We start from the raw sequence: 56,071 nt of genomic DNA, 5'->3' as shown, positions 1-56,071 counted from the left end.
GAGAAATCAGTACCTGTGTTTGCGTTCCGTGTTTTAAGCATTACGTGACAGGAAATTTTCAGATTATATGAACCAACGTCCCACAGACGGCCAAGACCGCGACGACGATCCACGGCTGGACTTTCCAGACAGTGAGTAGGAGAAACCCGGCCAACGCTAATGCGAAATCCCGCGGTGAAAAAACCGCGCTTGTCCAAACCGGGGCGTAGAGGGCTGCGCCCAGGATGCCGACGACGGCGGCGTTCGCGCCACGCATGGCTGCCTGAGCGGTCGGTCGCAGTCGCAACGCATCCCAATAGGGGAGCATTCCGTAGACCAGTAGAAGACCCGGCAGGAAGATCGCAACGACCGCGATGGAAGCGCCCGCTAGACCATTGGGCATCGGCCCCATGACCGCGCCGAGATAGGCGGAAAAGGTGAATAGCGGTCCTGGTACGGCCTGCGCCAGGCCATAACCGACCAGAAAGGATTCGTTCGTGACCCAACCAGGTGCCACCACCTGAGCTTGCAGCAAGGGGAGCACGACATGTCCTCCTCCGAACACCAAAGCGCCGGAACGGTAAAAAGCGTCAAAAAGTGCCACCGCCTGATGGCCGGTCGTCATGACCAGCAACGGCGGGATCACGAAAAGTGCAGCAAATAGAAAGAGAGCTACCGCCCCGTTGCGACGCGAAACCGGAAAGCGGAGATAACCCGTTGTCTTGGAAAGTTCGTTGCGGCAGAGCCAGAGGCCGGCGATGGCGCCTAGCGCAATCGCACCGATCTGGCCGATTGAGCCGCCAATGAAAACCACTACTGCGATCCCGGCCAAAGCAATTCCGGCGCGTTCCCGATCGGGAGTGAGGCTCTTCGCCATGCCCCAGATCGCCTGCGCGACCACGGCGACGGCGACCAGCTTCAAGCCGTGCAACACACCTTCCGCAGTAGTTCCAGTAAATGCTGCCGCGCTGAGAGCGAGGGCAAACAGGATTGCGACCGACGGCATCGTGAAAGCGAGCCAGGCGGCGAAACCGCCGAGCAACCCATTGCCGCGCAGGACCCCGAGCGAGAATCCAACCTGGCTCGAAGCTGGCCCGGGTAAGAACTGACAGAGTGCGACTAGATCTGCATAACCTTCCTCGTCGATCCACTTGCGGCGCACCACCAGTTCATCGCGGAAATATCCAAGATGAGCGATTGGCCCACCGAAGGATGTCAGCCCGAGTTTGAGAAACACTCGAAAGACTTCAGGAGCCGATCCGGCAGCCGGTTGCGCGGCACCGGCTGAATTATCGCGTGCGGTCATCACTATCTCCGGACGATAAAAACGTTGTCAATGGAGCGAACGCAGGTAAATGGACTCAGCGATGTTCTAGCATCTCCCCGATCAACTCGCGGACCTTGCCGCGTGCCATCTCCAGCGCCTCCCGGCCGAGCGGCGTCGCTCGATAGATGTGCCGGACGGAACGGCCTGCGCGCTGCTTCTCGGAAATGAGATAGCCCTTCTTCTCCATCGAACGCAGCATCGGATAGAGTGTCCCGGCACTCAGCTTGTATCCATGATTGGCCAATTCTTCGATCATCCATTGTCCATAGACCTCGCCTTCGGCCGCATGATGCAGAACGTGAAGGCGAATGAGTCCATTCAGCAGGTCTTGATGTTCCATATGCCCACATGGTCCCAATGCATCCATTCGTACGAGTAACGTTATCGAATTTCGATAATATAGAGTGACTATGTCACGGCGATGAACGAATTGCACGCCCGGAAAACTGGCAGAAGCAGGCGGTGCGGACACAGCAGAAAGTCCCTCGATGGTTTGAAATGGGCGGTCTGCGGCTTGGCTTGGGCCTCGATTTTTATTGTATCGATCAGCTTGATTCTTCCGGGTTGGGCGAAATGCGCTTTACTGCCGTGGTTTCGTTCCAACCACGTTTGCCTGTAAGCTGACATCAACGAAGCAACTTCAATCCTGTGAGAATCGCAACGCCTAAAGCGGCAGTAAGAGCCAGAATAGTGAGGCTGCAGCTCGCACCAAAGTTCGTTATACTGGAAGCCATCGCTAACGGTGCAGTGGCGGACACGATTAATCTGGCTGACATAATCTTGCCTTGCATGGCACCGTAGCCATCACTGCCGAATAGAGACAGCGGCAACGTTCCGGAGACAATGCTGAACAGACCGTTTCCGAAGCCAAAAACACAGGCAAACATCATCGTCGCAATAATGGATGGAGCACCGAATAGCAGAACAATGAGGGCTAACCCCATCAATGAGGCAGAGATTACTGCCAGACTGATCGGAGCCAGGTTTTTGCCACCGAGCATGTTGATCAGGCGGCTGGCTACCTGAGAAGGTCCGAATATCGCGCCAATAAAAGCTGCAGAACCTGCAAGACCGAGCGCGCCCAACATCGGCACCATATGGACCAGAATGGCCGCTGCAACGAGAGCCTGCGTCGAGAATGCCACGAGAACCAGTACGAAACCTCTGCGCCGTTGATGGGCAGGCAGATCACCTGAACAGGCGGTTGTGACTGTTCCATTCGTTGATCGCTTCCGACCACTCTTTGCAATAGAACGCGCGAGCATAAGGTGTACCGGCACGCAGAGAAACAAATGGAGGCAAGCGAACAGCAAATAGGTCTGTTGCCAGGTAAGCCAATGCTGAAGCGTTGTTGTGATGGGCCAGAAAATTGTCGAGGCAAAGCCTGCAATCAATGTCAGATAGGTGATGCTACGCTGGGCAACATTTGGCGCTAATTGCACCAATAATGCAAAGGCTGCTCCATATTGGACGAGGTTTGCGGCGATTTCGATGATCGTTAGCGCACCCGCAAACACCAAAGCATTTGGAGAAAGCGAACACAGTATGAGAGAGACGGCGGCCAGTATCGAGCCTATCGTCATCATGCGACCTGCGCCGTAAAGATCAATCCATTTACCTAACCAGGGAGCCAGAAAGCCCCCTGCTAACAGGGCAACTGACAGCGCTCCGAAAATCCATTCGTTGGAAACGGAGAAGTCCCGCGCCATGGACGGCGCGAGAATGCTGAAGGAATAATATAAAGTGCCGTAACCGATATTCTGGGTCAGTCCGAGACCGGCAATGGCCGCAATGGGGAGCCGTTCAGCGCTCATATTGATTTCAACGAAACACGCTTTTCGAGTTTGGCCGCTTCTTCCTTACGCTCGCTATAACGGTCTGTGAGATGATCCGAGATGCCACGCGTCAAAAGTGTAAACTTCATCAGTTCTTCCATTACGTCCACCACGCGATCATAGAAGGATGAGGATTTCATCCGTCCAGCGTCGTCGAATTCCTGCCAAGCCTTTGCGACGGATGACTGGTTTGGAATGGTGATCATTCGCATCCAGCGCCCCAGAATGCGCATCTGATTGACGGCGTTGAAGCTCTGCGATCCGCCTGAAACCTGCATCAATGCCAGAGTTCTGCCCTGCGTCGGACGAATTGCTCCACCCGGCAATGGAATCCAGTCGATCTGCGATTTCATGACGGCGCTCATGGCTCCATGACGTTCTGGACTGGTCCAGACTTGCCCTTCAGACCAAAGCATTGCCTCACGCAATTCCTGAACCTTCGGATGCTCTGCTGAACCGTCGTCCGGCAAGGGAAGACCATTGGCATGAAAGACACGCGTTTCAGCACCCATCGCATCGAGAAGGCGCTGCGCTTCCAGCGTCAGAAACCGACTATAGGAACGATCACGAAGTGAGCCATAGAGCAAAAGGATGCGAGGCTTATGCTTTGAAAAGTCGGCGCGTAATGCATCCAGGTCGGGCAATGCGAAGGAATTCTGATCGAGGTTCGGCAGGTCCATGTCAGCGCGACTTTCTTTCATAGTTTATGACTTCTCCGTCCTCTTTGGTGAATGACGACACCGGGTTTTCCAGAATATCGAGAACCAGTTCTGACGGACGGCACAGTCTGGTGCCAAGTGACGTTTCCACGATTGGACGATTGGTCAGGATAGGATGCGCCATCATGAAGTCGACCAGTTCATCAACGGTCCATTTGGGATCGGACAATCCCAGTTCGGCATATGGCGTGCCTTTCTCGCGAAGGATTTGGCGAGGCGTCATCTGCATTGCTCGAAGCAATTCGACAAGTCGTTCTCGCGATGGCGTATTTTGTACATACTCAATGACGACAGGCTCTTCGCCGCTGGCACGGATCATGGCCAATGTGTTGCGAGAGGTGCCACAGTTCGAATTGTGATAGATCGTAACTGACATCAGAGTTTTCCTGTTTCGGTGACTGGCTTTTGATTGGCACCGCGTTCGTACCAGCCCTTGGAGCGGTTCACGATCCAGACGACCGAGAGCATGACCGGCACTTCCACAAGAACGCCAACCACTGTTGCGAGCGCCGCACCAGATGAGAAGCCGAAAAGGCTGATTGCGGCTGCTACTGCCAGCTCGAAGAAGTTGGATGCGCCAATCAAAGCTGAGGGACCGGCGACGCAATGTTGCTCTCCTGAAATTCGGTTCAACAGATAGGCGAGGCCAGAGTTGAAATAGACCTGGATGAGGATCGGGACGGCTAGCATCGCGATGATCATGGGCTGTGCGATGATCTGCTCTCCTTGAAACCCGAATAGCAGAACAAGTGTCGCCAAAAGCGCAATCAGGGACAGCGGCTGTAGTGTCTTCAGTATTGCATCGAAAGCTCGTTCTCCACCGCTGGCGAGAATGCTTCTGTGCAGGATTTGCGCGATAATCACCGGAATGACGATATAGAGGACAACCGACAGAACGAGCGTGTCCCACGGGACAGTAATTGCCGACAGTCCGAGCAGTAGCCCGACGATAGGGGCAAATGCCACAACCATGATCGCATCGTTCAGTGCGACCTGCGACAGAGTGAAATGCGGTTCGCCCTTGGTCAGGTTGGACCAGACGAACACCATTGCTGTGCAAGGTGCGGCCGCCAGAATAATCAGCCCGGCGATGTAGGAATCGATCTGGTCTTCAGGCAGATAAGGGCGAAACAACCAGCCGATAAATAGCCAGCCGAGAAGCGCCATAGAGAATGGTTTGACGGCCCAGTTGATAAAGAGCGTGACGCCGATGCCACGCCAGTGCTCAGTGACCTGTCTCAATGCGCTGAAATCGATCTTCAGCAACATGGGGATGATCATGAGCCAGATGAGAATGGCGACTGGAATATTGACCCTGGCGACTTCAGCAGATCCGATTGCATGAAATACTGTCGGAAAGAAATGGCCCAGAGCTACGCCTGCGACAATGCACAGAGCCACCCAGACAGTCAGATAACGTTCGAATGTGGACATCAGTTATTCTCCACGTTTGTCTGTGTGCTACCTTCCATGGTGCCGATTTCTTTCAGATGATTTTGAAGCGCCATTCGGTCTATCGTGGCGTGGGGAAGGTTCAGGAACACTGATACCCGGTTCTTCAGAAAACGGGCGGCTTGTGCAAAGGCGCGCTGTCTTTCTGCTTCATTTCCTTCAACAGCGGCGGGGTCCTCAATGCCCCAGTGGGCTGTCATAGGATGGCCAATCCAGACAGGGCAGGCCTCTCCGGCAGCGTTGTCACAGACCGTGAAAATGAAATCCATCTGAGGGGCTTCGGTACCTGAAAACACATCCCAGCTTTTTGAACTCAGGTTCTCCGTGGAATAGCCAAGAGCATCCAGTTCCTTGATTGCGAGAGGATGAACGTCGCCTTTTGGCTGACTACCAGCCGAATAGGCGTGAAAACGTCCTTCGCCATCCTTGTTGAGAATTGCCTCGCCCAAAATTGAGCGTGCGGAATTGCCCGTGCACAAGAAGAGCACGTTGTAGATCCGATCCGTCATTTTATCAGTCCGTTTATGGAAGGCCGAATTCAGCGGCCTTGTGTTACTGGGCGACCGTCTTCGGTTCGCAACAGGGTGTCAGGCTTTTTATAAGAGGTGCGCAGAGCTCGGCACTGCCGCCACAGCAGTCCTTGATCATGAAAAGGGTCAGTTCTCTAAATCGGTCGAGATCAGCGCGATAGATGATCGAGCGGCTCTGACGTTCGCCGTTCACAAGCCCAGCACGAGACAATGTTGCCAGATGTGCAGACATCGTGTTCTGCGGTACATCCAGAATACGCGCCAGTTCACCGGCGGGGATTCCCGCTGGTTCGTGCTTCACCAACAGCCGGAAGGTATCGAGCCTTGTCGATTGGGCGAGGGCGGCCAGCGCCGTAATTGCGTCTTCATTTTCCATGTATCCAGAATAATGGATATATTGGTGCTGTCAATTCGAAATTTGGATGCTTAGCGGCATTTGGGCGCTTTCTGAAATAGGGCTGTTGATTATGGAATGGCGCGCCCCTTAGCGACGTTGACCAATGCCGTCGAGGGATTTGCCACACAGGTGATTTGTCAGGCAAGGGATATCGCGACAAAAACAGGAGCCACCGCTGTTGAAGTGCGGACGGTCTGGGGCGATCCGGCGGAGGTGATCCTCGAAATGGCCTTTCGCGATAATGTTGATGCCATCGTTGTGGGGCGGAGGGGACGTGGCAGACTAGCGGGCCTTTTGCTTGTCGGCGTTTCGCAGAAGCTGGTGAGCATGGCTCCCTGCACAGTGGTTGTTGTGCCGTAAACACGACCCGATGCCGATTAATGTCAGTTGATCGGCGCGGCCAGGATGCCGGATAGGATATCGGCGGGGCTTCGGTCGGCATCGAAGCGGCGCCAGGTAATCTCACCTGCGTTCCTTTTCAGCTGTCGAGAGAGGATGTCGACCGTTGCGTCAGACGGGCCACCGCGCCGTTGGTCGACGCGGCGCCACAGCACGTCGGGAGAGACATCCAGCCAAATGCCGATGAATGGCACATGCTGTTCCATCGCAACTTTTTCGATACGAGTGCGATCCGCCGGTCTATCGAAGACGGCATCCGCGAGGACGGTTCCACCCCCGGCGAGGATGAGCTCTGCACGCCATACCATCTCACCATATACTCGGTCGGAGACTTCCGGCCGATACGCCTCCTCCGGCAGGCGCGTTTCCGGCGGTACTCCGTGCAGTGCCTTGCGGATGCGGTCACTCTCCACGATGCGGGCTCCCGGCGGCGCTCCGATATGGGCGGCGAGCGCCTCGGCGATCGTGGTCTTGCCCGAACCGCTCAGCCCGCCAATGGCGATGAGGCGGGGAGGGCGCTTCTCGAGCAATTCCATGGCAAGGTCGAAATAGGCACGGGCTTCGGCGCGCAGGCAACCCGACAGATCGCCGCTTTTCAAGATTTGCGTGCCGGTGACATGGGCGCGCACTGCGGCCCTTATGGCCATAAGGAAAGGCAGGAGGGCGAAACCGTCCTCGTTGTCCGTCTCATCTAGATACCGGTTCATCACCAGATTTGCGAGTTCCGGGAAACCACGGTGACGCAGGTCCATAAGCAGAAAGGCCAGATCGTAGAGCACGTCCACCGTCGCGATCTGGTCGTTGAATTCTATGCAATCGAACAGGCAGGGCTGGCCGTCGAGCAAGCAGATGTTGCGCAGGTGCAGGTCGCCGTGGCAGCGTCGCACCTTGCCGCCCACCTCACGTTGGTTCATAACATCGGCGTGCTGCGAAAGCGTCTCTCGGAACACGCCGTCTAGAATAGTAACTTCCTCTTCGCGGAAGCAATGGCTGGTGGCAAAGCCAGCCTTGTTGATGTCGAGTACGCTCGCGAGATTTTCGGAGCCGCTGCCGCTATGCACAGCCGGGGCTTGGGAGTGAAAACGGGCGATCATGCGCGCAGTCTGAGTCATCAGTTCGGGCGTCAACTTTCCGACCGCGGCCATGCGATCAAGCAGAAGAGACTGGTCGAAGCGTTTCATCTCGATCACTGCTTCGACCAGTTCTCCGTCTCCATCCAGCGTAAGCCGACCTTGCATATTGCGCACAATGCGCCTGACACCGACATAAAGCCCCGGCGCCGTGATGGAGTTGAATTCGACTTCCTTCAGGCACGCCGCGAGCCGCAATTTTGGCGTCGAGAAGTCGACATAGGGTAACTTGACAGCGCGCTTGATCTTGAAGGCGCAGTCGCCAGCAAGAATGATCCGGGAAATATGCGTGTCGATGATCTCGACGGACTCGGAAACTCCAGGCTTGCCGATATCGGTCAAAAAGGCGATTGCATCAGTTTGGTTTGAAATACCCAAGAACCTCTCTCCAACGTTAGGGGCTGCCAGCACCGCATGCATCTGACATCCTGCAAACTGATCGCACTGATATTTTTTATATCGTCCGCGCTTTTTTAAAGTTTAGCATTGTCGCAGGGGAGGGCATTGACCCCGGTCAAACAGCAGGAAAGCATTTATCCACCATATGGCGGACAGTTTTAAAGCTACCTCCTACGTTGCAGGCCTCCCGATCCAGGGCAGGGACAAACAGAGCCCCTTCCTCAAAAATCCGTTGATCACGGAAAGGTTCTTCATTTCGGGTGCTTACGGCTTTCGGCTTGATTGAGCGAACCACGTTTCTCTGAGTGCCACCTGACCGATCGTCGGTGGTATGGATCTTCAGCTTTCGTCAACTCTTGTCCCTTGCATTTAAAAGAAGTGTTTTCAAAGCCTCACTTGCCATAAATCAGAGGCTTGCAATCCGCTGTCAGCACAATGCCGCCCTTAAGTGGCCTGGGCGGGATAATTATGATGCAAGCGACTTGGCGAGCTAGCGTGTGCCGGTTCCGAGGACGAGCATCTTGGAGCCAAAGTGCAGATGCGGCTCGTCTTTTTTGCCAGTTTTTGATCCGCGTCAAGGAAAGAGGGCGCCAAACGGGGTTTGCTGAGGCCTTTGTTGGATTGAACTGGATCGGGTGAAGCCAGGCGAACGAAGCGTTTTCAGGCGCGACCGGCCAAGTGATGGACCCGGATCGGCGAAGATATCCGACAGGCGGTTCCACTGTCCTCTTGCTCTAGTGCCTCCGGAGAGACCCCAAGGTTGAAGGGGCGTAGGCAGCGGTTCCTGCGAACATTTGTTCAACTCCAAGGAGATCAGCTATGGCCGAAGCTGCCACCAAACTACCTATTACCAAATCCGCTGCCCCCGCAACGACCGGAGAGCGGATGCCCTTCGAAAACCTGCGCCGCGAGATCGATCGGCTTTTTGACGATTTTCGGCCGTTCGACTGGCGCCTGCCGTCAAAGGTTCTGGGTTTCGAGGTGCCGCGCATCTCCCGCGCCGAATGGCAGATAGCTCCTGCGATAGACCTCGTTGAAAAGGATGATGCTTATGAGATCACGGCGGAACTTCCTGGCCTCGACGAAAAGAACGTCGAGATCAAGTTGTCCAACCACACGCTGACGATCAAGGGCGAAAAGAGCGAGAGAAAGGAGGACAAGCAGAAAGACTACCATCTGTCCGAGCGCCGATACGGTTCATTCCAGCGCAGTTTCCTGCTTCCCGACGGTGTCGATAATGACAAGATCGACGCATATTTCGCCAAGGGCCTTCTCACGGTGAAGTTGCCCAAGACCGTCGAGGCAAAGAGGGCGGAAAAGAAGATCGCGGTTAAGGGAGAGTGATTTCGTTTCCATGGCAGCGATGCGATCCGCCGACGCGCCGCTGCCATGGTCCATGTTCGCAAAAAGAGGAGATGCCAAATGGGCGCTACATCAATCGTTAATTTCACGCAGGCTGCACAGCAGGCACAGCAATGGGTTAAGGAGCTTGCCGATCAACTGAATTGGGATGAACGCCGAGCCTATCGTTTGTTGCGATGCGTTCCGCAGACGTTGCGCGACTGGCTTCCACAGGAAGAGATGGTTGATCTTTCGTCCCAGCTCCCCGTCCTTGTCCGCGGTGTCTATTTCGAGGGCTGGAAGCCGCTCGAAACGCCCGTGTGGGAGCGCAAGAAAGCTGATTTCATGGAGCGTGTGCAGGAAGCCTTTTCCGACGATCTCCTGAACGATCCAGACCGTGCGGTTGCGGCCGTTTTTCGGCTGCTGGACCGGCATATTTCGCATGGGGAGATCGTCCAAGTCCGGAACTCCATGAAAAAGTCTCTGCGCGAATTGTGGCCAGCAGATTGAAATCATGTTCCGGGACCGCAACGAAGCAGGGCGAAAACTGGCCGGTGAGCTTGCCAAGCTTAAGCTTGTCGATCCAGTTGTACTGGCGCTGCCGCGCGGAGGCGTTCCTGTTGCGGTCGAGATCGCCAATGCGCTGAAAGCGCCGCTCGACCTTATCATTGTCCGAAAGGTGGGCTGTCAATCGGAACGGAATATTCACCCCCTTTACTTGTCCAATATTGACCCCCCGATTACGGATTAGCACTTGGCCTGCCCGACGCTGGCCGGGGTTGCAAAGGGTAGGCCAAGTGCGGGTGATTAGCTGTTTCGGCTTTAGCTTTGAGAGCGGTTTTTAAAGCGCCATGAATCGTTGCCTGTCTCTACGATTTCGCAATGGTGCGTCAGGCGATCTAAAAGTGCAGTTGTCATTTTTGCATCGCCAAAGACGGTCGGCCACTCGCCGAACGCCAGATTGGTCGTAACGATAATCGAGGTTCGCTCGTAGAGCTTGCTTATAAGATGGAACAGCAACTGCCCGCCTGCCTGAGCGAATGGCAAGTACCCCAGCTCGTCGAGAATAACAAAGTCGAGACGGTTGAGATATTCTGCGGTCCTGCCTTGCTTCCCGTTGCGTGTTTCAGTTTCAAGTCGATTGACCAGATCAACCACATTGAAGAAACGGCCACGTGTGCCATTGCGAATGAGTGCGCGCGCAATGGCAATAGCCAGATGGCTTTTTCCTGTTCCCGTGCCACCAACCAGAACGACATTTCTTTGATCGCTAACAAAAATGCCTGTGGCCAACTCGCGAACCAAACCTTCGTTGATTGGGGTGCCGGTAAAGTCGAAGTCCTCAATGTCCTTAGCAAGAGGTAATTTGGCTATGCTGAGCTGGTATCGAATGGAACGTGCTTGCTTTTCTGCAATTTCCGACTGCAACAACTCACCCACAATACGTGGCGGTTCGTGCTGCCGTTTTATTCCATTCCCCATCACCTCATCATAAGCGCTGCGCATACCATAGAGCTTCAGCGTTCCCATGAGTTCAAGTACCTGCGTGCGTTCCATCAGCTTGCCCTCCTAAGACTGTCATAGCGTGAACAGTCGGCGATTGGTTCATGCATCAATCGAAGTGCGTCGGGGAGTTGGAGTGTGGGAGTTGGAGCCGGGTCTCGACTGCGTGCGAGAATGTTGATGATAACTGCCGCAGAATACACGTTATGATCAAGCGCTTCCTGACATGCAGCATCGACATTAGCCAATCCGTCGGAAGGTACGCATGCGAGGATGGTGACCATCTGCCGATCACCATCGTGAGCGCTCTGCAAACGTTTGCGGATTTTCTCCATTGCGGCTGGCAAAACCCAATCGCGGAAAGGTGCGCCATTGCGTAGAGCGCCAGGTTTTCGAGCAAGAACAGGCACATAATGCCATGGGTCGTAGATCGTTTCACCTCGATGAAAGCTACGCGTATGCTCTGCGACCTTCACACCATCCTGCCGTATGACGATCCGATCTGCATAGGCATGAACTTCTACAGGACGACCAACTGCAGTTGAAAGAACCGAGTATTTATTGTTGTCAAAACGGACGGTGCAGGTTTTTGATATCGACGCTGGAACACAGTGAAAGCCGTCGAAGGGGCCAATATATGGTACAAGACTTTTGCGTTCTTCCTCAAATACCTGCCAGATCATGCGCTGGGTTTGTTCAGGATGGCGGTGTGCTTTTGCATAAGCGATACATTTATCGAGGAGCCAGACATTGAGTTCCTCCAAACTTTTGACCCGTAAACGCGGTGTAAAAAAGCGCTCTCGAACCAAGCCAACCTGGTTCTCAACCTGTCCCTTCTCCCAACCTGATGCCGGAGTACAGGCAACAGGCTGAATAAGGTAATGACTGCACATTTGCTGGAACCGACGATTATACTGCCGCTCTTTCCCAACAAAAATGGCATCAACAGCCGTTTTCATATTGTCGTATATACCGCGCGTACAAGCGCCACGGAAAAACACAAAAGCCTTATCATGTGCATCGAACACCATTTCCTGGCTTTCGCGCATGTAAGCCCGCGCAAACATCATCCGGCTATGACACAATCGAACGTGCGCAACCTTGATTGTCGTCGTCACACCATTGAGCCGAATAATCTCATGGCTCCAATCGAACTGATAAGCTTCGCCTGGCGCGTAATAGAGCGGAACGTAGGCGTCACTCGCCACTAATCCGCGCTTCTTAGACCAGGATTTGGCATAGCGGCGGACGGTGTCATAGCTGCCTTCATAGCCCAGCGACCGAACTTCTTCATAAATGCGGATAAGCGTCAACCGCTCACGAGATGCCTTACCTTCGTTGGAAACAAGAAAACGTTCAACGTCTCCTTTCCAAGGCTCCATCCTCGGAAAGGGCTGATGTTCACGTTTGTAACAAAACTCCGTCGCATCAGATCGCAGTATTTTGCGAACCGTATTACGAGAAACATGAAGCTCTCTGGTGATCTTCTTTACCGACCAGCCTTGAACATGGAAGGCGCGCCGGACACGAGCAATCGTATCCACTCTTTTCAACTCCCTACTCCATCCGCTGACTAAAAGTCAGATCCTCGGATGAAATCTAGCGGGGGTCAAAATTGAATAAGTATTCGCCCGCTAGTGGGGTCAATATTCCACGCCGAAACACACAATGGTGCTGAAAGCATCATCGAGCAGCACCATGTCGGCCGCTTCGCGCGCCACGTCGGTACCTCTGCGGCCCATGGCGACGCCGATATTGGCTTTGGCTAGCGCTGGCGCATCGTTAACACCATCGCCGATCATGGCGACCACCTGGCCTTGGCGCTGAAACCGGTCGATCAGATTGAGTTTCTGCTCTGGAGTCACGCGCGCAAAGACGTTGCAGTTGACTTTTTTATCACCTCCGACTTCCGATGTTTCCTCAAGCTGAGGCAGTTCTGTCCCGATTGTCACAACTGCATCGGGTCCTGAAATGCCGACAGCACGGGCGATGCTGAGCGCTGTGCCGGGATGATCGCCGGTCGCCATCACGACGCGGATACCGGCACTGCGCAAGGCAGCCACAGCTTCCGAGATATCGTGCCGTGGAGGATCGCGAAAGGCCACAAGACCGAGAAAGGAGAGACCCCGGGCAGCTGGTTTGTTCAGCTCTGCAACCGGATCAATGGCGACCGCGAGCACACGCAGGCCATCGGCCGCCAGACGCTCGGCATGAGCGAACCATACTGCCCGTGTAGTGTCATCCAGTGCCTCCACCTCGATACCGATCCGATCAGCTGACGCCAGCACTTCTTCCGGCGCACCTTTGACGGCTGCCAAGTGGCCATCGTCGTGGCGGTGTATAGTCGCCATTCTCTTTGTCGCCGTGTCGAAGGGTTCTTCAGCGACTTCCGGATAGTCGTCGAGCTGCTCGCTGCGATGGAGGCCTGCAAAACCCCCGGCACGCAGGAGTGCCACTTCCATCGGGTCTCCTGTGCCAGAAGCGCCATGGCGCTCATATTCTGCGTTCGAGCAGAGCACCCCAATCAGTAGTGCGCGCAGCAACCCCTGATCGTTGGCGGGATCGATCGGTTTCTCGTCTTTCAGAAAAATGGCGCGCGAGTGATCAATCGTGAACTCGCCCGAAGGGGTTATGACTCTCTCAACCTCCATCCGGTTCTCGGTCAGAGTACCCGTCTTATCGGTAAGAATGAGCGTCGTGGAACCAAGCGTCTCCACTGCCGCCAGGTTCTCTACGATTGCGTTGTTTGCAGCCATTCGCAGCATGCCACGCGCAAGTGTCAGTGTGGCAACGATAGGCAGACCTTCTGGGATCGCCGCTACGGCGAGCGCTATCGCCGTTTCCACCATCACAAAGATGGGCTTCCCGGAATAGACACCGGCCGCAGCCACTGCGGTGGCAAGCACGAGTGTGAGCAAGATCAGATGACGGGAGAGGAGCGCCAGTTGTCCCTCCAGTGGGGATTCGCCACTCTCGGCCCCCTCGATAAGATCGGCGATACGTCCGATTTCGGTGGCCTGTCCTGTACCGGTAACAATGGCCACTCCGCTACCGCGCACGACATGCGTGCCTCTGAACAGCACGGCGCTCCGATCGGCGAGCACAGCCAATTCGGGATTGACATCGACACCTTTGTCTACCGGGAGGGATTCACCGGTGAGTGCAGACTCGTCAACGCTTAATGCTGAACTGCTTGCGCATCGCATATCGGCCGGTACGACATCGCCGGCTTCGAGAATCACTACGTCACCGGGTACAAGCACGTCGGCGGGAACCTGACGGGATTGGCCATCCCTTCGCACGCGCGCGTTGCGTGTCACGAGTTGCCTCAGCGCTTCCATTGAACGCAAGGCCTGTCGCTCCATACAATAGCCTATGGCCGCATTAACCACGAGTACGGCGGCAATTGCCGCGGCCTGTTTCCATTCCGCATATACGAGCGAGAGCACCATCGCGGTCACGAGCAAGACCACAACGGAACTGGCAAACTGCCGCAATATCAGAGCCAAGTCGGTGACGGGCTTGCGCGCAGCAACTTTGTTCGACCCAAATAGGTCAAGCCGCCGGTCTGCCTCCTCCTGAGTCAGGCCAACTGTCACGTCCACATCAAAATGGTCGGCAACAGCCGCTACCGGGAGGGCGTGCGAGCGGAACGGCAGGGTGCCCGCCTTGACGGATACGGGTTCCATAAACAGCTCCACTTTTTGAGCATGGACGCTCGCGACATACTGAAATCCATGAGCCAGACTAACCTGCCTTGAAAGCGGGTTACCTTGACCTGGGTCAAGTGCCTCCGGGTACGTACAAACCAGAGCTGAGTCGATGCCGGTCTGTTGAGGCACAGCACTGTAATCGGCGTGACACGGCAGCAATGCTGGCCTTCCCAGTTCTAATGCCACAGTTCACAGACCCGGTGAATGAATTTGATCGATCTTAATCCATTCTGTCGGTAAGCCTATTCTTGTCGGAGAGCGGTCGGCCTGTATTGGCGTTCAGAGTTGCACTGGGCTATCTGTTCTTTCCTGCATTTGGGCCAAATCAAGGCCCGATAGCCTTACATATGGAAAAATGCGGAACTGGGCCGTCTCGCGCAAGGAGGAAATGCCCTTGTCCCTACATCGTTGTGCTCGGTGCCGGCCTTGGTGGCGTCATGGCCTATGAAATTAAGGAGAAGATGTCGTCGTCCGACAAACTGACGGTCGTCAATCTTGGTTCGGTTTATTCTTTTGTCCCGTCCAACCCACGGGTGGCTGTGGGTTGGCTTAACCCAGAGGTAGGGCGAAATATAGTTTCAATATCAGTCACTTCTACGTGGACAATCGAGCTTCAAATGCTGCCTCACGCTTGAGCGAAAGATATATTTCTGCTGATGTCGGGAAGCACGGCCTAGGAGTTCATTTGGAAAATATGAATTTTGCTTCAAAGCCGTCTTCCTTGCCAAATGCAGGGGAGAATAGCTCTAACCGACCGCCTGCTCCACCTGCAATTGTTTTGGCAATGGCAAGACCAAGCCCCGCACCACGCACCAGAGCCTGGCCGCGCTCGAACGGCTCGCTCAACCGAGCCAGTGTTTCGGGAGGCACGGTGGGGCCGGCATTGATAACACGTAAAACACCTTCGGCGGTTAGAAATACGCTGATCGGCATATTCTGTGCGCCGTGTTTGAGTGCGTTTTCGATCAGGTTTCGCGCCAGTATGGCAAAGGCATCCGCATCTATGCTCTTAAGCACCGGGTAATCAGGGAGAGCCAACTCAATGCGACCGACAGCATCGGTAGATCCGTTGAACTCGCCTACAACTAATCGAAGGATTGCAGCAACATTTACTGGCTTGTCGGCAAGGAGCCGTCCGCCCTCGGCTCTTGCCAACTGCATCAGCTTTTCTGTCAAGCGGGAGAGGCGGCGCAGCGCTGTTTCCATGTCCTGCGCACGTTCGCGCGTGGTGGCATCGGGCGCTTCGATGATCAGTCTTTGCGACTGAGCGAGCGCCGCTGCCAGTGGGGTACGCAACTCGTGGGCCGACTTGGCCGCAAGACTGCGTTCGGCTTCCAGAGTCAGTTTCAAACGCTCCAACAGCCGATTTACTGCTTTGGCGACAGTGTCAATTTCGGAGGGAAGGCCATAGACGGCGACCGGATCAAGATCTCCGCTGCCACGTGCCTCGATCTGATCGCGAAAACTGCGCACCGGAGCCATGGAAAGACGTACGATGAGCCAGACACCGATCAAGCCAAGGAGGACGGCTAGGGCGAGAGGTACGGCAAGCGTGTATAATATGTGCTTCGCCGTTTCGCGTCGGTGGGAGAGGGGTTCAGCGACAGTAATTGTGAGGCTACCCTGCATTGCGGCGTCGGAGTAGAGCCTGTGAGTTGGCGTGCTGCTGAAACCCATTATTGAATAGGGCGGAAAAATGGTCACATCCGCATTATGTGAACGCATCTGTACGGTTCCGGCTGCGTCACGGACCACATAAGTGAAATATTCGTCGTGCTGGCGCAGGGTGGCAACCCGCTGTTCGGTGTCGTCGGCATCGCGTCCCAATATCTCAAGCGCTGCGACTGGCAGAATGCGCTGCGCCGTTTCTTCCAGGGCGCTGTCAAAGGCCATATTCAGTTCGTGGCGCAGAAGCTGTGCTGTCACAATGGTGGTAATGACCCACAGCAGGGTCGCACCGAGTCCGAGCCAGAGCGAAAGCCTCCATTGCAGGCTCTTTGGTTGTATCATTTCGCGTTTCCAAGCCGATAGCCGATGCCGCGAACCGTGTCGATGATCCCGTGCCCAAGCTTTTTACGGAGGCGGCTGACATGGACCTCAATCGTATTGCTCTCAACTTCCGACCCGAAGGCATAGAGCCGGTCTTCGAGTTGCGACTTGGTCAATGCAATGCCGGGTCGCTGCAAGAAGGTTTCCAGCAGCGCCCATTCGCGGCTGGTCAGTTCAATGGTGCGTCCCCCTTGCCTCACTGTCTTGGCGGCCAGATCGATCTGGAGGTCGCGCATTTCGACCAAAGGGTTGGGATTGCCGCTATAGCGTCGTGCAACAGCGTTCAGTCGCGACGAAAGCTCTGCCAGATCGAACGGTTTGATCAGGTAATCGTCGGCCCCGGCGTCAAGACCTTCGATCCGGTCGGAAATCTGATCCAGCGCCGTGAGAATAATGACTGGCGTGACGCTACCTTTGGCGCGAAGATTGCGCAAAAAATTGATACCCAGCCCGTCGGGAAGCATCAGGTCCAACAGGATTAGGTCGTAGACTGCCGAGCCGACATGCTCGGTTGCGTCGTCGAGGCGGGTCACCCAATCCACAGAATGGTTGACAGCGATATGATCGCGAACGGCCTTGCCAAGGATTATATCGTCTTCGATCAACAGGACGCGCATCCAATAGCACCTTTTATTCGATAGAAAACCGGAACCCGTGTCGTCTGGTCAGATGCGAACATATTCTAACTGAAGCCGTAAGCTGTCATTCCTCTGACGTCATATCCTTGCCAGCTTCAGCTGTTCGTCAGAAATGGCTGGCATTGTTCTCTTCAAAGCGCATTGATCAGGAACAATGATATGATGGTAAATTACCTTGCGGCAATCTCCTTTTTAATGATCGCAGCAGGAAGCGGCGTGGCGCGAGCCGATGATGACTGCCATGTATCGATGGACAAGTGGCAATCCAGGGACGCGGTTCACGCAATGGCTACTTCTCGCGGCTGGACCGTGGCGCGGATCAAAATCGATGACGGCTGTTATGAGGTCCGTGGCTCCGACAAAACCGGAATTGCTTTCAGGGCTAAAGTTGATCCCGCTACGCTTGCTATAGTCAAAATGAAACACAAGGATCGCGAATACGATCACGACGATGACCGCCACCGCAAATCAAGACATGACGAAGAACAGCGGTCAGGCGCTGTGCCGGACACGCCCTCCAGCCCCTTGCTCGAGAAAAACTCACTGCCAAATGTCGTCGTGAAATAAGCCATCGCGCTTACCATTGAGAGCGCCTTCATCCAAGGAAAGACTTGTTATGCCTCGCAGTCCTGATCGTTATTCAAAAAGCATGGTTGTGATTCACTGGCTCACCGCCGCGTTGATCCTCGGAGCATGGTTCACGTCGGTGGGTGGACGCAGTCTGGCGGAGAATCCGCCTTTCTTGCATTTTTCTCTAGGGCTTGCCGTACTCGTGCTTGTGTTACCTCGTCTCTTTTTGCGGCTTTCCGGTGCAGCGCCGTCAGAATCTCCGGCGCAAGGCACACTTGCCCTTGCGGCAAAGGCGGGCCATGCAATCCTCTATTTGCTGCTGATCGCCTTGCCGCTCAGCGGCTGGTATGCCGCCTCGCGGATGGGAGTAGCGATATCCTTCTTCGGTCTTTCCGTGCCGGCCATTACGGCCCCAATGCAAGGCTCCCCCGGATTGATCGCCGAATTTCATGAGAATGCCGGCACCATTATTCTTTATCTGGCCGGCCTTCATGCGCTGATAGCGATATGGCACCAGTTCATTCTTCGCGACGGTACACTTAAGCGTATGTCGTTGCGCCGATAGCTGGCGGATTTACTGTAAATGCTTGACGCGGCGGACCTGCTGGCAGGTCCGCCGTTTTCGTTTATCGCGGTTTGGAGCGGTTCATTTCTTACAAAGCGCTGAAGCAGAAACCGCATCGGTGTCAGGTGGTGTTCAGCTCTTCTTGCGAGAGTAGCGGGCATAAGCGCGGATCGATCGAGGTCCGCGTGCCGTTTCTTTGAAAGAGGCAGACTGGCATGAAAGCACTTCTTGCAGCATTGGCAATGACCACGGCGCTTACGCTTCCGGATATCGCAATGGCCCGGCCCGTAACACTGACAACGACGCTGAACAGTTATGGCGGTGACGGCGCGTATCTCGCTTATTACATCATGGATGCTGAGGGTAAATATGCCGGTAGCCTTTGGATGGCTGGCGGCAAATCCAAATATTACGAACACCTGTCCGGATGGTATCGTGCAACGGGTGGTAATACGAGCGAGATCAACGGTATCACCGGCGCGAGTGTCGGTGCGGGTCGTACGCTTGAAATCACAGTTGATTTGGCCGACGCGTTTTTTGATGCGGGCTACACATTGCACGTCGACGCTGCTGTGGAAGACATGCGCGACAGTCCCAATGAGGTGGTTATACCACTCACATCCGGCGGTGCGAAAGCTCCAGTCAAAGGACGACGTTACATCGCAACAGCCGATTATTCTCTATAATCGGTGACCGCCATGTTCCGAGTTATCCATCGTTGGGCGGGACTTCTTCCCGCGTTGCTCCTGATTGTGCTCAGTATCAGCGGTGCAGCCCTGTCGATCTTTCCCGCTGTCGAAAGTGTCTCGTCTCCACAGGGGGAGTTGACACTTTCGACCGCCGATCTGGCGGCGCGTGTTCAAGCGGTCTATCCGCAAGTAGAGCAAATCCGGCGGACGCCGTCCGGCCGGATGACGGCCTATTGGTTTGATAACGGTGCGCCCCGGGCGACGGTCATTGACCCCTCTACTGGTCAGGGTGTCGCGTCCGCCGATCCCAATCCGGTCGAACGTTGGCTGACAAGTCTGCATCGTTCGCTCTTTCTCGATGATAGCGGCCGCATTGTCATGGCTGCTGGTGCTGCCGCCATGCTGGTGCTGAACCTGACCGGGGTGGCGCTTGTCGTACGACGGGTCGGAGGCTGGCAGCGCTGGTTTTCGCGCCTGCGTGGCCCGCTTTCCGGGCGTCTGCATGTTGAAATCGCTCGGCTGGCCGTAGCGGGACTTTTCCTTTCGTCTGCAACGGCCCTGTGGATGACGGCTTCCACCTTCGATCTCTTGCCGGACGGCGCGGTGTCGCCGGTCATGCAGACCGAGGCAAGCGGCCGGACCGGAGCGCTACCGGCTACGATGGAACCGTTGCGGCAGATTCAGGTTGCGCAATTGCGCAGCCTGTCATTCGCCGATCCGTCTGACCCCACGGACATTCTCACCCTCAAGACCGACCGGGGAACCGGTTATATCGATCAAGGCACGGGCGCGCTTCTCGGCTGGAGCGATCTGACTGGGTGGCGACGCCTGTCGGAAACAATCTATATGCTGCATACAGGACGGGGGGCTTCCGTTTTGGGGCTGCTCCTTGGCCTGATGGCTCTTGGCGTTCCGGTCATGGCGGGTACGGGCGTTTTTCTCTGGTCCGACGGGCGTCGCGGAAGGCCGCGCATTCACGAAAACTGTGCAGCAGGACGAGCGGAGACAATCATTCTCGTCGGCAGTGAAGGCGGTAGCACATGGGGTTTTGCAGCAACATTGCATGCGGCGCTGTCCAATTCTGGCCAGACGGTTCACGCTGCGCCGATGTCGGCCTTTGATCCAGGTCGTTATCGGCAGGTCCGGCGCATTATCATTTTGGCCGCTACCTATGGCGAAGGCGATGCGCCCGCTTCGGCCAAGGGGTTCGTTGAAAGGCTCTCGCTTCAGGCAGCGGATTCGGCAATTCCGCTGGTTGTGCTCGGGTTCGGCGACAGTAGCTTTCCTGCCTACTGCGGTTTCGCGCGGGCGGTGACGGAGACGGCGCATGCCGCCGGATGGAGAATGCTCATACCCTTTGACACAGTGGACCGTCAGTCGCCGCAGGCTTTTGCCCGATGGGGGCGGAAACTCGGTGCTGCGGTGGGCATAGACCTGGAACTCACGCACCAGGCCGTTCAACCCGCCGCCGTCCCGCTTACGCTTGTGTCGCGCCGTGATTATGGTGCCGAAGTGCAAGCGCCCGCAGCAATCCTGCGCTTTGCCTTGCCGAGGCTTTCCTTCTGGCAGCAATTGCGTGGCTGCGGACTGGGGCGCTTTGTGGCCGGCGATCTCCTCGCCATCGTTCCTTCGGGATCAACCGTTCCCCGGTTTTACTCACTGGCTTCTGGACGCAACGATGGCTTTGTCGAGATCGTCGTGAGAAAACATCCGGGAGGGCTATGCTCTTCCCAGCTCTTGGAACTGGAGCCTGGAGACACGATCAGCGCTTTCCTGCGTCGCAATCCAGATTTCCATGCGGAGGATAGAACACATACGCCCCTGATATTGATCGGTGCCGGAACCGGAATCGGGCCTTTGGCGGGCTTCATCCGCGCCAATACGCGGCATCGCCCGATCCATCTGTTCTTTGGAATGCGCCGGATGAATAGCGATTTTTTCTATGGCGACGAACTCCGCGAATGGAAGCAGAAGGGGCAAGTTGCGCAGATTAGCTCTTGTTGTTCACGCGGGAAAATGCCGCGCTATGTGCAGCATGCTCTTCGGGAGGAAGCCGATGAAGTCACTCGGCTGATTCAGGAGGGGGCGCGGATCATGGTGTGTGGCGGACGCGATATGGCCAACGGAGTCTCGTCGGTTCTTGTCGACATTCTGGGTTCCACAGGGCAGACATTGGCCAATCTCAAGGCGGAGGGACGTTATGTCGAAGACGTCTACTGAGATGCAACGTTACGCTTTGAGCGGGCCTACCATGGGTACACGTTGGTCGGCATTGTTCTCTCAAACAGCGGGGTTCGATCCCCAACCCGTTCGGGTCGCACTTCAGGCGGCAGTGGACGCAGTGGACGGTGCAATGTCCACGTGGAAGCCCGATAGCAGACTGATGCAGTTGAACGCCGCGCCGGTGGGACGCTGGATAAAGGTGCCGCAGCAACTGCTGGACGTTTTGCGCCTTGCGCTCGACATTGGCCGTGCATCAGGCGGCGCGTTTGATATTGGTATGGGCGACGCCGTGAGCGCTTGGGGTTTCGGGCCTTCGGAGGCTCACCGGGAGCAGATACGGGCAGCGCTTGAGCGCAAGCGCCGACCCGCTCATGAAATCCTGGAACTGGACATCGAGGCAGGAATGGTGCGAAAGACAGCTCCCGTTTCGCTCGATCTCAATGGAATTGCCAAGGGATATGGCGTGGATCGTCTGGCGGATGGGTTGCTGACTTTCGGGATTTCGTCCGGCCTCGTCGGAATCGATGGGGAGGTGCGGACGCTCGGGTTGCGTCCAGATGGCAGTCCTTGGTCGATTGCAGTAGAGGCTCCTGACTATGATCGTCGGGCAGCTCATTCGGTTCTCGCCCTTCAGGATGCGGCGGTCGCCACCTCGGGCGATTATCGGCATTGGATTAATGTCAACGATTACCGCCTGTCGCACACCATGGACCCAAGTCGCGGTGCTCCCTTGATGGGGCCTCCGGCGTCAGTCACCGTCGTGACAGGTACCTGTGCCGAAGCGGATGCATGGGCAACAGCGCTAATGGTGCTTGGTCCGAAGACCGGCGCGGTACTGGCAAGGCGGTTACGCTTCAATGCTCTGTTCTTATTGCGTGCTGGAGGAACAGCAATTCGGTGTGAAGCTGTAGGTGACTTATTCACCAGTTCACATTCTGATTTACCATGACGTCCATTTGCCGATGTTGGGTGAGATTCTCAACGCCCGAAGCGCATTGAGGATGACAGCGACGTCAATTATCTCCTGGAGCAATGCACCCTGAACAGGTTTTAGATAACCGAACGCTGCTACGATCATGGCGATTACAGAAAGACCAATCCCAACCACAACACTTTCGACAGCAATACGCCTTGATCGCTTGGCAATTTCTATCCCGGCGCGAAGTCTGTCTATTCTATCTACGAGAAGAACGACATCGGCCGCTTCTGCCGAGGCCGCCGCTCCCCTCGCACCCATGGCAACGCCGACATCAGCCGCTGCAAGTGCGGGCGCGTCGTTGACCCCGTCTCCGACCATCATCACGGGGCCGTTCTTACGCTCGCTGAGCACGGTCAGTACCTTTTGATCGGGTGAAAGCTCGGAGTAGATGGCATCAAGCCCCAAGCCCTTGGTAATGCGTTTGGCCACTGCAGCACGATCACCTGTCGCCAGCACTAATCGCTTTACGCCGTCCTTGCGTAAGCCGCGTAACGTATCGACCACTTCGCCGCGCAAGGGATCGGCCATAATGATATAACCCGCGATGCTGCCATCTATCGCGACTGCAATCAGTGCCGCTCCAGCTTCTGTATGGGGGATTTCACTCAGTTTCGCATTGACCTGTCTCTCAACGAAGCTGTTTCCGCCGACAACGACGCTTTTGCTATCAACCCTGCCAGCCACGCCATCTCCTGCCAGTTCGCTGACGTCGGTCGGCAATACAAGATTTATACCGCGCCGCTGAGCGGCCAGTACAAGAGCCTGCGCCATCGGATGTTTGGATACCTGGTCTAGGGAGGCGGCGAAACGCAGTAGATCATTTTCGCTCAATCCTGGCTGCGCGTTGATTGAAGTAATTTGTGGGCGGCCGTCTGTCAGTGTTCCAGTCTTGTCCAGCACCAACGTGTTGATACGAGTCATGTTCTCCAATGGACGAGCACCCTTCACCAGTACGCCGAAATGAGCGGCGCGCGATAGTCCGGCAACAAGAGCGACAGGTACCGCCAGGATGAGAGGACATGGCGTCGCCACGACGAGAACGGCGACCGACCTTATCGGGTCTCCCGTGAAAAACCATGCGCAGAAGGCGATTAAGACAGTCACTATCAGAAAGCCGATAGACCATTGGTCTGCCAGCCTCGACATTGGGGCTTTCGAATGCTGGGCCTCTTCCACGAGGCGAACGATGCCAGCGTAGGTGCTATCTTTTGCTTCGTGTCTGGCAACAATATCGAAGGCATCGCCAGCATTCACTGATCCGCTCAACACATCGGCTCCGGATGTAAGCGAAATCGGAAGTGACTCTCCCGTCAAAGCAGACGTGTTTACGAAAGCTTTTACTGAAGTTACACTTCCGTCAACGGGGATGACGTCTCCCTGACGGATCAAAAGGCGGTCACCCGGGCGAATAGTATCAACGGCAATCTCGTCGAGATGGTCATCGATATAACGCATTGTCGTTCGGGGTACACGAGACAGCAAAGCGTGCATCTCACGGCGTGCCCGTCCTTCGGCAAAGCTTTCAAGAAAGGCCCCGCCGGTATACATAAGGGCGACAATCGAAGCTGCCAGCATTTCCCCAAATGCCAGAGCGGCCGACATCGACATCGCCGCGACGATGTCCAGCCCGAACTCCTTTCGCAATAGACTTCGGAGAATTTCGACGAGCAAAGCCGCCAGCACAGGCAGAGTGGCTATAGTCCAACTTAGCCGTGCCCCGTATGAGTAACCGGAGAAATGCAAGCCAAGCCCGATCACAAGTCCGCACAAGGCAAAAATCAAAAGGATTGTCTTTGATCGATCTTCACCCAAGTACCGCATCTTTGTGGTCTTCCAAGCTACAGAATGAGCGTATTATAATGCGCATTGTCCGGCGTCTTGCCAACGATGATCATTCTTCTTGGTAAAACTCGATCCAAAAAGTTTGACAGCGATCATCAGACCGCTGTGCCGACCAGAGCCCCAATACCAGCCGTGATTGCCATGGCCAATGCGCCCCAAAAGGTGACGCGAACGGTTGCCTTAAGCATATTAGCTCCTCCCGCCTTGGCGCCGATAGCGCCTAGAAACGCCAGAAACAACAAGGAAGAGATAGCAACCGCGTAAAGCAAGATGGATGGAGGCGCGATGACCGCCATCAGTAAGGGTAGGGCGGCCCCGATCGAGAACGTGGCCGCTGAGGTCAGCGCGGCTTGCACAGGCCGTGCTTCCATGTGTTCGACAATTCCCAGCTCGTCACGGGCATGCGCTTCCAGAGCATTGCGTGAGGTCAGCTGTACTGCCACCAGCCGCGCCAGTTCCGGGGTTAGGCCGCGATCAATATAGGCTTGCATCAATTCATCGAGCTCTGCTTCGGGCTGAGTTTCGAGTTCCTTGCGTTCTCTGGCAAGATCTGCCAACTCCGTATCGGATTGAGAACTGACAGAAACATACTCACCCGCCGCCATGGACATCGCGCCTGCGACAAGGCCCGCGATGCCAGCGACCACTATCTGCGTCGTTCCCGTCGAAGCAGATGCGACGCCCATAATGAGGCTGGCCGTTGAGACAATACCATCATTGGCGCCGAGTACCGCTGCGCGAAGCCATCCGATCCGGGATACGAGATGGCTTTCTGTATGCAATCGGCTCATTGAGGTACCTCCGGACATTGGATGCATATCATCTTACCTCTATCGAGACCCTTTGCTAGTGGCCTGAAAATTTGAAGTTATAGAATTCTTCTTCCGGCGATTGGGCTTTTGCCTTTTTCGTTAGAGTTTCTGCGCAGGTTTTGAGAATCTTCCTTTTCGAGGGAGGCTTGAAAAGCTTAATATTATACATTATAGTATATTATATAATATTAACGTCGGAGGTAGAGATGCCCGTCACCAAAATAACTGAGAAGCTGTCGGTGTCTTCGCAGCCAAACGCGCAAGAACTCAGTGTACTCGATCGAAGCGGCTTCAAAACGCTGATCAACAACCGTCCCGATAATGAAAGCGCAGACCAGCCCGGAAGCCAAGCGGAATGCGATGCAGCCCACCAATGCGATCTCTCTTATGCATATATTCCAGCCACAATGAATACGATCACTGAAGCCGATGTGCGTGCGTTTCAGGCGGCGGTCAGAAAATCTGACGGCCCCGTGCTGGCGCATTGCAAAACAGGTACGCGTTCGCTCAACCTTCATCTTATCGGAGAGGTGTTGGATGGACGCATGTCTGTTGAAGACGTCGTACCATTCGGACATCAGCTCGGCTTTGATACCAGTGTCGCGGCATCGTGGCTCCTACACTTTGCTGACCATCGACCGCAGGTGAAAGGCTTTTTCGACAAGAGAACCTCCAGCGTTCAGTACGTGGTGTCCGATCCGGCAACTGGTATGTGCGCAATAGTGGACCCCGTTCTCGATTTTGATGAAAAGTCGGGGTCAACGGCGACGATCAATGTCGATGCAATTCTCGATTACGTTCGCGATAACAGCCTGACTGTCGAATGGATTCTAGACACCCATCCACATGCCGATCATTTTTCTGCAGCCCAGTATCTGAAGGAGAGAACCGGCGCGAAAACAGCGATAGGTGAGCATGTAACCGACGTCCAGAAGCTGTGGAAGGGAATATATAACTGGCCCGAGCTTGCCACCGATGGCTCACAATGGGATCGGCTGTTTGCCGATGGCGAGACGTTCAGGATCGGTTCCATTGATGCCAGGGTTCTGTTCTCGCCGGGGCATACGCTCGCCTCCATCACTTACGTGGTGGGCGATGCCGCCTTTGTGCATGACACAATCTTCATGCCTGACAGCGGTACGGCACGTGCGGATTTTCCCGGCGGCGATGCGAGAGCACTTTGGAAGTCGATCCAGAACATCCTAGCACTTCCAGATGAGACACGGATATTCACCGGACATGATTACCAGCCGGGGGGGCGTGCGCCGCGTTGGGAAAGCACTGTGGCGGATCAAAAGAAGTACAATTCGCACCTGGCGGGCGCATCGGAAGAGGCCTTCGTTGCCTTACGGACCAAGCGCGACAAAACGCTGCCAATGCCAAAGCTCATCTTGCATGCGCTACAGGTAAACATACGCGGCGGACGACTGCCTGAGCCAGAAGCCAACGGCAAGCGCTACCTGAAGTTTCCACTGGATGCATTGGAAGGAGCTGTATGGGAATGACCAAAGACATAACGGTAATGATGAAGGCCGGACTATCTTCGGCAGAACTGTCCTTGCGGGCGGGCGAAGTGGCTGACTTGCTAAAGACATTGTCCCATCCAGCCCGTCTGATGATTGTCTGCAGCCTGGTGGAAGGCGAATATTCCGTTGGCGAGCTGGAGGAAAAAGTCGATGTTCATCAACCGCATCTATCGCAGCATTTAACAGTGCTACGCAGTTCCTCAATCGTTGAGACGCGTCGGGAAGGAAAGCAGATATTTTATCGGCTCACCGAAGACAAGGCGGCGCACCTGGTCGCCTCCCTTTACGACATCTTCTGCGTGGAGAAGGCAAAATGAGCACATACCTGTCTTCGCTTACTGGAGGAATGTTGATCGGCACTTCCGCCGCGATGCTTCTGATCCTCAATGGCAGGATTGCGGGAATAAGCGGAATTGTCGGACGCCTCGTACAGGGAAGTACACTGTCGACCAACCTCGCCTTTGTTCTGGGGCTCGTATTAGGGCCAATCATATATCTGATGGTGTTCGGTAATTGGCCAGCTGTTCAAACTACTGCCGGGTGGCCGCTGATCATCGTAGCCGGGCTTCTTGTCGGCTTTGGTTCGCGCATGGGATCTGGCTGCACCAGCGGTCATGGTGTCTTGGGGTTGGCTCGTCTGTCACCGCGATCCATGGTAGCGGTTACGACCTTTCTGACAACCGGGGTGATTGCTGTTACAGTGCTGAGAGGTCTGGGTCTATGAACCGCAAGATTTATCAATTCTGCGGGGCTCTTGCCTCAGGTGTTGTTTTCGGCTTCGGACTGTCGTTGTCCGGAATGCTCAACCCCGTCCGCGTCAAGGGCTTTCTCGACATTTTCGGCGCATGGGACCCAAGTCTTGCCTTTGTTCTCGGTGGAGCCGTCATCGTTGCCTTCGTTGGCGTTCAGATAACGAAACGAATGCGGCATCCTGCGTTCGACGACAGTTTTCATGTGCCAACGAACCGGCGTATCGACGCGCCTCTTATCATAGGCTCGGCGCTGTTCGGTCTGGGATGGGGCATTGGCGGCTTTTGTCCTGGTCCCGCTATTGCGTCGCTTGCGGTTGGGCTGCCACAAACCGTTCTGTTCGTCATCGCCATGCTGGTGGGGATGATCGTGCATGATAGAACTGGGAGCAGACGGAGTTGAGTAGCTCTTTCTTTACGGCAGTTGGCTCCGGAGGTGTTGTGGGCTTCATGCTGGGATTGCTCGGTGGCGGCGGCTCAATCCTGGCAACACCGCTACTCTTGTATGTTGTCGGTGTGAGCCAGCCCCATGTCGCCATCGGTACGGGTGCACTTGCTGTTTCGGTCAACGCGTTCGCGAATTTTACGAGCCATGCGCTGAAGGGGAACGTCTGGTGGCGCTGTGGCGCTGTCTTCTCTGCACTAGGCGTTATCGGGGCACTTATCGGTTCCAGTCTTGGAAAAGCTTTAGACGGTGATCGTCTCATCTTTCTGTTCGGCATCCTCATGATCGTCGTTGGACTGTTCATGTTGAAGCCCAAAAAGAGATTGGACGTCGAGCGCCGCCCGGTCGACCTAAGAATGTGTCTCGTTACAGCAGCTATAGCTCTTGCCTCTGGCGCGGCATCCGGATTCTTCGGTATCGGCGGGGGCTTCCTGATTGTGCCCGGTTTGATGTTGGCAACAGGTATGCCGATGATCAACGCAATCGGCACGTCCCTTCTCTCGGTGGGCGCTTTTGGACTGGCCACGGCTTTGAACTATGCCAGTTCCGGTCTAATCGACTGGTGGCTTGCAGCTGAGTTTATCGGAGGTGGCATTATAGGAGGGGTATTCGGAATGATGCTCGCCACGCGATTGAGTGCATACAAGAACGTCTCAAACCGAATATTCGCCACGATAATCTTCATGGTTGCGGCATATATCCTGTATCGCAACTCTATTGGCGTGAGATAACTAAGCAATTGGCAGGCTTGCGCAGCGGTAACCCAGTGAAATCTGAATGGTCGCCCATCCGACAGCCTCTGCATTTCGGGCGCGTTCAATGAACCCGCGGTCTCTAAGCAGAACTTGATGCCATTATCATAAGAGAAAAAAAGCTATTGTTGCCAATGACATAACTAAAACTGCCAACCACCCCAGACTAACCATCCATGTGGGCGCCGTCAGTCGCCCCGTAATACGTCTGTTGGTCGCCATTGTCAGCAGGACTATCATCAGAGGTGTAGCCAGCACGCCATTGAGAAATGCGGACCAATACAAGGCGCGAATAGGGTCTATTGCGATGAAACTGAGAACGACACCGCCAATCGTTGCAATAGCGATCGTGCCATAGAACGACTTGGCTTCACGAGGACGCCGATCAAGGCCCTCAGGCCAGCGAAACATCTCCGCAACGGCGTAAGCCGCGGAACCAGCCAGTACAGGAACTGCAAGTAATCCAGTACCGATAATGCCGATCCCGAAGGCGACGAATGCGAACTCTCCGGCGATCGGCTTCAGGGCCTCCGCAGCCTGGGCCGATGTTTTGATGTCGATAATACCGTTCGCATTCAGTGTGGACGCGGTGGCTATAATAATAAATAGGGCAATGATATTTGAGATCGCCATTCCGATCAAAGTGTCGGTCTTGATCCTAGTAAGCTCGGCATGCGCTGTCTTGGGAGATGCCAATAGCCGCCGAACATGTCTGCGATGCAACTCCTCAACTTCTTCCCCTGCCTGCCAAAAAAAACAGGTAGGGGCTGATCGTTGTACCAAAAACTGCAACCAAAGCCATGGCATGCTCCCTGTCGAAGACAAGACGGGGTATGAGTGCACCTTGTAACGCCGCGTACCACGGCACATTAACCGTCATTACCACTGCGGCATATGTAAGAAGCGAAAGAGCCAGCCATTTGAGAACAGAAGCGTAGCGCCTATAGCTCACCATGACTTCGAGCGTTACGCATAGGGCTGCACAAACCAACGTATAGAGGATCTCGGGGCCGCCGGCAAATAGTCGTACAGCTGCTCCCATCGCCGCAAGATCTACCCCGATGTTGATGAAATTTGCGAGGAATAAAAACACAACCGCCCCACGCAGTAACCACGGCGAATAATGTCGGCGCAAGTTTTGCGCAATTCCTTGTCCGGTTACAACGCCGATACCAGCACTCACACCTTGCATCGCAGCCATTAACGGATAGCTGAACAACATCGTCCATCCGAGCGAATAGCCAAACTGCGCTCCCACCTGGCTATAAGTTGCGATCCCGCTCGGGTCATCGTCTGCGGCCCCGGTAACCAATCCCGGACCCAGGACGCGCAGGAAAGTCTGAGGCCGGTAGGGATGCCCATCGGGGCAAGGCGGCGAGTTGTTCTGTTCCGTGTAGGCTCTGAATGATGAATAGGTGCATTTGGACATAAACAGTGGCGGTGTAGTTCTATTATATATACTACGTCGATTGAAAGATTAGAAAATCGATATTCTGTATAGTTCATACGCCCTTCTGCTGAAAAGCCATTCTATGGCTCTCTTGATACGTTTATTATTTTTATAGTCTATCTTACGACAAGCACGGACTTTTTCCCCAACGTGACGATCTCATTTGCCTGGCTTCCCAGAAGCAGGCGCTGTGCCCCGGAATACCCGCGGGTTGCAACAACAATGAGATCACATCCGATCGAGTCGGCTGCTTTTAGAATAGCATCTGATGGTATTGGATTGACCAGGTGCAGAACGTTGACTTTGAGGTCGATTTTCCGCGCTGTGTCCTGGGCGTTTTGAAGAATTCTTTCCGCATGTTTTTTCCAGCTTTGATCATACCTATCTACGATGGCCTTATCATCAAACATTCCACCAAAGATACCGGCGCTGCTGTACGGTGCGGTCACTGTTGCCACTGTGGCATCACAATCTAACGCTTTTGCCAGAGCCAGACCCTGCTCAACACAGCGATCAGCAAGATCGGATCCGTCGGTTGCGATCAGGATATGTTTGTACATACTAAGCTCCTTTATCTCAGCGAGAAGTCGCCACCAACCACTGCCTAGGAGAGCCGCCCACCTAGTATACTCATGGGCAACTGTTCGAAATCAGGTATTCTTCCAATATTTCCGTATAAATTGTATCAAAATCCGTGAACATACAAAAGATACGCCATTGTTGGTAACGGAAACCTATTCTGGCTAGCGCTCGTGGACAAAGGTTGACTGCAGAATCGCTTTTTGATTCAAGGCTGCCATTTGGAGGCTGCTTTGGGCGAACGGATAGGTTTGACAGACGAGGAATGGTCGGTAATCAGTCCGCTTCTACCTGCTGAAAGTGGGCGTGGATGCCGCCCTGCTCAGGACAATCGGCGTTATTTCGAAGGCACGCTGTGGATGGCGCGTACAGGAGCGCAATGGCGGCATCTGCCTGATGAATACGGCAAGTGGAACAGTATCTTCCGCCGATATCGACGCTGGGTCGAGACCGGTGTTTTCGAGGCAATGCTTGAGACACTGGCCGAACTGGTGGAACGGGAGCGAAGTGCCGACATGATCGACAGTACCGTCGTCCGGGCACACCATTGTGCAGTCGGCATAAAAAGGGGACTCAAGAGACCGAGGCGCTTGGCCGATCGCGCGGCGGTTTCACAACCAGGTTCCATGCCCGGTGCGATGCGAAAGGCCGACCGCCAGGCTTCGTCCTGACGCGCGGACAAACGCATGATACTCAAGGCTTCGCGCCGTTGTTCTGGATGATCTCCGACCAGATCGAGGCGCTCCTCGCCGACAAAGGGGTACGACGCTGACGCCATTCGCGAAGAGATCGCCAGCGCCAACATCGAGGCCGTCATTCCAACAAAGAGCAACAGACGCCACCCAGTCCCGCACGACAAAGCCAAATACAAATGGCGTAATCAGATCGAGCGCCTCTTCAACAAGCTCAAGCACTGGCGACGGGTCGCAACCCGATAGGACAAGACCAAGGAATCCTACCTCGGTTTCGTCACAATCGCTGCAGTCAAACTATGGATACCCTTTGTCCACGAGCGCTAGAGGGCCACCATCAGTTCGTCTCTGGAAGGGCTGGCATATGGACGATAAAGGCGCGTACAGCCTGTTCTTGACTGGCAATCTGTGTAAAAGGCAGCGGCGAGCGCTTGGCTTGGTGCCGAACTTGATGTCCTTGACATGAAATCAGAAACACCAACACGCCAACCAATTGCTCCGTTTTCTGAAAATCTGGCGCGCACATTCGTCCCATACGAGTTATCGCTTCTGGCCGGTTTTCGTGCGCGGTTTATAGATAGACGGGTGTGGGTATTACGTCATCGGCCATGCGCGCTGTCAGCAAGGTCATAGGGGAGGGTGATTGGTCGACGAGGATGAACAGGACTTATGCAATCTCGGTCGATGCAATCAAGGTCATCAACCCAATGAAAAAGAGTCCGTCTCGAGGCTATCCATTTTGTCTGCCATGGGGTGGGCAGCAGTCTGGCGGCTGTTTCCTGGGAAAAATGACAACGGGACATTCGCTTTGAGGTTTACGGCCTATTCTTCCCCTGGTGATCTATCAAGACTGCCTGCTGCCATCGGCTTGGCGCTTTGTCGGTGCGGTGAACGCAGCCCGCCCAACAGCATGGGCGTTTCTTGCCTTCCAACAGTTCGTCACAGGTTCGTTCAATGCGACGCCGGCGCGTCTTTGGCTGTTTTGCATCATCCACCCAGCAGATGAATTCATTCCGGCCGAGCGGCGTCAGGCTTTCCCACAGCACGAAGACATTCGGATCCGATAGCAGGGCAGCCTGAAGATCCTCGCGTGCCTCGTGAACAGTGCCATGAGGAAAAGTGTTCGCCATGCAACCTCCAAATAATGCGGCTAGCAACCCGGGCGGCGATCCATTTGACCGCCGTCGTCAGGTTACTTTTTTGCCCTGCGCCAATGTGTGTGCTACAACGGCGTTTGCGTGCCCGTGTCCCATTCCTTGCTCGTTCTTCAACATTGCGACGAAATCCATATGCTTTGCCGGGATACCCTTACGTACTAACTCCTGCCAATGGAAGAGGGGACGCCCGTACTTCTTTCAATTGAAGGTAAGTAGGAGGCTGGGCCCTTGGCCGGTTCGTCGGTCAACAGTGAATCTACCCCATATTGTCGGTAGCACCAAATATCGCCCGAACCGGGAATGAGCGCAATATGCTGCGATGGGCAGCTTTCAGTCAAGTGTCACCATGAACTTCACGGCTGAATTGGGGGCGGAAGTGGTCATCAAACCACCTGGATTCAAGTTTCACAATGAGCGTCAGCCTTTGAAAATTTTACGGATCGGAGAACAGTCCCGCTATTGCTGAAAACGGCGACAGGCATTCTTGACTCTACGGCAAAAACAAATGAGCCGCTAACAAATATTCCGCCCAATTACTTATGCGAGCGTCTTTCGACGTCGGTGTCGCTCTCGCGAGTCTCGATGAGAGACTTGAGCAGTCGCCAGTGGAGAAAGGGAACATCGAAGAGTTCTGGTTTGTCGAGACCTTTCATCGCTGTGGTACAATGAGGAGTTGGTCGAGATCGAGGACTCGATGCTGCAGAAGGTGGTTTGCGATATTCGCTCAACCGATCACGCCCTGACCATTACCCGCGATGGGTTGACAAGCCAAACACATTTGCTGTCGTTCAATATGGACTGCCTAAAAACTCTTCGTGTTGATCGGCGGGTCATCGCGATTTCGAAACACAGCTACGCGCCAGTCTTGACGGGCAGATTGCCGGGATCGACCTCGGTTTCAAAGAGCATGACCAGTTGTTGCTAGCGCGCTAGATGTTAGGGCGGCGGCTTACCGGCCGTCGCGCCTCGTCAAATCTGCCGGGTTCATTGAACTGGTGCTGGCGAGGCCATTGGTTTCAGCCAGCATAATCGCCACAAGCACGATATCTCACCCCGTGCTGCCCTTCTCGTCTTGCGTGAAATGATCGGAGGGGCGGAGGTTTTGCGTATGGGGCGCTTTTCAAGATGCAGTCAAGTCTACTCGTATGACCGACGCATTTCCTGGAACCTTCACCACAACGTCAGTACCTATTGGAAATACGGCGACCAGCTTCATTTCGAGCAGGTTGCTTATACTTTGGGGCACTGGCACCGATTATCATACTCGCTGCTTTCCGAAAGTCGGGCGATTCGATGATGAACACGTTCAATTTTAACAGGTATTGACAGTGGGCCTAATCATGGATATTTATTATCTACGATAAGGAGATTCATTATGAAACTGAGCGAAGGCGTTGAGCAGGCTATCCACTGCACGGCATTTCTGGCGGGACTGTCCGACGACGGCGTCCTGTCGGCGGCAGCACTGGCCGAACTCCACGGCGTGTCAACGAGCTATCTGTTGAAGCATTTGCAAGCGCTCTCTGGCGCCGGGATAGTTGCGACGAATCCGGGGCCGAAAGGGGGCTATCGGCTGGCTAAGGCGCCTCATGACATCAGTCTCCTGGACATCGTCCTCGCGGTCGAAGGACCGGCCCCCGCCTTCCGGTGCGCCGAGATCCGCCAGCGGGGGCCAAACCCTCTGCCGCAGCGCTACTTTACCAAGCCCTGCCAGATCAACGCTGCAATGCTGAAGGCCGAGAAGGCCTATCGCGTAGAACTCGCCAAGGTGTCCGTTGCGGACCTTCTGGCTGATCTCGGTGCTGACGACGACGGCGGTATCGCCGCCCGCGGATGCGCCTTCCTCGAACTCCACGAACGCAAGACGGGCAAGCGCGCCTCGTCATAGGAGAAAGCACCATGACCAAGATGAAGAAGGTCGTTGTGATCGGCGGCACGGGCCTTATCGGCTCAAAGGCAGTGAAGCTGCTGCAAGACGCCGGCCACGAAGCCGTCGTCGCAAGCTCCCGCAACGGCATCAACGTCTATACGGGAGAAGGGTTGGCCGAAGCCCTCGCAGACGCAGACGCCGTCATTGATGTGTCGAACATAATGTCCTTTGACAAGGAAGCACTCGTCGACTTCTTTGGGACGTCAAGCAGGAACCTGACGAGCGCGGAAAAGGCCGCTGGCGTGCGCCATCACGTCGTCCTATCGATCGTCAACGCGGACGGTCTTGCCGCCAATCCCTACATGGCGGGCAAAGTGGTGCAGGAGGAGACTGTCGCAACCTCGGGCCAAGGTTATACCATCGTTAGGGCGACGCAGTTTCATGAGTTCATCGAGACGCTGGTCGGCGCCTATTCAGCCGACGGTAGCGTGAAGGTACCGGATATCGACTTACAGCCGATAGCAGCCGACGACGTCGCCGCCACTCTGGTGAAGACTGCGCTAGGCGAACCGATGAACGGAAATATCGATCTTGCTGGGCCGGAACGGGCATCGTTCGAATCCATCGTCCGGATGTATCTCGATGCGAAGGGGAGCGCTCCTGTCGTCGAAGCGAACTCTGAAGTCGACTACTTCGGCGCCCCTGTCGTCAACGGATCGCTTGTCCCAGGCGGAGACTACATCAAAGGCCGGATCACGATCACCGAATGGCTTAACGCTTAACCCACAGCAAATCAGGAGAAAAAACATGAAGAGGTTCATCTATGTTGCCGCTGTGCTAGCGGCCTCGTTGGTCACAGCTCAGGCTCACGACGTCACGAAGCCTGAGCTCGTATACGATACGAAGGACGCCAAGGTGACCCTGGTGTACGAGCATCCTCTACCTGACGTTCCAGGCAAGAGCGTCAAGGGCGTCCTCGTCGAGTACGGCCCCGGCGGCTACAGCTCCGCCCACACGCATGCGAAGTCCGCGCTGATCTATGCCACGGTCCTAGAAGGCGCGATCCAGAGCGCCGTGAACGGTGGCGAGACGAAGACCTTTACCGCCGGTCAGAATTTCACCGAGCTACCGGGCGACCTGCACGATGTATCCGCCAACGCCAGTAAGACAGAGCCGGCGAAACTGCTCGCTGTCTTCGTCGTCGATACAGACGATACCGCCCTGACGACCCCGCGCAAACCGTAGTCAGACGACACGGTTCCTGAGCCTTCTTAGTTTTTAACCGAGCAAGGGCGGCTCTCCGGCTTATGAAGAGTCGCGCCTCAAGAAAGGAAAACAACATGTCCCGAATGAACTGGTCCCAAGTCGCACCCGAAGGTGCCAAGGCGCTGTATGGTGTTCACCATTACGTCACAGCTAAGACGAACCTGCCGGAAGAGCTGATACACCTCGTCTTTCTGCGCGTGTCGCAGATTAATGGTTGCGCCCACTGCATTGACATGCACAGCCGTGATCTGCGCAAAACGATGTCAGTGGACAAGATCACTCTACTGCCGGTCTGGGACGAGGTGCCTCATCTGTTCAACGATCAGGAACGGGCCGCTCTCGCTTGGGCCGAGGAAGTGACAAATGTCAGCCAGACCCATGCCTCCGACGAGGCTTATGCCGCGGCCTCAGCCGCCTTCGAACCGAAGGACCTCGTCGATTTGACTATCACGATCGCCGCGATGAACGCGTTCAATCGCCTCGGCGCGCCGTTCCGGCTTCCGGTGGCAGCCAAGGCTTGATTTCTCCAATGTGTGCGTTCTGCTTCGGTCTGAGCGTAACAACCTCACCGAGGCCGCACACCATTAAGAAACAGCGCTACTGCAGAGGCGACAGTGGCTTGCGCCTCCCCTTCGGTGGGGGGAGGTCGTAATCCGAGCACAACCTGTAAATGAAGATTATCCCGGATCATTCCGACGAAATGCCCGGCAACAAGCAAAGGATCGCCTATCTGAATTTCTTTGCGGTCGGCTGCAGCCTGGAGAACTTTGGCGAGATGAGCCGTGGTGCGGCCCGGGCCCTTCTCATAAAACACGCGCGCAAGATCGGGAAACCGCCCGGCTTCAGTGATGATGATACGATAAATGCCCAGGACCGAAGGGCTCATGTAAACGTCCAGTAGGTGGTTACCAAAAGTCGTCAGCATATCGGGCAAGTCACTTTGGGTAGTGTAGTCCAGAGAGAGTGCAGAGATCGCGCGATCCGCATTATCGGCAACCAGAGCCAGGAACAATCCCTCCTTGCTGCCAAACTCACTATAGATCGTTCGCTTCGAGCCACCGGTACGCTCTATGATCGCATCGATGCTGGTGGTTGCGTAGCCCTGCTCGAAGAAAAGCTCCGCTGCAGCACGAAGAATAGTTTTCCGTCGAAGTTTTGTCCGTTCGCTTTTCGTATCGGTCACTTTATCGGCCTTCTTCAATAACTTCCGCTTGACCGGTAACCTACATTACCATAACCGTCAACGGTAACGACAATTACCCTTTGGTGCACAAGATGATGACCTGGAAGAAGAAAAAAATCGTTGGTCTGGTGTTTTGTCTCAGCGCGATTGCAACCGCTGCGGGAGGCTGGGCGTGGGCGCGCTCGAGCGAGCGGACGACAACGGACAATGCCTATGTTCGCGGTAATACGACTGCAATCGCATCGAAGGTGACCGGATATGTCACCGTGGTTGATGTAGCCGACAACCAGACTGTACGAGCAAATGATGTTCTGTTCAGAATCGATGACAGGGATTTCCGCGCACGTCTGGCGCAGGCTGAAGCAAATGTGCAGGCGGCACAGGCACATATCGAAAATGTTGAGGCGGAGATCCAGCTTCAGCATATTCTGGTCAAGCAGGCGACGGCACAGAAACGGGCAGCAGGGGCAGATCTTGCTCTCGCGGTCAAAGCGTCTCAGCGACAGCGTGAACTTGTTCGCACAAATTCGGTCAGCAGAGCTCAGGTCGATGAAAGTGACGCTGCGAGGTCAAAAGCAGAGGCTGGCTTATTAGGCGCTCAAGCCGCGCTGGAGGCACAAGAAACACGTATCAAGGTTCTCACCACACAAAAGGAAGCAGCCCTGGCTGCTGTGCTTCAAGCCAGGGCTGCCCGTGACCTGGCCCGAATTGATCTCGACAATACAGTCGTCCGTGCTCCCTTTGACGGCGTTATTGGTAACCGTCAGGTTCGCGTCGGACGCCTGGTATCCCCTGGAGCTTCACTGATCGATCTGGTCCCAATCAAGGACGTATGGATTGTCGCAAATTTCAAGGAAACACAGATTGAGAATATTCAACCCGGTCAGTGGGCCCAGGTAACGGTCGACGCCTATCCAGGAACAATTATCGAGGGAAAAGTTGACAGCTTTGCACCAGGTAGCGGATCGGCCTTCAGTCTCCTGCCCGCTGATAATGCTACTGGCAATTTCGTCCGCGTCGTGCAACGTGTTCCAGTCAAGATCAAACTTGTTCAGAATCCACTTCCCGGCCGTCTGGTTCCTGGACTTTCCGCGCGGTCAAGATCGATTTGGGGAGTGAGAATTGATGCTCTCTCCCCCAAGCGTCTCGAGCCAAACCAGGCAGAATACAGGATGCCTCCTCCTCGCGGGCATTGTGATTGCCACTTTGACTGAGGCGATTGCGGGTACCGCTTTGACGCTTGGCAAAGGTCATATAATCGGTGATGTATACGCTACTCCCGACGAATTCGCCTGGCTCGACATCGGATATACGACACTGAAGATGATCGCGTTCCTTATGGCATCTTGGATTGCGACGACCGTTAATTTGCGGATTATCGTTGTTGCGGCGACTGTGATGATAACATTGGCAAGTGCGGCCACTGCCTTGACGACCCGACTGGATTTGCTGATTGTTCTGCGCGCATTTCAGGGGTTTTCGGGAGGTCTCCTACTGGTAATCGGACAAACCGTTATCTTTCGAGACTTTTCGCCTTCTCGCCAGCCTGTTCTACAAGCCTTGTTTGCAACAGGGGCTGTGGTTGCACCGGCGACCCTCGTACCGGCACTGCAAGGATGGCTATTGGACAGCTATTCTTGGACGTGGATTTTTTTCTCAGTAGTTCCTATCGGATTGCTGGCAGCCGGGCTTGTTCTCCTATCAGAAGAAACCATTGGCACCTATATTCCCTATAGGCGCTTTGACTGGAGTGGCCTTCTACTGGCATCAATCACGCTTTTCTGCCTCGTCTATGTGCTCAACCAGGGCGACCGCTGGAACTGGTTCGATGAAGGTCGCATCCGGTGGCTGACCGGAATAGGTGTGGTGACGCTTTGCCTGTTTATCGGTCACCAAGCGAGCCGGCCTGAGGATGAAGGACTGCTCGAGCTCAGTGTTTTCAGGTCCGTCGATTTTACGTTCGCATTCATAGTAAGTTTTGTAGCTGGTGCGGCATTGTTTGGAAGCACTTATTTGATTCCGAGTTTTGCAATCTCGGTCCTGGCTTTCACGCCAACGGATACCGGTATTCTTTTGCTCGCCAGTAGTATACCTTTTGTATTTTCGCTTTTCTTGTCTGCCTTCGTATTCCAGAGTCTGGGCGTCTCTCCAATTGTCACCGTACCCTTCGGGATCGTGATGATCATGATCGCTATGTGGCTCCTGTCAGGCTCCGCAGGCGACAGCGGAATGGACGACATGTTGAACGCCGTTCTCCTGCGGGGCTTGAGCCTTGGCTTTCTATTTCTGTCTATTACGTTGATCGCATTCAGTAGGATGAGTGCACGTAGTCTCCCTGCCGCAATCGGCATCTTCAATACTGGCCGCCAGTTTGGCGGTCTTCTGGGAATAGCTTGTCTTCAGTCTCTTATGACGCGGAATATCGCAGGCAATGTATCTGTGCTCGCCAGCCATATCACAGCTGGATATTCTGCTGTAGGCGATCGGTTAGGAACAAGTGTGGCAGTTCTCGAGGCCCGCGGGATGACTACGGCTGCTGCAAATCAGGCGTCCAAGGCGTTATTGAGCAAGGCTGTCGCGTACCAGTCTACGGTAATCGCTTTCGATACGGCATTTTTCACGATTGCATTGCTTTTCGTTTTTGCTGCGCCGACACTGATCGTTACCAAGATTATCTTGACGCGAATGGCGAGCGCCAAAAAGGGCTCGCATTCAACTTCTGTGGATTATCAAGACAAGGACATATCCACCGCTAGCCCTGTCCAAGGTTACAAGAGCGCCACAAGCGTTGACAACTAGTGCGAGGGCAGGTTAAGCGCTCAATGAGCAAGCACGACCGCCACTATTCATAGCCCCGGCTGTTAACCGTTGTTACGTCTCAGGAGTAATTGTCAGTATTATCGCTGACGCATGGTCGGTGCAGTAAATTACTGAAATTACCTTTGCTCTATTGCCAAAGCAATCTTGCGCTTGGAGCGCCAAGTCGTTGCATCGGGCTGGATCGCCAAGCGGATTCGATACCGGTAACCGATGCGCGGCTTGATAGTCGAATTTCTTGAATAGCTCGTGTCGCGCTATTCTATTCGTTCGTTGTAATATTCTCCAGGCAACCGGCTGGAACATAACTCCTATACCTAGGTGTGGCGAGTATTAGACATAAAGTGTGTAATCGAGACACTTCCGATCAATAGCCATTCGTCGCCGTTCTCGTACATCATGGCCATGCAAGCGATAAGCACTCGATCGCTTTCGGTGGAAGATCGCATGCATGTTGATGCAGAATTGCATTCGGCGGTCCTACGGCAAATTGCCATTGCAAGTGATCCTTGAACCGGCGAGATCATGAAACTGTTCCAACATGCAATGGCAAATATGAGTGCACCTTTTCCAACAACGCCCGTCAAATGGGTGAAAACGGAGACGCCTTATGAAACACGAAACCAACTTGAGCAAATCAGAACCCGACGAACTGGTGCCCTCCCGCTATGCATTGCGCATCGGTGAGATTGACGTTCTGGTCATCAGCGATGGTGTGTTGCCTCTTCCAACCGAAATGTTGGGGCACAACATTGACCCGGACGTACGAGCAGAATGGTTTGACGATATGTATCTGCCACCGGATTCGTTTGATTGGTCGCTGAACGTGGTCGTGGTGCGTAGCGGTGATCAGACGATCCTCGTCGACGCTGGATTGGGTCTCGATCCTGACCTCAACTTGCCGCGCGCGGGACAGTTGGTCAAGCGACTGGCCGGTGCCGGTATTGATCTTGCTTCGGTCACTGACGTGGTTCTCACCCATATGCATATGGATCATATCGGTGGTCTTCTTGTCGAGGGCGTAAAGGAAAGATTGCGTCCTGATCTGCGGATTCATGTGGCGGCCGCAGAAGTTGAGTTCTGGGAAGCACCGGATTTTACATACGCTCACATGCCCGATGGCTTTCCGGATGCGCTCAGGGCAACTGCCAAACGATTTGTCGAGCAGTATCGGGATCAACTGTGCCTGTTTGATGAGCAATGCGAAGTGGCAGCGGGTGTGATGGCCTATCGCACTGGTGGACATACCCCAGGACACTGTGTGGTTCGTCTTGCATCGGGTGAAGATCGACTGACCTTTGCTGGCGATGCCATCTTTGCTGTCGGATTTGACCACCCAGACTGGTATAACGGTTTTGAACATGACCCCGAGGAAGCAGCCCGCGTTCGTGTACGTCTTTTAACCGAGCTCGCCGAAACCGGTGAACAACTGGTGGCGACCCATCTACCGTTTCCATCCGTGGGACGCGTTGCGGTCGACGGTGACGCTTATCGTTGGGTGCCCGTTTTCTGGGATTACTGATTGCTTTTATGATGAGGATTTTCCGGGCACACTCTCGCCAGTGTGCCCGGTATTTTTTATCGTGTCGGATATCAGCACATCTCGTGAAAGAAAATCTTCCTGGACACAACCAGCGACCTATCCAATGTATGGATAGGGGTTGCTCTGTGCTCAGTCGTTCAGGAGCCTGTTTGTCAAAGAACGGATGGTTTCCATTCATTCCAATATAGATAACGACCGCCAAGCTTTCGAGGAAGTCCCTGCTCCTCAGCTTCCGGGGAGGATCTGGATTTGATCTGTGCCTGATATGTTGTCTGCTTATCTTTCCAAACGGCAAAACGACTTTCATGACCTGAAGAGTACGTGGATTATCGGTCAGCTGGGTAAGGGGACAATGCCTGCCGGAGGCATTGAGAGATAAATTAATCAGACAGAACACCAGCGCTTACCGGATGGATTATCTGTACATCTTGAATGCCGACGCTGATGGGCTCTCAGCCGTGATACAACGGAATGCGGATCGCTGCGCGGGAGGGACGCAGCGATCCGCCAATTGAGCGACAAACGTGGGAGGATATACGTTCCAGGCCCGACAGATAGTGTCAGGTAGTCGCTCAGACTGACGGCTGGGTGACCTGAACCGCGCGAGCGGCGATTTGCAGGCGGATCCACAGATTGATAGCACCAACCATCACCGTCAGATTGACAATTTCGTAATCCTTCAATTGCGTTTTGATCAGTTCTTGATCGCCTCGCAGTTCTTCACGTTTTTCACCATTGATGAGTGCTTCGGTCAATGCGAGGGCTGCTCGCTCCTTGACACTATAGAGAATTGATTTTCGCCAAGCGCTGACCATGAATAAACGCATCTCTGCTTCACCATTCGCGCGGGCTTCCACCACACTCGTTTTCACGCAGGATGCGCAGCCACTCATCTGTGAGACCCGCAACCGCACCAATCCGCTCAACGGATGCTGCCACACACTCACATTGATCATTCTTTCAACCACCAGCAGACCTTTAATCGCTTCTGGCCTGGTAGTGTATGAGGGAATAGGCGACATCGTATTTGCCTCCCTTTCTGGCTGAAGATGGCCTACTATGTTCAAAACCGGCATTCAGTTCCATTGTGCTGGGTAACGGGAACAGCAATACTTTGGTGCAATCACATGTGTACGGACGGTGGGTGTAACCTTTCTAAAAGCCAGATATGAATACTGATTTTGTTAAGTAGAAACGACTGCGTTTTAACGGATTTAGCGTATTAATTGAAACCGTTCTGCAAGTCGCACTTCAAGCTTGAACCCACCTTCCCAAAATGCAGTACGGCATAATCGCACCGTGCATATGATCGAGACTACGAAGTTAATAAATATAGGGTTCTCGACCACCCAGCTTTCCTGATGCGATCATCAAACAGGGATAACCGCGACGGAATGATTTTGCGGCTCACCTCGTCCGGTTCTACAGCTTCAATCAGAAATCTGGTCATTTCCATTTCCAGGGACAACTCCAGTGGCGCTCGGCATTACTTGTTGTCGAAGTTGGAAGGGACGTGAATGTGTCAAACGAAACTGGTTTGGATCTACCAGTAATGAAGCTATTTCTAACAGCGCATCAGTTGCGGTAGGTCCGATCGTTCTTCAAGAAATGGCGGCGCTAGTTGCTTAGCCTTATTGATAAAAATTAGGATCGGCAATGCCGATCCTCAGTCTAACCATATTTTGTTGTTTTATCATTGGCCCCACAGCAACCGACCTGGTTCCTGGGTGGAGCTGATTGGTTTGTATACGGTCTTGGGAGCATCTGGGCCGTGGCCAGCACGCACCTGCTTTACAGATGACGTTGGACGGCTATCGGTTCTCGTTGATGGATATTGCCAATCCGATCCGATATGGTCACTTTGGGCAAGGACACTTCCACTCGAAAGAAGAAGTGCTGCGGCGGTTAGAATTATCGCTTTCATTGTGGTTCTCCAATGTTTCCGTTGTGCGATCTGCACAATTCGACGGTAGGAGCTTATTAATCACTTGACGATCATCTAATCGAAAGGGTTGATCTATCATGATGCATAGTAACCAATCGGCGATTGAATAGCCGAGACAGTTCGTTACGGCATTAATCCATATGGTGTATGGTATTATCAAGGCTCGAAGCCGTACCGGATCTCTTGGAGTGGCCACAATTAATCGGATGATCATCGCAACGATGTGCTGAACCTAGACCTTGGTACAATCGGACAGATCCTACTGTTCGATAGGAGATGCTGGGAAGATAGAACATAGTTGACAACAACTTGTAAGAAGAAGTTGTTGGAGTAAGAGATGAAGAAACTGACAAAAATCCTGACTTTTGCAGTAATGTTTTTTTCTGGAACTATTGCACAGCCAGCGTTTGCCCATTCCAAACCCACCATAGTTCTTGTTCATGGTGCCTTTGCAGAGTCCTCGAGCTGGAACGAAGTTATCTCTCGGCTCAAGCGCGACGGTTATAAGGCGATAGCTGCCGCAAATCCGCTTCGGGGCGTCATGGCAGATGCGGCAACTGTCTCCGCAGTTATTCGATCAATATCGGGGCCGGTTGTCCTCGTCGGACATTCCTATGGTGGTCCCGTTATCACAGAAGCCGCTAACGGTAATCCCAACGTGACTGCGCTCGTCTATGTTTCTGCGTTCGCACCAGATCGAGGTGAAACGAGCCTTGGCCTTTCAAAAAAGTTTCCCGGCAGTACATTAGCGGATGCGATTTTTTCAGTAGAGCAGGAGCGGGGTGAACGTGATCTCTTCATTCGGTCGGACCGTTTCCATGATCAGTTTGCAGCGGATCTATCCGAAGATCGGTCCGTTTTGATGGCGGCCACCCAACGTCCGGTCGCACAAGCGGCACTGGAGGAGAAATCTGGTTTCCCCTCGTGGAAGAGGTTGCCGTCCTATTCGATCTATGGAACGCAGGATCGAAACATACCGCCGGCCGCAATGGAATTCATGGCCAAACGTGCGGGCACAGTAAAAACTGTTGTCGTAGATGGAGCTTCCCACGTGGTAATGATCTCGCATCCGGAAGAAGTCGCTGCGCTGATAGAGGAAGCAGCTTCCGGACATTAGGCGCTCGGGCAACTACCGCCGTAAATAAATCTCCTACAAGGAACTATGACCCTGGGACACGTTTGGCAGGCGGGGCCGGTTTGCGTGTCACTCCATTTCTTGCAGACATGACAGGAGCCCACCATGATCAAGACGTTTATCCGCATTGCGTTGGCAACCACTATTCCGATTTCGACGGGGTTTGCCCATGAACAGGCCAGTGAAACATCCACAGTAACGGTCATTTACGACCAGGTGCTTCCGAATGTGCCGGGAAAGAGCATGAAGGGCGTGCTCGTGGAATATGAACCGGGCGGTACTTCGCCTGCTCATACCCATCCTGCTTCTGCCTTCATTTACGCGACGGTTCTGGAAGGAGCTATCCGTAGCCAGGTCAATGATGGTCCGGTTATTACCTATCACGCAGGTCAGAGTTTCTCGGAATTTCCGGGTGATCGACACAATGTTAGTGAAAACGTTAGTCCGACCAGGCGTGCCCGCCTTTTGGCGATCTTCATCGTTGACACTGATGAAACCAACCTCACCACCAATGATTAGCGGCTCTGACCTTAAGAGGAGGAGGAAGAATATGTATATCCCAGCAAAATCTTTCATGACTTCATCCAGGCAGCAGATGAAGGAGAGCGAGCAGTCCTCCCGTCCCGGGGAAACTCGCTCCCGAATTCATTCGTCCTGCAGGGAAGGTGGTGTCATTGAAACGGCTCAAGAACGAACGGGTTGCCCACGCGGACTTAATCCAAGCTGCCCGTTCGCCTTGACTTGCAAGTCGGAAGGCCAAGTTTGCACTACCAAGACAAGGCGCTCCTTTGTATTTTGACCTCTTGCATTTTGATGTGTCAGGTTCTGGTTTCGATCGCAGGTTGCCAAACCGAATTGAAGAGGACGAAGAAGCACTTTCCCTCTTGGGGGCTATGTCAAAAAGGCAATGTTGCCCCGAGCTGGTACCAAGCCTTGTTATCGAAGATCTTGCCTGGTGTTCCAGGCGCTGCCTTAGTAGAAGTATCCGGTCAGCCTCACGCTTTCGGCCCACAATGCCTCTGCGATATCGGGATCGATTGCAAAAGGTCGAACGCCAAAACGCTCTTGTCTTTCTACCCGTGCGATATCGCAGTTTTCGCAATAAACCCCCCCAATACCCGCCAACTCGGGCGCGGTAGCGCACCAGATTGTCGTGGCAGCGCCTTGCTGTGGTGTCTTCATATCGCGATCCGGATCTATGACTGGTTGGCCGTTATTATCGATTGCGCCGAAGGAGTCGATTTCCTCCCGACTGAGGTGACGCGCTAATGGACCGAGTATCGAGCCGGGATGTACCGAAAATGCCCTCACACCATGATTGATACCACGTGCATCAACTGCAACGGCGAAGAGCGCATTGGCTGTCTTGGCTTGACCGTAGGCGAGCCATTTGTCGTAGGGGCGTTGCACGAAATCAAGATCTTCGAGCGCAAGTCCGCCCAACTGATGTCCCCGTGAGGACAGTACGATGACGCGCGCATTTTTGGCCGCGCAAAGAGCAGGCCACAAGGCCGCGGTCAGGCGAAAGTGACCAAGATGATTAGTCGCAAACTGGCCTTCATGGCCTTCTGCATCGCGAAATAGAGGAGTGGCCATCACTCCCGCGCTGAGGATCAGAATGTCCAGGGAGCCATGCTCAATGACAAACTTATCCGCAAAGCTGCGAACAGAGGCGGGATCAAGGAGATCCATCGTGAATAGTTCAACATTTGGAATATTGCATAGCATCTTGCCGGCGGTGCCAATGTCGCGCACCGGAACGATCACACGGGCCCCTCTCCATGCCAGAATACGCACCGTTTCAAGGCCTAGATTTGACGCGCCGCCTGTCACAACGGCAGTCTTACCTGTGAGGTCGATATCGCGAATAACCTCTTGGGCAGTAGTACATGGGCCGAATGGGGTGCCGAGCGGCGTTTGACCGTGCTGCATATTCTTCTCCTGATTGTGCCTTGAAAAGGTAGAAATCGATGACAAGAAAATCTATAGTCAAATGGCTTGTTTAATGTAGATATTGGCCGGTTGTGATGTTCAACGATCCCCTTTCCCAGCTGCTGAATTTGATTGAAGCCAGCGCGACTATGTCCGTCGGACTTGAGGCTTGCGGGCGTTGGGCAATCGACGTGCCTCCTGTAAGTGCCTTGAAATGCAACATCATCAGGCAAGGTAGTTGTTTTCTGGAAGTGCAAGGTGAGCGATTGATGCTTGCTGCAGGAGACTGTTTCCTGATCGGCCCGGATATCCCCTTTGTCATCGGGAGTGATCTGAATTGTCCGCCCATTCCAGCGGCTGAAGTCTTTTCGCAGAAAGCCTACAAGAACCATGCAAAGCTGGGCGGTGGCGCGGGGCCGGGGTTCCTTTGCCATAGTGGTCGCATGGATCTGCCTTTAAACAGCGAACTTCTGCGAGAAATCTTACCATCGATCGTCGTGATTCGAGCGGAAAGCATTGTAGCGGAACGTCTTCACTGGCTCACCAACAGACTGGAAGAAGAGCTCGCCGGCGATGTTCCCGGCGGTGCAGCGATGGCTATTCCGATCATGCAGATGATTTTTATTGAACTGATACGTAGTCTGCCCGTTATGACTGATCGCAGTTGGCTCTCTGCCCTCTCAGATCCCAGAATTGGCGGTGCATTGATGGCGATCCATCGGGACCCAGGGCACAATTGGCGGCTGGATGAACTTGCAGGCATCAGCCATCTTTCACGGTCCCAGTTCTCGGCACGGTTCCGTGCCGCTGTCGGAAATAGTCCGATGGAGTATATTTTGCGCTGGCGTATGATGCAGGCGCACAAACTGCTGGCGCGACCGAATATGACAATTGCGTCTGTGGCTGCCCAACTGGGGTACGGCTCTGAAAGCGCCTTTATTTATGCTTTTCGTCGCATCCTTGGTACGACGCCACGCCGAATGCAGCAACAAATACGCTCTTCCGAGAATCCAGAAAAAGACAACAAATACAAAAAGTTGTAATAAATATACTAGCGTTACTGAATAGAATAAACACTCCATCGGAGTTCACTAGCCGGTCGATCGGCGATAAGGAGATTGCCTTGCCAATGTTTGGCAACCCTTAACCCGTCGGGTCAGTTCCATCAAAAATAAGTCAAGCTCCTATAGATTTCCATAGCATGCAGATCGAGAGAGTTCAGGTTAAACTGAGCATGATGATCATCGGTGAATGCTGAAAAGGCTGCGGCAAATGACGTTTACTTCTATATCGGATGAAGACGATCATATTTACGCTATTGAAGCTGCGCAAATTGTTGAACGTGTGGTGGGGATCGCCTGGGCGACCGATAAAGATGGCGCGGTTATTTATCTGACCGAAGAGCTGCTTTCCCTTGTCCAGTCTTCATTGGAGCAATCCAATAAACCGATCGGTAGGGCTTTATATGGCTGGTCAAAACTTATCCATCCCGATGACCTTGATGGTTTTGCGGCAATATGGCTCAGGTCATTGCGTACCGGTGAAAAATATAGTTACGAACATCGGCTTTTAAGTTCGAGCGGCGCTTATCGATGGTGTCGCAGTTCCGGACAAGCTTTGCGGGATAAGCAGGGTAAAATCCGTGGCTGGTATGGAACCATAATCAATGCCGATGTCCCATCAATTGACAGCGAGCGCTTCAACCTTGTAACGAACTTGGCGTTGGACAGAAAAGCGCGTTCCGATCAACCAGAAACACTTGATCTTACCCATCCGGACGACAGGATATCCGCATCTCATGCCGCCGCTCGTGCATTCTGGACCGGTGTTCCGCAAATCACCCGACACCGCCAACGCCAGGCCGATGGGACGTATCGCAGGATCGAGACCCGGTCGGAGCCAGGCTATAGCGTCAGCGTGGATATCGGAGACCTGGTCACCGAGCAAGACCCTCCTAAACAAACAGCGGCCGAGTTGCTTGGAAATGATGAGACAGAGCCGATGCGTTCGGCCAAGGTTGTGGAGAGCATTTTCGGCAATGGTTGGGCGTTTGACGCAGCAGGAAGATGGATATTCCTCCATCCATTCGCACAGAGTTCTCTCGGTGTCACCCTGGATTATCTTAATGCTGCTGTAGATGAAGGCCATACTGCGTGGAAACGAGTACTACATCCTGATGATTATGAAGAAGTTGCGGAAAAATGGCGTCACTGCCTGGCGACCGGAGATGACTTTAACGTAGAATTCCGCTTTCGACGGGCCAACGATGTGTATGTCTGGGCAAGAACCGCCGCCAGGCCCGTACGCGACGGCAATGGGCAAATCTCAGGCTGGTACGGTATTGCACTCGATAATGATCTATATAAGAAAACCGTAACTGCGTTACGCGAGCGGGAACAAAGCCTGCAACAGCTGATAGACACAGTCCCTGCACTCGTCTGGACGATTTCGGAAAAGGGGTCGCCAACTTATGTCAACAAGCGGTTTACCGAAGTAACAGGCGCGACGCTCGAGGATATCACCGCAGTCGACAAGTCTCCCAATCTCAGTGTCATCCATCCAGATGATATTCACAAGGCAAGAGATGCCATTCATCGTTCCCTGACGACGCATGAACCGTATGTTCAAAGATACCGACAGTTGCGTTCTGACGGCAATTATCGCTGGACCGAAACCCGCGCCGAACCGTTGCGAGACGAAACCGGCGCGATCGTCCAGTGGTATGGTGTCTGCGTCGATATCGACGATCTGGTAACTGCCCAAAAATCCCTGTCTGATCGGGAGCGCGAGCTTTCAATGCTCGTCGATATGGTGCCGAGCTTTATCTGGCGCCTTACCCCGGAAGGAGAGCCGAATTACTTCAACAGGCGTTTGATTGATTTCTTCGGTATGGATGTGGAGGACGCGGAAAAGATGGGGCCAAAACGTCTGGCAGCCATCATGGAAAGCACGACACACCCCGACGACGTGGGGCGGGTATCCCAGGCGCTCAACCACAGCATCGCCACTGGCGAACGCTTTTCGATGAGATACCGACTTCGCCGGGCTGACGGCGTATATCGCTGGGTTGCCGGACAGGCAGATCCACTGCGAGACGATGATGGACGCATAATCCAATGGTATGGTCTATCTACCGACATTGATGATCAGGTTAAAGCCGAGGACGCCCTCAGACACAGCGAGCGCCGTTATCGCGATCTTTTTCAGTACATGCCGATCGGCCTCACCCAGGTCGACGCCAAAAAACTTGTTCTTCTGTTCAATGAATTGCGGGCGCAAGGGGTGAACGACTTGCGCGACTATATAGACGAGCATCCAGAATTTCTAACACGGGCTGTCGAGGCTCTGGAAGTCGAAGAGGTTAATCAGCATATTCTCGAAATGTTTGGGGCCCAAAATGCCAACGAAATGCGTGGTTCCGCCACCCGTTATTGGCAGCCCGGCATGGACACGATTCGCCGTTCGATAGAGGCGCGCTATCGTGGAGAAGAGGTTTTTCAGGAAGAAACAAAAGTAATGCGCCTGGACGGTCGCGTCATCGATGTCCTCTTTACGACTGCACGACCTGATGCAGTGGCTGATAAAAGTCTGGTTGGATTCATCGATATAACCCAGAGGAAGCGCGCGGAGGAAGCATTACGGGAAAGGGAACGGTCACTTTGGCGTCTGGTGGAAGCCTTACCCGTCATGATCGACTGCGCTGATCCGAACGGCGAACCGGTCTATCGGAGCGACCGATTGAGCCAATTTCTCGGCTATGGTCTCGACAGGCTCGACGAAGACGGCAAGCTCAATGCAACGCTTGATGCAGGAGTGCATCCTGACGATTTGGCTGGAGTGAAAGAACAATACGCACATTCACTCGCTACAGGGGAGCCATATGCACGTAGACATCGTTTACGGCGTTTCGATGGGCAATATCGCTGGGTTGAGACACGGGCAGAAGCAATGCGCGACGGACAGGGTAATATCGTTCAGTGGAACGTTATATGTCTGGATATTGATCGCGAAGTCCGAGCGCAGGATGAACTTCGTCTCACACATGAGAAATTAGCTCGAGCGAGCCAGGCCTCAAGCCTTGCAGAGCTCTCGGCGTCGATCGCACACGAGGTCAACCAGCCTTTGGCGGCTATTGTAGCCAATTCCCATGCCTGTCGGCGCTGGCTCACCGCCGAACCGCCAAACACCGAACGAGCCCTTAAGACTGTTGAACGCATCACACGGGATGCCACATCTGCCGCCGACGTTGTCGGTCGAATTCGAGCTCTATTCAGGCAGTCGGCTGACGCAAAAAAGAAAATCACGCTGAACGACGTCATCGCGGAGGTGCGCGGGCTCATGACGGAGGAGCTGCTGCGCTGGCGTGTCCGCACCGTCGTCGAAATAGAGGCAGATTTACCGTATGTGATGGCGGATAGGGTCCAGATCCAGCAAGTCCTTTTGAATCTCATTCGAAATGCCATTGAAGCGATGGAAGCCATCACACGTGATCGCCACTTGACGATAAGGGTGGTTCGCGACGGAGGTTTCATTCAGACAAAGATCAGCGACCAGGGCGTGGGAATTACATCCCCGGAAAGAATATTCGAACCGTTTATTACGACGAAAGAACAGGGAATGGGCATGGGACTCGCGATTTCCCGTTCGATTGTCGAGGCACATGGTGGTTGCCTGTGGGCGGAAAAGAATGAGCCGTACGGAACGGCGCTAATTTTTACTCTCCCCGTGGAGGCGAAGGCGACAAGTGATGAGCATTAGCCAGTTGGTATTCATTGTAGACGACGACGAGCGCATCCGCGAAGCCCTGGAGGAACTTTTGGCTTCGTATGGCATGCGCACTATGTCATTTGGATCGGCAAGAGATTACGTCAATGCTCACAAGCCTGATGTTCCGTCTTGCCTCGTGCTCGATGTCGAACTTCCCGATATTAACGGTCTGGAACTGCAGAAACAGATTTCGGTGCAGGAACATCCGCCCATCGTCTTCATCACTGGACATGGCGATATTCCCAGTTCTGTTCGCGCAATGAAGCGGGGCGCTGTCGATTTTCTGACCAAGCCTTTCAGTGACGCAAAACTCCTTGCGGCAATCAATGCGGCAATCGAACAAGATCAACAGCTACGCAATAGTCGGGCGGAAATCGAATTGCTGAGACAGCGCTATGGAGAACTCACATCCCGAGAACGAGAGGTGATGCCGTTAGTCGTGAGCGGTCTCCTCAATAAGCAGGCAGCTGCCGAACTCGGCATAAGCGAAGTGACGTTGCAACTCCACAGAAGGAATGTCATGCAAAAAATGGCGGCAGCGTCGCTCCCTGATCTCGTACGCATCGCGGAGAGGTTGAAAATACCGATCACCCACTCGCGCAGATCAAAAGGGGAGGAACTATGATCGAGAGCAAGCTCGTAATTGCAGTTGTTGACGACGATTCACGGTTACTGGAATCAATGGAAGATCTGTTGGAGTCGACAGGGTACATGGCTCGCTGTTTTTCTTCTCCCGTCTCACTGTTAACGCGGGGGCTTGGAGGCATAGACCTCGTTATAACGGACATCGGCATGCCGGACATCAATGGCTTCGAATTGCGAGAAATAGTTCAGAAGGTTCGTCCTGATATTCCTGTATTTCTCATTACAGGAAGGCACGAAATAGCGGACCAGGAGCGAGCTCAGGGAATAACAGGTTTCTTCAGGAAGCCGTTCGATGGACAGGCATTGCTTGCAGCAATTGGTGAAGCATTAGACAAGCGTCGAATGGAGGGTGGACATGAGAACTGAACAGCAGTCACACAATTTGAAACCAGGGCAATCGTCAAAACGCGCAACGGATGCGGAGCAGCCATTCGTTGTGATCGTAGATGACGATGAGGCCATACGAGAGGCACTCTTCGAGTTGATCTTATCGGCAGGGCTCAGGCCCATAGCTTTTGCCTCTACACGCGAGTTGATTGGAACAGACCTGCTGGAAGCACCGGGTTGTCTAATCCTCGATGTGCGCATGCCGGGCACAAGTGGGTTGGATTTACAGCGGCAATTGGCACAAAGCGGCAATCCCAAACCGATCATTTTCCTGACGGGTCATGGTGATATTCCGATGACTGTCGAGGCAATGAAAGCTGGCGCAGTAGATTTCCTGACCAAGCCGGTGCGAGATCAAACATTGCTTGATGCGGTTACGTCAGCAATAGAAATGGATGCGCAGCGACGTTCCCACGCAGTCATCGTCAAACGCAATATCGAGCATCATGAGACATTGACCCCCAGAGAGCGAGAGGTCTTGCGAGAAGTGGCACGCGGGCGACTTAACAAGCAGATTGCTTTTGACTTGGGGATCAGTGAGGTAACTGTCAAGCTTCATCGGGGAAATGTCATGCGGAAGATGGAGGCATCTTCCATAGGGGAGTTGATCAGGATTTGGGAAACACTGCCATCGCAGATTCAGAATGCATGACACAAACCCTGCTGGAGATTGATCGTTTCAATTGGCGGAGTTCGGAAAAAAGAGCGCGACATCGATCCAAGGCTGGTTTGATGAAGAATCTGTCCTGATTGTCTGAAAACCTAAATATGGCCTCACGATGAAGCCAATGATTTTGCTCGGCTTTCGACCATATCGCAAAGAACGCGCACACGCATGGGAACCAGGCGCTTATAGGCATGCACAGCGTGAAACGGCATAGACGGAAGTGGTAGCATTTTCGAAATTTCGACCAGAGTTCCTTTTTCGAGGTCGTCCTTAACCACACAACGCATCACAACAGCTGCACCAAGACCATGTCTGGCAGCGGCTTTCAATGCCTGGCCTGAATCGCAATCGACACGTCCTTGTGGGACGAAGTGAGTACCATCATCCAGCTTTACGTCGTTCGGGTATCCATTGCCCATATACCTTGCAAAGGGCAACCTGGCGGCTTCCTTTATCGTGCCAGGCAAACCATGATTGTTCGCAAAATCCGGAGAACCGACCATAATCATTTCAAAATCGGCCAGTCGGCGAATGATCAAATCACCATTCTCGATTGCTCCAACTCGAAATGCCACGTCATAGTCTTCGCGAATAATATCGACGTGACGATCGGTCAGGCCGATTTCAAGATGAATTCCCGGGTAACGCTTAGCAAAGCCGGACAATATGGTGTCAAGGAACAGCGGGGCAAGTTCGCTAGACATGGAGAAGCGGACACGACCTGATATCTCCTTGCGTGCATTGATTTCATCATCGGCAATATCGAGTTCGCGAAGCAGGGGAGACAGGCGCTCGAATAGAAAATGTCCGTCTGCAGTCAGTACGAGAGCACGCGTCGACCTTAGAAAGAGACGCGCTTCGATGAGTCTTTCAAGTCGTCCGACACTTCTGGAAATAACTGAAGGGGATGTCTTGAGTAGCCGGGCTGCTGCACTGAAGGAACCTGCTTCCACAGTGCGCACAAATGCCAGAAGGCCTGCGGTTTCATTCAAAAGGTTTGGCATTCGAACTCCGGAAGCAAAAGTGAAATACCCAGCCATGGGCTAATGGAACACAGATCAAATCCATATTTTACCTCCAGATCAATATGGAGAAAGTATATGGGTCTTCTCAAAGACAAGGTGGCCGTTATCACAGGCGGCAACAGTGGCATCGGTAAAGCAACTGCTAAACTATTCGTGGAGAATGGAGCACAGGTCGTCATAACTGCTCGCCGACAGGACGCTCTAAACGCAGCACTGAAAGACATCGGCGGAAATGCCATTGGCATTTGCGGCGATGTCTCCGATCTTTCCCACCATAAACGGGTGGCAGATGAGATCTCCGATCGCTTCGGCACTTTCGATATCTATTTTGCAAATGCCGGTGTCATCGACCTTAAAGCGTCTGAGGCAGTGACTGAAGATATTTATGATCGACATTTCAACATCAATACAAAAGGTGTCTTCTTCGGTGTCCAGACATTATCGCCTCTCATAAATGATGATGGCACTATTATTGTCACCAGTTCTCTGGCGGCAACCAAGGTCCTTCCTGATCATACAGTTTATGCCGGGTCGAAGGCAGCTGCGGTGGCATTTGTGAAGAACTGGGCTCTCGAATTCAAGCATAGACGTATCAGGGCAAATGTTATCAGCCCAGGACCCACAGATACTGAAATCCTGGGCAAACTTGGAATCTCAGACGTCGAACGCGAACCGTTTCTCAAGTTGATGGCCGAAACCATTCCCGTAGGGAGATTGGGAACAACTGATGAACTGGCACGAGCCGCTCTGTTCCTCGCTTCACAGGCGAGCAGCTTCATCAATGGCATTGATCTCCACGTCGATGGCGGAATGTCGCTTGTTTAAGGGATCTGGATTTATGACACAGAATAATTCTGAAATTGCTGCTTTTGTTGAGAAACTGGCAGAAGTGGGCAGCCATTATCGCATGGACGAAATGGAAGAGTTATATTCGGAAGATCTGGCTTTCCTTGTGTTGACGCCAGATGGCGAAATCTCCCGCTTTTCGAAAGCGGGAATATTCGAGGAGTTCCGGTCACGACGAGACGCAGGGGAACTTCCTCTTCTTACCACAAAACGATTTCTTCATATTGAAGCGCAGGGAGATGAAGCCACTGTCATTCTCTTTCGCCAGATGAGTGAGAAAGCGACCCCTGCATTTTATGAACTACGCCTTAGAAAGCAGGAGGGCAACTGGAAGGTTTGCGGTGAAACAGTATTGCCGTGGCCTGACCTTTCTCAAGCTGGCAGCTTTCTTCCTCCGCGAGAAAAGCAATTACCAGATCAGACCGGAACTTGAGTGGAAGCGTTAGCTCTCAAGCGGGAATAGTCGTGCTTGAACGACCGTAGATATATGAAACCTCGGTGGCGAACAGTTGCCACCGGGATCATTCGAATCCTGTCAACAAGCATAGATTGCTCAGTAAATTGAACTCTGCAAAACTTCATCAATCTTAATATGCGGGTCAGACGTTGTTCTCGTAACAAATTTCTTTCTGACACGTTTGCAAGTTGAATTTTTCAAAGGTGATCATTGTGACTGGGATGCAAGAAGCTGAAGCATTGAATGGTGTACGTTTCCAGAGGCGGGTCTGGAACTGGGTGATTGAGTGTTTCGGAAGAGATCTGGCGAACAATAGAGCGGAAAGAAATCGGCGGTTTCTCGAAGAAACTGTGGAACTGGCTCAGTCTCTGGGGTGTGATAAGGCTACCATACTTCAAATCGTTGAATATGTTTACGCTCGGGACCCTGGTATTCCTGAACAGGAAGTCGGCGGCGTTATGGTAACTTTTGCAGCGTTATGCGAGGCAAACAACATCGAAATGGCTGCTGCCGGACGAAACGAACTCTCGCGCATATCGTCAGCCGAGGTGATGAGAAAAATCCGGGCGAAGCATTCTTTGAAACCAGAACTTTGAGCCAAACCAGACATCAGGGATACGGTCGGCTCCGGAAGTTGGATGTGAGTGTTGTTCCCGACCTTACACCAATACTTAGGACGTAAGTTTCCTCGTATGTCGTACAGGATGCTTCATTCCATCAGCCAATCGCCCCGCGTTGTCTGCCGAGATACTTTTAAAAGCGGTCTGGTAAAGCGGATCGAAAACAGAAACAGCGATCGCGGCTTCTGCATACTGTATCGCGTTGGGATATCGGGATCTCTTGAAAAAGGCACGAGATCGCGCATCAAGCAGGTGGGTTACATGTCTGTCTATCGTGTTCATCGTCTCGATACTGGAAACTAGCCAGCACGTCCGACACTCAGACGAGTGTCTAGGCCGAAATGCCCACCATTACCGGCATCTCGTAAACAGGAGAAATCATCATGTCCAAGCATATCCTCATTGTTGGCGCCGGTTTTGCCGGTGTTATGGCAGCATTGGCTGCCTCTCGGCTGAGGCACGAAAAGAGTGTGTCAGCTGAGGATTTGAAGATCACCGTCGTGTCCCCCGAACCTGAGCTGGTCA

57 protein-coding genes and 1 pseudogene (1 of these 58 running past the window's edge) are annotated in these 56,071 nt (G+C 53.9%); 33 read left to right on the top strand and 25 right to left on the bottom strand.

The window, feature by feature from the left end; all coding sequences use genetic code 11:
• Positions 1-58: 58 nt before the first annotated feature.
• The 8 genes from chrA to LJ361_RS10195 all read right to left on the bottom strand — a co-directional run bounded on the left by chrA (position 59) and on the right by LJ361_RS10195 (position 6,218).
• The gene (gene chrA, locus LJ361_RS10230; RefSeq protein ID WP_151614533.1) at positions 59-1,285 is read right to left on the bottom strand and encodes a chromate efflux transporter; all 1,227 of its coding nucleotides are present in this window, start codon (positions 1,283-1,285) and stop codon (positions 59-61) included.
• A 55-nt stretch (positions 1,286-1,340) separates the two neighbouring features.
• Entirely contained in the window at positions 1,341-1,646 is a 306-nt protein-coding gene (locus LJ361_RS10225) for a PadR family transcriptional regulator (RefSeq protein WP_010660314.1), read from the bottom strand.
• 286 nt (positions 1,647-1,932) lie between these two features.
• On the bottom strand, positions 1,933-3,120 hold the full coding sequence (gene arsK / locus LJ361_RS10220; protein ID WP_209418698.1) for an arsenite efflux MFS transporter ArsK: 1,188 nt from the start codon (positions 3,118-3,120) through the stop codon (positions 1,933-1,935).
• The gene (gene arsH / locus LJ361_RS10215; RefSeq protein ID WP_209418697.1) at positions 3,117-3,842 is read right to left on the bottom strand and encodes an arsenical resistance protein ArsH; all 726 of its coding nucleotides are present in this window, start codon (positions 3,840-3,842) and stop codon (positions 3,117-3,119) included. Before arsH ends, arsK begins: the two co-directional genes overlap by 4 nt.
• Positions 3,823-4,236, bottom strand: coding sequence for an arsenate reductase (glutaredoxin) (gene arsC / locus LJ361_RS10210; RefSeq protein ID WP_209418696.1), 414 nt, complete (start codon positions 4,234-4,236; stop codon positions 3,823-3,825). Before arsC ends, arsH begins: the two co-directional genes overlap by 20 nt.
• Positions 4,236-5,294: an ACR3 family arsenite efflux transporter gene (arsB, locus tag LJ361_RS10205; protein ID WP_264813462.1), complete on the bottom strand. Its 1,059-nt coding sequence runs from the start codon at positions 5,292-5,294 to the stop codon at positions 4,236-4,238. Before arsB ends, arsC begins: the two co-directional genes overlap by 1 nt.
• Positions 5,294-5,821 (bottom strand): arsenate reductase ArsC, encoded by a 528-nt coding sequence (locus tag LJ361_RS10200; protein WP_010660309.1) that lies wholly within the window; start codon positions 5,819-5,821, stop codon positions 5,294-5,296. Before LJ361_RS10200 ends, arsB begins: the two co-directional genes overlap by 1 nt.
• 43 nt (positions 5,822-5,864) lie before the next feature.
• Positions 5,865-6,218 (bottom strand): ArsR/SmtB family transcription factor, encoded by a 354-nt coding sequence (locus tag LJ361_RS10195; protein ID WP_094515235.1) that lies wholly within the window; start codon positions 6,216-6,218, stop codon positions 5,865-5,867.
• A gap of 96 nt (positions 6,219-6,314) precedes the next feature.
• Between LJ361_RS10195 and LJ361_RS10190 the strand changes: the two genes are divergently transcribed.
• A complete protein-coding gene (locus tag LJ361_RS10190; protein ID WP_209418695.1) occupies positions 6,315-6,599 on the top strand; it encodes a universal stress protein in 285 nt (94 codons plus the stop codon).
• A gap of 23 nt (positions 6,600-6,622) precedes the next feature.
• Here LJ361_RS10190 and LJ361_RS10185 read toward each other — a convergent pair whose 3' ends face one another.
• On the bottom strand, positions 6,623-8,188 hold the full coding sequence (locus LJ361_RS10185) for an AAA family ATPase (protein WP_264813460.1): 1,566 nt from the start codon (positions 8,186-8,188) through the stop codon (positions 6,623-6,625).
• A gap of 798 nt (positions 8,189-8,986) precedes the next feature.
• Here LJ361_RS10185 and LJ361_RS10180 point away from each other — a divergent pair.
• From LJ361_RS10180 to LJ361_RS10170, 3 genes are all read left to right on the top strand, one after another.
• On the top strand, positions 8,987-9,511 hold the full coding sequence (locus LJ361_RS10180; RefSeq protein WP_151576625.1) for an Hsp20/alpha crystallin family protein: 525 nt from the start codon (positions 8,987-8,989) through the stop codon (positions 9,509-9,511).
• A 78-nt stretch (positions 9,512-9,589) separates the two neighbouring features.
• The gene (locus LJ361_RS10175) at positions 9,590-10,018 is read left to right on the top strand and encodes a DUF2267 domain-containing protein (RefSeq protein ID WP_264813459.1); all 429 of its coding nucleotides are present in this window, start codon (positions 9,590-9,592) and stop codon (positions 10,016-10,018) included.
• 4 nt (positions 10,019-10,022) lie between these two features.
• On the top strand, positions 10,023-10,259 hold the full coding sequence (locus tag LJ361_RS10170; RefSeq protein ID WP_413775049.1) for a hypothetical protein: 237 nt from the start codon (positions 10,023-10,025) through the stop codon (positions 10,257-10,259).
• 71 nt (positions 10,260-10,330) lie between these two features.
• Here the strand turns inward: LJ361_RS10170 and istB are convergent, their stop codons facing one another.
• From istB to LJ361_RS10145, 5 genes are all read right to left on the bottom strand, one after another.
• Positions 10,331-11,065, bottom strand: a complete 735-nt coding sequence (istB, locus tag LJ361_RS10165) for an IS21-like element helper ATPase IstB (RefSeq protein ID WP_036589688.1) — start codon at positions 11,063-11,065, stop codon at positions 10,331-10,333.
• Entirely contained in the window at positions 11,065-12,564 is a 1,500-nt protein-coding gene (istA, locus tag LJ361_RS10160; protein WP_036589690.1) for an IS21 family transposase, read from the bottom strand. The genes istB and istA overlap by 1 nt, the downstream gene beginning before the upstream one ends.
• A 90-nt stretch (positions 12,565-12,654) precedes the next feature.
• Positions 12,655-14,700 carry a cation-translocating P-type ATPase gene (locus tag LJ361_RS10155; protein WP_264813458.1) on the bottom strand — a complete coding sequence of 682 codons (2,046 nt, stop codon included), beginning with the start codon at positions 14,698-14,700 and terminating at the stop codon, positions 12,655-12,657.
• A 705-nt stretch (positions 14,701-15,405) separates the two neighbouring features.
• Positions 15,406-16,734, bottom strand: a complete 1,329-nt coding sequence (locus tag LJ361_RS10150; RefSeq protein WP_151576647.1) for an ATP-binding protein — start codon at positions 16,732-16,734, stop codon at positions 15,406-15,408.
• Positions 16,731-17,390 (bottom strand): response regulator transcription factor, encoded by a 660-nt coding sequence (locus tag LJ361_RS10145; protein WP_036586921.1) that lies wholly within the window; start codon positions 17,388-17,390, stop codon positions 16,731-16,733. Before LJ361_RS10145 ends, LJ361_RS10150 begins: the two co-directional genes overlap by 4 nt.
• Positions 17,391-17,570: 180 nt before the next feature.
• Between LJ361_RS10145 and LJ361_RS10140 the strand changes: the two genes are divergently transcribed.
• The 5 genes from LJ361_RS10140 (at position 17,571) to LJ361_RS10120 (ending at position 22,407) form a co-directional block, all read left to right on the top strand.
• Complete coding sequence (locus LJ361_RS10140) at positions 17,571-17,978, top strand: PepSY domain-containing protein (protein ID WP_241084532.1); 408 nt, start codon at positions 17,571-17,573, stop codon at positions 17,976-17,978.
• A 49-nt stretch (positions 17,979-18,027) separates the two neighbouring features.
• Positions 18,028-18,546 (top strand): cytochrome b, encoded by a 519-nt coding sequence (locus tag LJ361_RS10135; protein ID WP_241084533.1) that lies wholly within the window; start codon positions 18,028-18,030, stop codon positions 18,544-18,546.
• A 215-nt stretch (positions 18,547-18,761) separates the two neighbouring features.
• Positions 18,762-19,232 (top strand): DUF2271 domain-containing protein, encoded by a 471-nt coding sequence (locus LJ361_RS10130; protein WP_151576649.1) that lies wholly within the window; start codon positions 18,762-18,764, stop codon positions 19,230-19,232.
• 12 nt (positions 19,233-19,244) lie between these two features.
• A complete protein-coding gene (locus tag LJ361_RS10125) occupies positions 19,245-21,455 on the top strand; it encodes a PepSY domain-containing protein (RefSeq protein WP_194531721.1) in 2,211 nt (736 codons plus the stop codon).
• Positions 21,436-22,407, top strand: a complete 972-nt coding sequence (locus tag LJ361_RS10120; protein WP_063620596.1) for an FAD:protein FMN transferase — start codon at positions 21,436-21,438, stop codon at positions 22,405-22,407. Before LJ361_RS10125 ends, LJ361_RS10120 begins: the two co-directional genes overlap by 20 nt.
• Here the strand turns inward: LJ361_RS10120 and LJ361_RS10115 are convergent.
• Complete coding sequence (locus LJ361_RS10115; protein ID WP_063620595.1) at positions 22,399-24,258, bottom strand: heavy metal translocating P-type ATPase; 1,860 nt, start codon at positions 24,256-24,258, stop codon at positions 22,399-22,401. The two genes, LJ361_RS10120 and LJ361_RS10115, sit on opposite strands and share 9 nt — an antisense overlap.
• Before the next feature lie 116 nt (positions 24,259-24,374).
• Positions 24,375-25,070: a VIT family protein gene (locus LJ361_RS10110; RefSeq protein WP_063620594.1), complete on the bottom strand. Its 696-nt coding sequence runs from the start codon at positions 25,068-25,070 to the stop codon at positions 24,375-24,377.
• Positions 25,071-25,297: 227 nt separating this feature from the next.
• Here LJ361_RS10110 and blh point away from each other — a divergent pair, with 227 nt between their 5' ends.
• Genes blh through LJ361_RS10085 form a run of 5 tightly spaced genes read left to right on the top strand, consistent with a single transcriptional unit; the run spans position 25,298 to position 28,542 of the window.
• Positions 25,298-26,596 carry a bifunctional sulfur transferase/dioxygenase Blh gene (gene blh, locus LJ361_RS10105; RefSeq protein ID WP_063620593.1) on the top strand — a complete coding sequence of 433 codons (1,299 nt, stop codon included), beginning with the start codon at positions 25,298-25,300 and terminating at the stop codon, positions 26,594-26,596.
• Complete coding sequence (bigR, locus tag LJ361_RS10100) at positions 26,587-26,934, top strand: sulfite-sensing transcriptional repressor BigR (protein WP_094514968.1); 348 nt, start codon at positions 26,587-26,589, stop codon at positions 26,932-26,934. The genes blh and bigR overlap by 10 nt, the downstream gene beginning before the upstream one ends.
• Complete coding sequence (locus LJ361_RS10095; RefSeq protein WP_063620592.1) at positions 26,931-27,341, top strand: YeeE/YedE family protein; 411 nt, start codon at positions 26,931-26,933, stop codon at positions 27,339-27,341. Before bigR ends, LJ361_RS10095 begins: the two co-directional genes overlap by 4 nt.
• The gene (locus LJ361_RS10090; RefSeq protein ID WP_063620591.1) at positions 27,338-27,769 is read left to right on the top strand and encodes a YeeE/YedE family protein; all 432 of its coding nucleotides are present in this window, start codon (positions 27,338-27,340) and stop codon (positions 27,767-27,769) included. Before LJ361_RS10095 ends, LJ361_RS10090 begins: the two co-directional genes overlap by 4 nt.
• A 47-nt stretch (positions 27,770-27,816) precedes the next feature.
• Positions 27,817-28,542 carry a sulfite exporter TauE/SafE family protein gene (locus LJ361_RS10085; RefSeq protein ID WP_413775048.1) on the top strand — a complete coding sequence of 242 codons (726 nt, stop codon included), beginning with the start codon at positions 27,817-27,819 and terminating at the stop codon, positions 28,540-28,542.
• Positions 28,543-28,668: 126 nt separating this feature from the next.
• Here the strand turns inward: LJ361_RS10085 and LJ361_RS23480 are convergent, their stop codons facing one another.
• The 3 genes from LJ361_RS23480 to LJ361_RS10075 all read right to left on the bottom strand — a co-directional run bounded on the left by LJ361_RS23480 (position 28,669) and on the right by LJ361_RS10075 (position 30,573).
• Entirely contained in the window at positions 28,669-29,370 is a 702-nt protein-coding gene (locus LJ361_RS23480) for an NRAMP family divalent metal transporter (RefSeq protein WP_320109277.1), read from the bottom strand.
• Positions 29,291-29,875, bottom strand: coding sequence for an NRAMP family divalent metal transporter (locus LJ361_RS23475; RefSeq protein ID WP_320109276.1), 585 nt, complete (start codon positions 29,873-29,875; stop codon positions 29,291-29,293). The genes LJ361_RS23480 and LJ361_RS23475 overlap by 80 nt, the downstream gene beginning before the upstream one ends.
• 254 nt (positions 29,876-30,129) lie before the next feature.
• Positions 30,130-30,573, bottom strand: a complete 444-nt coding sequence (locus LJ361_RS10075; RefSeq protein ID WP_063620589.1) for a universal stress protein — start codon at positions 30,571-30,573, stop codon at positions 30,130-30,132.
• 252 nt (positions 30,574-30,825) lie between these two features.
• Between LJ361_RS10075 and LJ361_RS10070 the strand changes: the two genes are divergently transcribed.
• Positions 30,826-31,263, top strand: a complete 438-nt coding sequence (locus LJ361_RS10070) for an IS5 family transposase (RefSeq protein ID WP_080692061.1) — start codon at positions 30,826-30,828, stop codon at positions 31,261-31,263.
• Positions 31,264-32,099: 836 nt separating this feature from the next.
• Here LJ361_RS10070 and LJ361_RS10065 read toward each other — a convergent pair.
• Together LJ361_RS10065 and LJ361_RS10060 are read right to left on the bottom strand one after the other, a co-directional pair.
• Positions 32,100-32,414, bottom strand: a complete 315-nt coding sequence (locus tag LJ361_RS10065) for a YdeI/OmpD-associated family protein (RefSeq protein WP_063620588.1) — start codon at positions 32,412-32,414, stop codon at positions 32,100-32,102.
• Between the two features lie 57 nt (positions 32,415-32,471).
• Positions 32,472-32,689: pseudogene (locus LJ361_RS10060) on the bottom strand (DUF4287 domain-containing protein).
• A 1,127-nt stretch (positions 32,690-33,816) separates the two neighbouring features.
• On the opposite strand from LJ361_RS10060, the gene LJ361_RS10055 reads away from it, so the two are divergent.
• The 4 genes from LJ361_RS10055 to LJ361_RS10040 all read left to right on the top strand — a co-directional run bounded on the left by LJ361_RS10055 (position 33,817) and on the right by LJ361_RS10040 (position 36,098).
• Positions 33,817-34,329 carry an RrF2 family transcriptional regulator gene (locus LJ361_RS10055; RefSeq protein WP_063620586.1) on the top strand — a complete coding sequence of 171 codons (513 nt, stop codon included), beginning with the start codon at positions 33,817-33,819 and terminating at the stop codon, positions 34,327-34,329.
• 11 nt (positions 34,330-34,340) lie between these two features.
• The gene (locus LJ361_RS10050) at positions 34,341-35,093 is read left to right on the top strand and encodes an SDR family oxidoreductase (RefSeq protein WP_264813450.1); all 753 of its coding nucleotides are present in this window, start codon (positions 34,341-34,343) and stop codon (positions 35,091-35,093) included.
• A gap of 25 nt (positions 35,094-35,118) precedes the next feature.
• Positions 35,119-35,556 (top strand): cupin domain-containing protein, encoded by a 438-nt coding sequence (locus LJ361_RS10045; protein ID WP_063620584.1) that lies wholly within the window; start codon positions 35,119-35,121, stop codon positions 35,554-35,556.
• A gap of 95 nt (positions 35,557-35,651) precedes the next feature.
• Positions 35,652-36,098: a carboxymuconolactone decarboxylase family protein gene (locus LJ361_RS10040; protein WP_025090397.1), complete on the top strand. Its 447-nt coding sequence runs from the start codon at positions 35,652-35,654 to the stop codon at positions 36,096-36,098.
• 44 nt (positions 36,099-36,142) lie between these two features.
• On the opposite strand, the gene LJ361_RS10035 is transcribed toward LJ361_RS10040, so the two are convergent.
• Positions 36,143-36,778, bottom strand: coding sequence for a TetR/AcrR family transcriptional regulator (locus LJ361_RS10035; RefSeq protein ID WP_079210512.1), 636 nt, complete (start codon positions 36,776-36,778; stop codon positions 36,143-36,145).
• 74 nt (positions 36,779-36,852) lie between these two features.
• Between LJ361_RS10035 and LJ361_RS10030 the strand changes: the two genes are divergently transcribed.
• From LJ361_RS10030 to LJ361_RS10020, 3 genes are all read left to right on the top strand, one after another.
• Entirely contained in the window at positions 36,853-37,974 is a 1,122-nt protein-coding gene (locus LJ361_RS10030) for an HlyD family secretion protein (RefSeq protein WP_413775047.1), read from the top strand.
• A complete protein-coding gene (locus LJ361_RS10025; RefSeq protein ID WP_264813593.1) occupies positions 37,886-39,559 on the top strand; it encodes a DHA2 family efflux MFS transporter permease subunit in 1,674 nt (557 codons plus the stop codon). Before LJ361_RS10030 ends, LJ361_RS10025 begins: the two co-directional genes overlap by 89 nt.
• 628 nt (positions 39,560-40,187) lie before the next feature.
• On the top strand, positions 40,188-41,099 hold the full coding sequence (locus tag LJ361_RS10020) for an MBL fold metallo-hydrolase (protein ID WP_036588360.1): 912 nt from the start codon (positions 40,188-40,190) through the stop codon (positions 41,097-41,099).
• Between the two features lie 593 nt (positions 41,100-41,692).
• Here LJ361_RS10020 and LJ361_RS10015 read toward each other — a convergent pair.
• Positions 41,693-42,142, bottom strand: coding sequence for a carboxymuconolactone decarboxylase family protein (locus LJ361_RS10015; protein WP_036588363.1), 450 nt, complete (start codon positions 42,140-42,142; stop codon positions 41,693-41,695).
• A 1,260-nt stretch (positions 42,143-43,402) separates the two neighbouring features.
• On the opposite strand from LJ361_RS10015, the gene LJ361_RS10010 reads away from it, so the two are divergent.
• Together LJ361_RS10010 and LJ361_RS10005 are read left to right on the top strand one after the other, a co-directional pair.
• A complete protein-coding gene (locus tag LJ361_RS10010; protein ID WP_264813446.1) occupies positions 43,403-44,182 on the top strand; it encodes an alpha/beta fold hydrolase in 780 nt (259 codons plus the stop codon).
• 123 nt (positions 44,183-44,305) lie between these two features.
• Positions 44,306-44,719, top strand: coding sequence for a cupin domain-containing protein (locus LJ361_RS10005; protein WP_036588366.1), 414 nt, complete (start codon positions 44,306-44,308; stop codon positions 44,717-44,719).
• A 453-nt stretch (positions 44,720-45,172) separates the two neighbouring features.
• Here the strand turns inward: LJ361_RS10005 and LJ361_RS10000 are convergent, their stop codons facing one another.
• On the bottom strand, positions 45,173-46,132 hold the full coding sequence (locus LJ361_RS10000) for an SDR family NAD(P)-dependent oxidoreductase (protein ID WP_010660371.1): 960 nt from the start codon (positions 46,130-46,132) through the stop codon (positions 45,173-45,175).
• Between the two features lie 95 nt (positions 46,133-46,227).
• Between LJ361_RS10000 and LJ361_RS09995 the strand changes: the two genes are divergently transcribed.
• The 5 genes from LJ361_RS09995 to LJ361_RS09975 all read left to right on the top strand — a co-directional run bounded on the left by LJ361_RS09995 (position 46,228) and on the right by LJ361_RS09975 (position 52,583).
• Complete coding sequence (locus LJ361_RS09995) at positions 46,228-47,175, top strand: AraC family transcriptional regulator (protein WP_112701735.1); 948 nt, start codon at positions 46,228-46,230, stop codon at positions 47,173-47,175.
• A gap of 229 nt (positions 47,176-47,404) precedes the next feature.
• Entirely contained in the window at positions 47,405-50,890 is a 3,486-nt protein-coding gene (locus tag LJ361_RS09990) for a PAS domain-containing protein (protein WP_264813442.1), read from the top strand.
• Entirely contained in the window at positions 50,880-51,524 is a 645-nt protein-coding gene (locus tag LJ361_RS09985; protein WP_036588374.1) for a response regulator transcription factor, read from the top strand. Before LJ361_RS09990 ends, LJ361_RS09985 begins: the two co-directional genes overlap by 11 nt.
• A complete protein-coding gene (locus tag LJ361_RS09980; protein WP_043062836.1) occupies positions 51,521-51,910 on the top strand; it encodes a response regulator in 390 nt (129 codons plus the stop codon). Before LJ361_RS09985 ends, LJ361_RS09980 begins: the two co-directional genes overlap by 4 nt.
• Complete coding sequence (locus tag LJ361_RS09975) at positions 51,900-52,583, top strand: response regulator transcription factor (protein WP_036588380.1); 684 nt, start codon at positions 51,900-51,902, stop codon at positions 52,581-52,583. The genes LJ361_RS09980 and LJ361_RS09975 overlap by 11 nt, the downstream gene beginning before the upstream one ends.
• A 122-nt stretch (positions 52,584-52,705) precedes the next feature.
• Here the strand turns inward: LJ361_RS09975 and LJ361_RS09970 are convergent, their stop codons facing one another.
• Complete coding sequence (locus LJ361_RS09970) at positions 52,706-53,602, bottom strand: LysR family transcriptional regulator (RefSeq protein ID WP_264813592.1); 897 nt, start codon at positions 53,600-53,602, stop codon at positions 52,706-52,708.
• A gap of 96 nt (positions 53,603-53,698) precedes the next feature.
• Here LJ361_RS09970 and LJ361_RS09965 point away from each other — a divergent pair, with 96 nt between their 5' ends.
• The 4 genes from LJ361_RS09965 to LJ361_RS09950 all read left to right on the top strand — a co-directional run.
• Positions 53,699-54,448, top strand: coding sequence for an SDR family oxidoreductase (locus LJ361_RS09965; RefSeq protein WP_151653842.1), 750 nt, complete (start codon positions 53,699-53,701; stop codon positions 54,446-54,448).
• A 13-nt stretch (positions 54,449-54,461) separates the two neighbouring features.
• Complete coding sequence (locus LJ361_RS09960; RefSeq protein ID WP_121986413.1) at positions 54,462-54,902, top strand: hypothetical protein; 441 nt, start codon at positions 54,462-54,464, stop codon at positions 54,900-54,902.
• 245 nt (positions 54,903-55,147) lie between these two features.
• Complete coding sequence (locus LJ361_RS09955) at positions 55,148-55,522, top strand: hypothetical protein (protein WP_264813439.1); 375 nt, start codon at positions 55,148-55,150, stop codon at positions 55,520-55,522.
• A gap of 407 nt (positions 55,523-55,929) precedes the next feature.
• Positions 55,930-56,071 carry the beginning of an NAD(P)/FAD-dependent oxidoreductase gene (locus LJ361_RS09950; RefSeq protein WP_264813438.1) on the top strand. The gene runs 1,070 nt beyond the window's last position, so 142 of the gene's 1,212 nt are visible here — the first part of the coding sequence; the start codon lies at positions 55,930-55,932; the stop codon falls past the right edge of the window.

Origin of the sequence: Brucella sp. JSBI001, from assembly GCF_026014005.1 — a bacterium.
Lineage (GTDB): Bacteria > Pseudomonadota > Alphaproteobacteria > Rhizobiales > Rhizobiaceae > Brucella > Brucella anthropi.
Note: the sequence above shows the minus strand (reverse complement) of the source record. Positions and strands in the feature narration are given on the sequence as shown.

Coding starts and splice junctions, on each gene's coding strand:
- arsK (WP_209418698.1), bottom strand. CDS start 3,120: ATGAGCGCTGAACGGCTCCCCATTGCGGCCATTGCCGGTCTCGGACTG.
- LJ361_RS10115 (WP_063620595.1), bottom strand. CDS start 24,258: ATGCGGTACTTGGGTGAAGATCGATCAAAGACAATCCTTTTGATTTTT.
- LJ361_RS09965 (WP_151653842.1), top strand. CDS start 53,699: ATGGGTCTTCTCAAAGACAAGGTGGCCGTTATCACAGGCGGCAACAGT.
- LJ361_RS10050 (WP_264813450.1), top strand. CDS start 34,341: ATGACCAAGATGAAGAAGGTCGTTGTGATCGGCGGCACGGGCCTTATC.
- LJ361_RS09985 (WP_036588374.1), top strand. CDS start 50,880: ATGAGCATTAGCCAGTTGGTATTCATTGTAGACGACGACGAGCGCATC.
- LJ361_RS10150 (WP_151576647.1), bottom strand. CDS start 16,734: ATGATACAACCAAAGAGCCTGCAATGGAGGCTTTCGCTCTGGCTCGGA.
- LJ361_RS10135 (WP_241084533.1), top strand. CDS start 18,028: ATGCCTCGCAGTCCTGATCGTTATTCAAAAAGCATGGTTGTGATTCAC.
- LJ361_RS10225 (WP_010660314.1), bottom strand. CDS start 1,646: ATGGAACATCAAGACCTGCTGAATGGACTCATTCGCCTTCACGTTCTG.
- LJ361_RS23480 (WP_320109277.1), bottom strand. CDS start 29,370: ATGCCATGGCTTTGGTTGCAGTTTTTGGTACAACGATCAGCCCCTACC.
- LJ361_RS10110 (WP_063620594.1), bottom strand. CDS start 25,070: ATGAGCCGATTGCATACAGAAAGCCATCTCGTATCCCGGATCGGATGG.
- LJ361_RS10155 (WP_264813458.1), bottom strand. CDS start 14,700: ATGGAACCCGTATCCGTCAAGGCGGGCACCCTGCCGTTCCGCTCGCAC.
- LJ361_RS09970 (WP_264813592.1), bottom strand. CDS start 53,602: ATGCCAAACCTTTTGAATGAAACCGCAGGCCTTCTGGCATTTGTGCGC.
- LJ361_RS10175 (WP_264813459.1), top strand. CDS start 9,590: ATGGGCGCTACATCAATCGTTAATTTCACGCAGGCTGCACAGCAGGCA.
- arsC (WP_209418696.1), bottom strand. CDS start 4,236: ATGTCAGTTACGATCTATCACAATTCGAACTGTGGCACCTCTCGCAAC.
- arsH (WP_209418697.1), bottom strand. CDS start 3,842: ATGAAAGAAAGTCGCGCTGACATGGACCTGCCGAACCTCGATCAGAAT.
- LJ361_RS10075 (WP_063620589.1), bottom strand. CDS start 30,573: ATGTACAAACATATCCTGATCGCAACCGACGGATCCGATCTTGCTGAT.
- istB (WP_036589688.1), bottom strand. CDS start 11,065: ATGGAACGCACGCAGGTACTTGAACTCATGGGAACGCTGAAGCTCTAT.
- LJ361_RS09995 (WP_112701735.1), top strand. CDS start 46,228: ATGTTCAACGATCCCCTTTCCCAGCTGCTGAATTTGATTGAAGCCAGC.
- LJ361_RS09960 (WP_121986413.1), top strand. CDS start 54,462: ATGACACAGAATAATTCTGAAATTGCTGCTTTTGTTGAGAAACTGGCA.
- LJ361_RS10140 (WP_241084532.1), top strand. CDS start 17,571: ATGATGGTAAATTACCTTGCGGCAATCTCCTTTTTAATGATCGCAGCA.
- LJ361_RS09975 (WP_036588380.1), top strand. CDS start 51,900: ATGAGAACTGAACAGCAGTCACACAATTTGAAACCAGGGCAATCGTCA.
- LJ361_RS10040 (WP_025090397.1), top strand. CDS start 35,652: ATGTCCCGAATGAACTGGTCCCAAGTCGCACCCGAAGGTGCCAAGGCG.
- LJ361_RS10180 (WP_151576625.1), top strand. CDS start 8,987: ATGGCCGAAGCTGCCACCAAACTACCTATTACCAAATCCGCTGCCCCC.
- LJ361_RS10145 (WP_036586921.1), bottom strand. CDS start 17,390: ATGCGCGTCCTGTTGATCGAAGACGATATAATCCTTGGCAAGGCCGTT.
- chrA (WP_151614533.1), bottom strand. CDS start 1,285: ATGACCGCACGCGATAATTCAGCCGGTGCCGCGCAACCGGCTGCCGGA.
- LJ361_RS10195 (WP_094515235.1), bottom strand. CDS start 6,218: ATGGAAAATGAAGACGCAATTACGGCGCTGGCCGCCCTCGCCCAATCG.
- LJ361_RS10130 (WP_151576649.1), top strand. CDS start 18,762: ATGAAAGCACTTCTTGCAGCATTGGCAATGACCACGGCGCTTACGCTT.
- LJ361_RS10170 (WP_413775049.1), top strand. CDS start 10,023: ATGTTCCGGGACCGCAACGAAGCAGGGCGAAAACTGGCCGGTGAGCTT.
- LJ361_RS10055 (WP_063620586.1), top strand. CDS start 33,817: ATGAAACTGAGCGAAGGCGTTGAGCAGGCTATCCACTGCACGGCATTT.
- LJ361_RS10000 (WP_010660371.1), bottom strand. CDS start 46,132: ATGCAGCACGGTCAAACGCCGCTCGGCACCCCATTCGGCCCATGTACT.
- LJ361_RS10015 (WP_036588363.1), bottom strand. CDS start 42,142: ATGTCGCCTATTCCCTCATACACTACCAGGCCAGAAGCGATTAAAGGT.
- LJ361_RS09955 (WP_264813439.1), top strand. CDS start 55,148: ATGCAAGAAGCTGAAGCATTGAATGGTGTACGTTTCCAGAGGCGGGTC.
- LJ361_RS10045 (WP_063620584.1), top strand. CDS start 35,119: ATGAAGAGGTTCATCTATGTTGCCGCTGTGCTAGCGGCCTCGTTGGTC.
- arsB (WP_264813462.1), bottom strand. CDS start 5,294: ATGTCCACATTCGAACGTTATCTGACTGTCTGGGTGGCTCTGTGCATT.
- LJ361_RS10065 (WP_063620588.1), bottom strand. CDS start 32,414: ATGGCGAACACTTTTCCTCATGGCACTGTTCACGAGGCACGCGAGGAT.
- LJ361_RS10005 (WP_036588366.1), top strand. CDS start 44,306: ATGATCAAGACGTTTATCCGCATTGCGTTGGCAACCACTATTCCGATT.
- LJ361_RS10125 (WP_194531721.1), top strand. CDS start 19,245: ATGTTCCGAGTTATCCATCGTTGGGCGGGACTTCTTCCCGCGTTGCTC.
- LJ361_RS10010 (WP_264813446.1), top strand. CDS start 43,403: ATGAAGAAACTGACAAAAATCCTGACTTTTGCAGTAATGTTTTTTTCT.
- LJ361_RS10190 (WP_209418695.1), top strand. CDS start 6,315: ATGGCGCGCCCCTTAGCGACGTTGACCAATGCCGTCGAGGGATTTGCC.
- blh (WP_063620593.1), top strand. CDS start 25,298: ATGCCCGTCACCAAAATAACTGAGAAGCTGTCGGTGTCTTCGCAGCCA.
- LJ361_RS10120 (WP_063620596.1), top strand. CDS start 21,436: ATGTCGAAGACGTCTACTGAGATGCAACGTTACGCTTTGAGCGGGCCT.
- LJ361_RS10020 (WP_036588360.1), top strand. CDS start 40,188: ATGAAACACGAAACCAACTTGAGCAAATCAGAACCCGACGAACTGGTG.
- LJ361_RS10200 (WP_010660309.1), bottom strand. CDS start 5,821: ATGACGGATCGGATCTACAACGTGCTCTTCTTGTGCACGGGCAATTCC.
- LJ361_RS10085 (WP_413775048.1), top strand. CDS start 27,817: ATGCTGGGATTGCTCGGTGGCGGCGGCTCAATCCTGGCAACACCGCTA.
- LJ361_RS10025 (WP_264813593.1), top strand. CDS start 37,886: ATGCTCTCTCCCCCAAGCGTCTCGAGCCAAACCAGGCAGAATACAGGA.
- LJ361_RS10185 (WP_264813460.1), bottom strand. CDS start 8,188: ATGCATGCGGTGCTGGCAGCCCCTAACGTTGGAGAGAGGTTCTTGGGT.
- LJ361_RS10030 (WP_413775047.1), top strand. CDS start 36,853: ATGATGACCTGGAAGAAGAAAAAAATCGTTGGTCTGGTGTTTTGTCTC.
- LJ361_RS09990 (WP_264813442.1), top strand. CDS start 47,405: ATGACGTTTACTTCTATATCGGATGAAGACGATCATATTTACGCTATT.
- LJ361_RS10095 (WP_063620592.1), top strand. CDS start 26,931: ATGAGCACATACCTGTCTTCGCTTACTGGAGGAATGTTGATCGGCACT.
- LJ361_RS09980 (WP_043062836.1), top strand. CDS start 51,521: ATGATCGAGAGCAAGCTCGTAATTGCAGTTGTTGACGACGATTCACGG.
- bigR (WP_094514968.1), top strand. CDS start 26,587: ATGGGAATGACCAAAGACATAACGGTAATGATGAAGGCCGGACTATCT.
- LJ361_RS10090 (WP_063620591.1), top strand. CDS start 27,338: ATGAACCGCAAGATTTATCAATTCTGCGGGGCTCTTGCCTCAGGTGTT.